52 protein-coding genes (2 of these 52 only partly in view) are annotated in these 55,458 nt (G+C 65.4%); 25 read left to right on the top strand and 27 right to left on the bottom strand.

Translation table 11 applies throughout. The annotated features are described in order from the left end of the window. Positions 1 to 301: the beginning of a diguanylate cyclase domain-containing protein gene (locus XH87_RS14140; RefSeq protein WP_442868271.1), read on the bottom strand. Its footprint begins 824 nt before the window's first position; only the first 301 of its 1,125 coding nucleotides appear in the window; it begins with the start codon at positions 299 to 301; the stop codon falls past the left edge of the window. Between the two features lie 186 nt (positions 302 to 487). Between XH87_RS14140 and XH87_RS14145 the strand changes: the two genes are divergently transcribed. The 3 genes from XH87_RS14145 (at position 488) to XH87_RS14155 (ending at position 5,077) form a co-directional block, all read left to right on the top strand. Continuing rightward, positions 488 to 1,363: a dihydrodipicolinate synthase family protein gene (locus XH87_RS14145; RefSeq protein ID WP_271587757.1), complete on the top strand. Its 876-nt coding sequence runs from the start codon at positions 488 to 490 to the stop codon at positions 1,361 to 1,363. 171 nt (positions 1,364 to 1,534) lie between these two features. Then, complete coding sequence (locus tag XH87_RS14150) at positions 1,535 to 2,626, top strand: S1C family serine protease (protein WP_271587758.1); 1,092 nt, start codon at positions 1,535 to 1,537, stop codon at positions 2,624 to 2,626. Between the two features lie 126 nt (positions 2,627 to 2,752). Further along, positions 2,753 to 5,077, top strand: a complete 2,325-nt coding sequence (locus XH87_RS14155) for a xanthine dehydrogenase family protein molybdopterin-binding subunit (RefSeq protein WP_271587759.1) — start codon at positions 2,753 to 2,755, stop codon at positions 5,075 to 5,077. 233 nt (positions 5,078 to 5,310) lie between these two features. Here XH87_RS14155 and XH87_RS14160 read toward each other — a convergent pair whose 3' ends face one another. Genes XH87_RS14160 through XH87_RS14170 form a run of 3 tightly spaced genes read right to left on the bottom strand, consistent with a single transcriptional unit; the run spans position 5,311 to position 8,522 of the window. Continuing rightward, positions 5,311 to 6,507: an acyl-CoA dehydrogenase family protein gene (locus tag XH87_RS14160; protein ID WP_271587760.1), complete on the bottom strand. Its 1,197-nt coding sequence runs from the start codon at positions 6,505 to 6,507 to the stop codon at positions 5,311 to 5,313. 15 nt (positions 6,508 to 6,522) lie between these two features. Then, a complete protein-coding gene (locus XH87_RS14165) occupies positions 6,523 to 7,662 on the bottom strand; it encodes an acyl-CoA dehydrogenase family protein (protein WP_271587761.1) in 1,140 nt (379 codons plus the stop codon). 5 nt (positions 7,663 to 7,667) lie between these two features. Continuing rightward, positions 7,668 to 8,522, bottom strand: a complete 855-nt coding sequence (locus XH87_RS14170) for an enoyl-CoA hydratase (protein WP_271587762.1) — start codon at positions 8,520 to 8,522, stop codon at positions 7,668 to 7,670. A 165-nt stretch (positions 8,523 to 8,687) separates the two neighbouring features. Between XH87_RS14170 and XH87_RS14175 the strand changes: the two genes are divergently transcribed. The 6 genes from XH87_RS14175 (at position 8,688) to XH87_RS14200 (ending at position 13,994) form a co-directional block, all read left to right on the top strand. Further along, the gene (locus XH87_RS14175; protein WP_035713494.1) at positions 8,688 to 9,296 is read left to right on the top strand and encodes a LemA family protein; all 609 of its coding nucleotides are present in this window, start codon (positions 8,688 to 8,690) and stop codon (positions 9,294 to 9,296) included. Positions 9,297 to 9,452: 156 nt separating this feature from the next. Further along, positions 9,453 to 10,376, top strand: a complete 924-nt coding sequence (locus XH87_RS14180; RefSeq protein WP_271587763.1) for a TPM domain-containing protein — start codon at positions 9,453 to 9,455, stop codon at positions 10,374 to 10,376. A 5-nt stretch (positions 10,377 to 10,381) separates the two neighbouring features. Then, positions 10,382 to 10,879: a TPM domain-containing protein gene (locus XH87_RS14185; RefSeq protein WP_271587764.1), complete on the top strand. Its 498-nt coding sequence runs from the start codon at positions 10,382 to 10,384 to the stop codon at positions 10,877 to 10,879. Positions 10,880 to 11,212: 333 nt separating this feature from the next. Continuing rightward, positions 11,213 to 12,181 (top strand): hypothetical protein, encoded by a 969-nt coding sequence (locus tag XH87_RS14190; protein ID WP_271587765.1) that lies wholly within the window; start codon positions 11,213 to 11,215, stop codon positions 12,179 to 12,181. Between the two features lie 92 nt (positions 12,182 to 12,273). Next, a complete protein-coding gene (locus XH87_RS14195) occupies positions 12,274 to 13,812 on the top strand; it encodes a hypothetical protein (RefSeq protein ID WP_271587766.1) in 1,539 nt (512 codons plus the stop codon). A 17-nt stretch (positions 13,813 to 13,829) separates the two neighbouring features. Beyond that, complete coding sequence (locus tag XH87_RS14200) at positions 13,830 to 13,994, top strand: hypothetical protein (RefSeq protein ID WP_193374172.1); 165 nt, start codon at positions 13,830 to 13,832, stop codon at positions 13,992 to 13,994. A gap of 3 nt (positions 13,995 to 13,997) precedes the next feature. Here XH87_RS14200 and XH87_RS14205 read toward each other — a convergent pair whose 3' ends face one another. From XH87_RS14205 to putA, 3 genes are all read right to left on the bottom strand, one after another. After that, the gene (locus XH87_RS14205; RefSeq protein WP_271587767.1) at positions 13,998 to 14,645 is read right to left on the bottom strand and encodes a glutathione S-transferase family protein; all 648 of its coding nucleotides are present in this window, start codon (positions 14,643 to 14,645) and stop codon (positions 13,998 to 14,000) included. 276 nt (positions 14,646 to 14,921) lie between these two features. Continuing rightward, the gene (locus XH87_RS14210) at positions 14,922 to 16,127 is read right to left on the bottom strand and encodes a CaiB/BaiF CoA transferase family protein (RefSeq protein WP_271587768.1); all 1,206 of its coding nucleotides are present in this window, start codon (positions 16,125 to 16,127) and stop codon (positions 14,922 to 14,924) included. 114 nt (positions 16,128 to 16,241) lie between these two features. Further along, entirely contained in the window at positions 16,242 to 19,253 is a 3,012-nt protein-coding gene (gene putA, locus XH87_RS14215) for a bifunctional proline dehydrogenase/L-glutamate gamma-semialdehyde dehydrogenase PutA (protein ID WP_271587769.1), read from the bottom strand. A gap of 114 nt (positions 19,254 to 19,367) precedes the next feature. On the opposite strand from putA, the gene XH87_RS14220 reads away from it, so the two are divergent. After that, positions 19,368 to 19,829, top strand: coding sequence for an Lrp/AsnC ligand binding domain-containing protein (locus XH87_RS14220; RefSeq protein ID WP_018317238.1), 462 nt, complete (start codon positions 19,368 to 19,370; stop codon positions 19,827 to 19,829). Between the two features lie 170 nt (positions 19,830 to 19,999). On the opposite strand, the gene XH87_RS14225 is transcribed toward XH87_RS14220, so the two are convergent. The 4 genes from XH87_RS14225 to XH87_RS14240 form a co-directional block, all read right to left on the bottom strand. Then, positions 20,000 to 20,200 (bottom strand): cold-shock protein, encoded by a 201-nt coding sequence (locus XH87_RS14225; protein WP_008563500.1) that lies wholly within the window; start codon positions 20,198 to 20,200, stop codon positions 20,000 to 20,002. 207 nt (positions 20,201 to 20,407) lie between these two features. Further along, positions 20,408 to 20,716, bottom strand: a complete 309-nt coding sequence (sorB, locus tag XH87_RS14230) for a SorB family sulfite dehydrogenase c-type cytochrome subunit (RefSeq protein WP_271587770.1) — start codon at positions 20,714 to 20,716, stop codon at positions 20,408 to 20,410. Positions 20,717 to 20,728: 12 nt separating this feature from the next. After that, complete coding sequence (sorA, locus tag XH87_RS14235) at positions 20,729 to 21,928, bottom strand: SorA family sulfite dehydrogenase catalytic subunit (RefSeq protein WP_271587771.1); 1,200 nt, start codon at positions 21,926 to 21,928, stop codon at positions 20,729 to 20,731. Positions 21,929 to 22,149: 221 nt separating this feature from the next. Beyond that, the gene (locus XH87_RS14240) at positions 22,150 to 23,880 is read right to left on the bottom strand and encodes an adenylate/guanylate cyclase domain-containing protein (RefSeq protein ID WP_271587772.1); all 1,731 of its coding nucleotides are present in this window, start codon (positions 23,878 to 23,880) and stop codon (positions 22,150 to 22,152) included. A gap of 297 nt (positions 23,881 to 24,177) precedes the next feature. On the opposite strand from XH87_RS14240, the gene XH87_RS14245 reads away from it, so the two are divergent. Beyond that, complete coding sequence (locus XH87_RS14245; RefSeq protein WP_271587807.1) at positions 24,178 to 25,821, top strand: glycosyltransferase family 39 protein; 1,644 nt, start codon at positions 24,178 to 24,180, stop codon at positions 25,819 to 25,821. Positions 25,822 to 25,864: 43 nt separating this feature from the next. On the opposite strand, the gene XH87_RS14250 is transcribed toward XH87_RS14245, so the two are convergent. Next, complete coding sequence (locus XH87_RS14250) at positions 25,865 to 26,893, bottom strand: YcjF family protein (RefSeq protein ID WP_035713454.1); 1,029 nt, start codon at positions 26,891 to 26,893, stop codon at positions 25,865 to 25,867. After that, a complete protein-coding gene (locus tag XH87_RS14255; protein WP_035713452.1) occupies positions 26,890 to 28,359 on the bottom strand; it encodes a YcjX family protein in 1,470 nt (489 codons plus the stop codon). The genes XH87_RS14250 and XH87_RS14255 overlap by 4 nt, the downstream gene beginning before the upstream one ends. 199 nt (positions 28,360 to 28,558) lie before the next feature. Between XH87_RS14255 and trhA the strand changes: the two genes are divergently transcribed. Beyond that, complete coding sequence (gene trhA / locus XH87_RS14260; RefSeq protein WP_271587773.1) at positions 28,559 to 29,254, top strand: PAQR family membrane homeostasis protein TrhA; 696 nt, start codon at positions 28,559 to 28,561, stop codon at positions 29,252 to 29,254. A gap of 73 nt (positions 29,255 to 29,327) precedes the next feature. Then, positions 29,328 to 30,122, top strand: a complete 795-nt coding sequence (locus XH87_RS14265; protein ID WP_035713449.1) for an SDR family oxidoreductase — start codon at positions 29,328 to 29,330, stop codon at positions 30,120 to 30,122. Between the two features lie 195 nt (positions 30,123 to 30,317). On the opposite strand, the gene XH87_RS14270 is transcribed toward XH87_RS14265, so the two are convergent. Beyond that, positions 30,318 to 30,773, bottom strand: coding sequence for a MarR family winged helix-turn-helix transcriptional regulator (locus XH87_RS14270; protein WP_158670735.1), 456 nt, complete (start codon positions 30,771 to 30,773; stop codon positions 30,318 to 30,320). A 77-nt stretch (positions 30,774 to 30,850) separates the two neighbouring features. Between XH87_RS14270 and XH87_RS14275 the strand changes: the two genes are divergently transcribed. Next, positions 30,851 to 31,627 carry an SDR family NAD(P)-dependent oxidoreductase gene (locus tag XH87_RS14275; RefSeq protein ID WP_035713456.1) on the top strand — a complete coding sequence of 259 codons (777 nt, stop codon included), beginning with the start codon at positions 30,851 to 30,853 and terminating at the stop codon, positions 31,625 to 31,627. 93 nt (positions 31,628 to 31,720) lie between these two features. On the opposite strand, the gene mdlC is transcribed toward XH87_RS14275, so the two are convergent. From mdlC to XH87_RS14295, 4 genes are all read right to left on the bottom strand, one after another. After that, positions 31,721 to 33,343 (bottom strand): benzoylformate decarboxylase, encoded by a 1,623-nt coding sequence (mdlC, locus tag XH87_RS14280; RefSeq protein WP_271587774.1) that lies wholly within the window; start codon positions 33,341 to 33,343, stop codon positions 31,721 to 31,723. Between the two features lie 135 nt (positions 33,344 to 33,478). Further along, on the bottom strand, positions 33,479 to 34,330 hold the full coding sequence (locus XH87_RS14285; RefSeq protein ID WP_271587775.1) for an FAS1-like dehydratase domain-containing protein: 852 nt from the start codon (positions 34,328 to 34,330) through the stop codon (positions 33,479 to 33,481). Between the two features lie 15 nt (positions 34,331 to 34,345). Beyond that, entirely contained in the window at positions 34,346 to 35,446 is a 1,101-nt protein-coding gene (locus XH87_RS14290; protein ID WP_271587776.1) for a CaiB/BaiF CoA transferase family protein, read from the bottom strand. Positions 35,447 to 35,455: 9 nt separating this feature from the next. Then, positions 35,456 to 36,625 (bottom strand): acyl-CoA dehydrogenase family protein, encoded by a 1,170-nt coding sequence (locus XH87_RS14295; protein WP_158670739.1) that lies wholly within the window; start codon positions 36,623 to 36,625, stop codon positions 35,456 to 35,458. A 125-nt stretch (positions 36,626 to 36,750) separates the two neighbouring features. Here XH87_RS14295 and XH87_RS14300 point away from each other — a divergent pair, with 125 nt between their 5' ends. Continuing rightward, positions 36,751 to 37,671: a LysR substrate-binding domain-containing protein gene (locus XH87_RS14300; protein WP_271587777.1), complete on the top strand. Its 921-nt coding sequence runs from the start codon at positions 36,751 to 36,753 to the stop codon at positions 37,669 to 37,671. Positions 37,672 to 37,968: 297 nt separating this feature from the next. On the opposite strand, the gene XH87_RS14305 is transcribed toward XH87_RS14300, so the two are convergent. Then, entirely contained in the window at positions 37,969 to 39,243 is a 1,275-nt protein-coding gene (locus tag XH87_RS14305; protein ID WP_271587778.1) for a cytochrome P450, read from the bottom strand. 68 nt (positions 39,244 to 39,311) lie between these two features. After that, positions 39,312 to 40,577, bottom strand: a complete 1,266-nt coding sequence (locus tag XH87_RS14310) for a cytochrome P450 (RefSeq protein WP_271587779.1) — start codon at positions 40,575 to 40,577, stop codon at positions 39,312 to 39,314. A gap of 302 nt (positions 40,578 to 40,879) precedes the next feature. On the opposite strand from XH87_RS14310, the gene XH87_RS14315 reads away from it, so the two are divergent. Continuing rightward, on the top strand, positions 40,880 to 42,034 hold the full coding sequence (locus XH87_RS14315; protein WP_442868272.1) for a YjgN family protein: 1,155 nt from the start codon (positions 40,880 to 40,882) through the stop codon (positions 42,032 to 42,034). 3 nt (positions 42,035 to 42,037) lie between these two features. Continuing rightward, positions 42,038 to 43,150, top strand: coding sequence for a M48 family metallopeptidase (locus tag XH87_RS14320; RefSeq protein WP_271587780.1), 1,113 nt, complete (start codon positions 42,038 to 42,040; stop codon positions 43,148 to 43,150). An 18-nt stretch (positions 43,151 to 43,168) separates the two neighbouring features. On the opposite strand, the gene XH87_RS14325 is transcribed toward XH87_RS14320, so the two are convergent. The 4 genes from XH87_RS14325 to XH87_RS14340 all read right to left on the bottom strand — a co-directional run bounded on the left by XH87_RS14325 (position 43,169) and on the right by XH87_RS14340 (position 46,695). Next, entirely contained in the window at positions 43,169 to 43,381 is a 213-nt protein-coding gene (locus tag XH87_RS14325) for a hypothetical protein (RefSeq protein WP_271587781.1), read from the bottom strand. A 125-nt stretch (positions 43,382 to 43,506) separates the two neighbouring features. Beyond that, the gene (upp, locus tag XH87_RS14330) at positions 43,507 to 44,136 is read right to left on the bottom strand and encodes a uracil phosphoribosyltransferase (RefSeq protein WP_271587782.1); all 630 of its coding nucleotides are present in this window, start codon (positions 44,134 to 44,136) and stop codon (positions 43,507 to 43,509) included. Between the two features lie 56 nt (positions 44,137 to 44,192). Next, positions 44,193 to 45,431: a URC4/urg3 family protein gene (locus XH87_RS14335; protein WP_271587783.1), complete on the bottom strand. Its 1,239-nt coding sequence runs from the start codon at positions 45,429 to 45,431 to the stop codon at positions 44,193 to 44,195. Between the two features lie 7 nt (positions 45,432 to 45,438). Beyond that, entirely contained in the window at positions 45,439 to 46,695 is a 1,257-nt protein-coding gene (locus XH87_RS14340; protein ID WP_271587784.1) for a GTP cyclohydrolase II, read from the bottom strand. Positions 46,696 to 47,080: 385 nt separating this feature from the next. On the opposite strand from XH87_RS14340, the gene XH87_RS14345 reads away from it, so the two are divergent. Continuing rightward, on the top strand, positions 47,081 to 48,205 hold the full coding sequence (locus XH87_RS14345; RefSeq protein WP_271587785.1) for a threonine synthase: 1,125 nt from the start codon (positions 47,081 to 47,083) through the stop codon (positions 48,203 to 48,205). A gap of 187 nt (positions 48,206 to 48,392) precedes the next feature. On the opposite strand, the gene XH87_RS14350 is transcribed toward XH87_RS14345, so the two are convergent. Both XH87_RS14350 and XH87_RS14355 read right to left on the bottom strand, forming a co-directional pair. Then, entirely contained in the window at positions 48,393 to 49,208 is an 816-nt protein-coding gene (locus XH87_RS14350; RefSeq protein WP_271587786.1) for a DUF2927 domain-containing protein, read from the bottom strand. 93 nt (positions 49,209 to 49,301) lie between these two features. After that, the gene (locus XH87_RS14355; RefSeq protein WP_035713371.1) at positions 49,302 to 49,880 is read right to left on the bottom strand and encodes a L,D-transpeptidase; all 579 of its coding nucleotides are present in this window, start codon (positions 49,878 to 49,880) and stop codon (positions 49,302 to 49,304) included. 87 nt (positions 49,881 to 49,967) lie between these two features. On the opposite strand from XH87_RS14355, the gene XH87_RS14360 reads away from it, so the two are divergent. The 3 genes from XH87_RS14360 to XH87_RS14370 are packed head-to-tail and all read left to right on the top strand — an operon-like array spanning position 49,968 to position 52,346. Next, the gene (locus XH87_RS14360; protein WP_271587787.1) at positions 49,968 to 50,195 is read left to right on the top strand and encodes a hypothetical protein; all 228 of its coding nucleotides are present in this window, start codon (positions 49,968 to 49,970) and stop codon (positions 50,193 to 50,195) included. A gap of 46 nt (positions 50,196 to 50,241) precedes the next feature. Then, positions 50,242 to 51,789 (top strand): acetolactate synthase large subunit, encoded by a 1,548-nt coding sequence (locus tag XH87_RS14365; protein ID WP_158670748.1) that lies wholly within the window; start codon positions 50,242 to 50,244, stop codon positions 51,787 to 51,789. 38 nt (positions 51,790 to 51,827) lie between these two features. Further along, positions 51,828 to 52,346, top strand: coding sequence for a hypothetical protein (locus XH87_RS14370; protein WP_271587788.1), 519 nt, complete (start codon positions 51,828 to 51,830; stop codon positions 52,344 to 52,346). A 215-nt stretch (positions 52,347 to 52,561) separates the two neighbouring features. Here the strand turns inward: XH87_RS14370 and XH87_RS14375 are convergent, their stop codons facing one another. Continuing rightward, positions 52,562 to 52,795, bottom strand: a complete 234-nt coding sequence (locus XH87_RS14375; protein WP_035713364.1) for a DUF3551 domain-containing protein — start codon at positions 52,793 to 52,795, stop codon at positions 52,562 to 52,564. A gap of 259 nt (positions 52,796 to 53,054) precedes the next feature. On the opposite strand from XH87_RS14375, the gene XH87_RS14380 reads away from it, so the two are divergent. The 4 genes from XH87_RS14380 to XH87_RS14395 all read left to right on the top strand — a co-directional run. Beyond that, positions 53,055 to 53,393: a hypothetical protein gene (locus tag XH87_RS14380; protein ID WP_035713410.1), complete on the top strand. Its 339-nt coding sequence runs from the start codon at positions 53,055 to 53,057 to the stop codon at positions 53,391 to 53,393. Between the two features lie 209 nt (positions 53,394 to 53,602). Next, the gene (locus XH87_RS14385; RefSeq protein ID WP_271587789.1) at positions 53,603 to 54,094 is read left to right on the top strand and encodes a hypothetical protein; all 492 of its coding nucleotides are present in this window, start codon (positions 53,603 to 53,605) and stop codon (positions 54,092 to 54,094) included. Between the two features lie 57 nt (positions 54,095 to 54,151). Next, on the top strand, positions 54,152 to 54,634 hold the full coding sequence (gene greA, locus XH87_RS14390) for a transcription elongation factor GreA (RefSeq protein WP_271587790.1): 483 nt from the start codon (positions 54,152 to 54,154) through the stop codon (positions 54,632 to 54,634). 211 nt (positions 54,635 to 54,845) lie between these two features. Further along, positions 54,846 to 55,458, top strand: partial view of a hypothetical protein gene (locus tag XH87_RS14395; RefSeq protein WP_271587791.1) — the 5' portion only. Its footprint extends 65 nt past the window's final position; only the first 613 of its 678 coding nucleotides appear in the window; it begins with the start codon at positions 54,846 to 54,848; its stop codon lies off the right edge, out of view.

Below are 55,458 nucleotides of genomic sequence, written 5' to 3' on the forward strand. Positions count from 1 at the left end.
GTGCAAGGCCGAAGGCGGACGCGCCGGCGCCGTAAAGCCGTTCCCAGCCGATCACGTCGGCATCGGAGAGCTGCGTACCGCGCGACTTGTAGCGGAACAGGGAGGCGATGCGGGCCGCGGCCGTGATGAAGATGAAGACCGAGATCAAGGCATAGCCGATATCGCCGCTCATGAGCGTCAGCGCGGCAGCGCCCGTCACCGACGTGACGCCAATGGCGGACACCTGCGGCAGCGACGTGTACAGGAGATCCACGAGCTCGCGCCGGATGCGCGGATCGGGATGCAGGAACCTGGACAACATTTTGAGAGTCATGGCTGGCACAATCTCCGCTTCTTCCTAACAAGGGGTAGGGGAAGGGGCGTGCGATGACGGTTGGCGCTCAACGTCGTTGAGAAGCGGTCAATGCGCAGGCTTGCTGGCGATTCTTCCCCGTGTTAGCAGCGATTGAGGGCGCCGCGGCGGCCTGATATCCCGAATGCAGCTGACATGTCCGAATTCCACGGTGTCTTTCCCTATCTCGTCTCGCCCGTCGATGCCGACGGCACGGTGCGGACCAACGTGCTCGCAAAGCTCTGCGACGATCTGATCGGCGCCGGCGTGCATGGCCTGACGCCGCTGGGCTCGACCGGCGAATTCGCCTATCTCAACGCCGGGCAACGCACGGCGGTCGTGCAGACCACGATCGAGGCCGCGCGGGGCCGCGTGCCGGTCATCGCAGGCGTCGCCTCCACCTCCACGGCGGATGCGGTGGCGCAGGCAAGGGCCTGCCAGAGGCTCGGCGCCGCTGGCATCCTGGCGATCCTGGAAGCCTATTTCCCACTCGCCGATGCCCAGGTCGAATCCTACTTCCGCGCCATCGCCGACGCCGTGGACATTCCCGTCGTCATCTACACCAATCCACAATTTCAGCGTTCCGATCTCACCCTCGACGTCATTGCGCGCCTCGCCGAACATCCGCGCATCGGCTACATCAAGGATGCCTCGACCAACACCGGCCGGCTGCTCTCGATCATGAACCGCTGCGGCGATGCCTTGCAGGTCTTCTCCGCCTCGGCTCATATCCCCGCCGCAGTGATGCTGATCGGCGGTCGCGGCTGGATGGCGGGACCGGCCTGCATCATTCCGCGCCAGAGCGTCGCGCTGTACGACCTCTGCAAGGCCGGACGGTGGGACGAGGCCATGGCGCTGCAGCGCCGGCTGTGGCGCATCAACGAAGCCTTCGCCCGCTTCAACCTCGCCGCCTGCATCAAGGCGGGGCTTTCGATCCAGGGCTACGACGTCGGCGATCCCGTCCCGCCGCAGGCGCCGCTCACGGCAGAGGCAAGGAAGGTCGTGGACATGGCGCTGCGCGAGCTGACCTAGCTGTTTGGCACGCGGCAATATGCCCCGGCACCCGTGCATCAGCCGGAAAAGCCCTTACCTGTCCAACCGGGAAACTTCCGTTCGTTTGCGACGTTGCTGCGTAAGCCGGATCTGTCACCCCATGCATATGCATCCCAAGGCCGCATTCAGCACTGAAGACGGTGGTCACCGATGAATCGTCGCTACGCGATTGCCGCGGCAGCCTTCGTCGCCCTGCTGCTTGCCGTCACTGCCGCGAAGATCCTGCATGTCCCTGTCCCATGGACGGCGCCCTCCGCACGCGCGGTCGAGCAGCGGGGGCCGCTGTCCGAGGGCGAAAAAGCCACCATCGACATCTTCGAGCGCGTGTCACCTTCGGTCGTCCAGGTGGCAGCCAAATCGGCGGCCAGTCCTCTCATGGGTGAGGAAGGCCAGGGCGGCTCTTCCGGCACGGGATTCGTATGGGATCGCGACGGACATCTCGTGACGAACAATCACGTCGTCGCCAGTGGCGGCGAGATCGCCGTGCGCTTTGCCTCGGGAGAGGTGGCCGAGGTCGACCTCGTCGGCACGGCTCCCAATTACGATCTCGCGGTGCTGCGGATCCGCAGCGTGCGCCAGCTTCCGGCTCCGATTGCGCTCGGCAGTTCGAGCGACCTGAAGGTCGGGCAATCCGCCTTCGCGATCGGCAATCCCTTCGGACTGGATCAATCGATGACGAGCGGCATTATCAGCGCGCTCAAGCGCAGGCTTCCGACCCATGGCGGCCGGGAAATTGCCAACGTCATTCAGACCGACGCCGCGATCAACCCCGGCAATTCGGGCGGACCGTTGCTCGACTCCGCCGGCCGGCTGATCGGCGTCACCACGGCGATCATATCCCCGTCCGGTTCGAACGCCGGCATCGGCTTCGCGGTCCCGGTCGACGTCGTGAACCGGATTGTGCCCGAGCTCATTCGCAACGGTCGCGTGCCGACACCCGGCATCGGCATCGTGGCCGCCGGCGAGGATGTCTCGACCCGGCTTGGCGTCGAAGGGGTGATCGTGGTGCGGACGGCCCCCGGCAGCCCTGCCGAGCGGGCGGGGATTCGCGGTGTCAACTTTTCCACGGGAGCGGTCGGAGACATCATCACCGCGGTCGAGGGCAAGCCGGTGCGGCGCCTCTCCGACCTGACCGATGCGCTCGAGCAGGCCGGCGCCGGGAAGACCGTTCGCCTCACTGTCAAGCGGGGCTCGGACACCCGTGACGTGAATATAGGCATCATCGACATCGATAGGTCCTAGCCGGCCGATCCGCGCCAGCAAAGCGGCTCTGACGCGCATTGCAGATGTGCCGGGGCTCGGTTGTCTGGCCCGCAAAATCGGTTAAAACCGCCGCGGTCGTTTTCCGGATTTCGAGGACATAACGGAATGAACATTCTTCCCGGCAATTTGCGTTTCGGAGCGGGCCAGCCCGTCAAGCGTTTGGAAGACCAGAGGCTGCTCACCGGGAAGGGACAGTTCATCGACGACAAGCCGGAGGACGGCGCGCTGTGGTTGCACGTGCTGCGCTCGCCGCATGCCCACGCGAAGATCGTCTCGATCGACACCGGCGCTGCGGCCGGAATGCCCGGCGTCACCGCAATCTACACCGGCGCGGACCTCGTCAAGGACGACGTCGGCAGCATCCCGACGCTCAATATCTTCAAGCGCCCCGACGGCAAGCCGATGACCGTGCCGCCGCGCCGGCTGCTGGCCCACGAGATCGTGCGCTACGCCGGGGAGGCCGTGGCCGCAGTGGTGGCTTCATCGCGCGCGGAGGCGCAGAGCGCCGCCGAAGCGATCGTCGTCGAGTACGACGTTCAGCCCGCGGTGGTCGATCCCATCGAGGCGGTGAAGCCCGGCGCGCCCGTGGTGTGGCCGGAGGCGCCCGACAACATCGTCGGCGCCATGAGCTATGGCGATGCCGCCAAGGTGGACGAGGCATTTGCCAGGGCCGCGCACACCGTCGAGCTCGATCTCGTCAGCCAGCGCCTCGTTCCTTCCGCGATGGAGCCGCGCTCGACCATTGCCGAGATCGACAAGAAGTCCGGCCGCCTCCTGCTGCACGTGCAGTCGCAGACCCCGGCCTCGACCCGCGACGTGCTGGCGGAGGCCGTGCTCAAGCGCCCCAAGGACAGCGTGCGCGTGCTGGTCGGCGACATCGGCGGCGGGTTTGGCCAAAAGACCAACCTCTATCCCGAGGACGGCATCGTCGCCTACGCCGCGACCAAGCTGAACAAGAAGATCCGCTGGCGCGGCGACCGCACCGACGAGTTCGTCGGCGGCACCCATGGCCGCGATCTGACCTCGACGGCGTCCTTCGCGCTCGACGAAAAGGGCAAGGTGCTGGCCTATCGCGTCAAGTCGATCGGCTGCACCGGCGCCTACTCCTCGGGTGCGGCCAACATCATCCCGCTGGTGCTCGGGCCCTTCGTGCAGACCGGCGTCTACGATCTGCCGCTGGTGCATTTCGAAGTGAAGTCGGTGATGACCCATACCGCGCCGGTCGGCGCCTATCGCGGTGCGGGCCGCCCCGAGGCGGTTTTCATCGTCGAGCGCCTGTTCGATGCCGCCGCGCGAAAGATCGGCATGGATCCGCGCGCGATCCGCAAGGCCAACTACATCAAGCCGGGGCAGCTGCCGTACACGAATGCGGCGGGGCAGGTCTACGATTCCGGCGCCTTCGCGCACATGCTCGACCGTGCCGTGAACCTCGCAGACTGGGACGGTTTTGCCGTGCGCAAGAAGGCGGCGAAGAAGAAGGGCCTGCTCTACGGCCGCGGGCTCACTTCCTACATCGAATGGACCGGCGGTCGCGCGCATACCGAGAAGGTCAGCCTGCACGCGACCTCGCAGGGGCGCGTCGTCCTGCATTCCGGCACCATGGCGATGGGGCAGGGGCTGCAGACCACCTACACCCAGATGATCTCCGACACGCTCGGCATTCCCATGGACAAGATCGACGTCGTGCAGGGCGACACCGATCTCGCCACGGGCTTCGGCAGCGTCGGCTCGCGCTCGCTGTTCGTCGGCGGCACTGCCGTGGCCGTGTCGTCGAACGACCTGATCCAGAAGGCGCGCGAGAAGGCAGCGAACGTGCTGGAGACCTCGGTCGAGGACATCGAGTATCAGGGCGGCATGCTCACCGTGGTCGGCACCGACCGCCGCATCAGCCTGTTCGATCTCGCCGAGAAGGAGAGCGGTGCCAAGCTCAGCGTCGATTCCGAAGGCGAAGTCGACGGCCCGAGCTGGCCGAACGGCACGCATATCTGCGAGGTCGAGATCGATCCGGAGACCGGCGTCTCCAAGGTCGTGCGCTACACCACGGTGGACGATGTCGGCGTCGCCGTGAACCCGATGCTGGTGACGGGGCAGATCCATGGCGGCGTGGCGCAGGGCATCGGCCAGGCGCTGTATGAAGGTGTGTCCTACGATGCCGACGGCCAGCTCCTCACCGCCAGCTACCAGGACTACTGCATTCCGCGCGCCGACGACGTTCCGCCGATCGTGGTGACGCTGGATGATACCGCGCCCTGTCGCACCAATCCGCTCGGCGCCAAGGGCTGCGGCGAATCCGGCGCCATCGGCGGCCCTCCCTGCGTCACCAACGGCGTGATGGACGCGCTCGCCGAACTCGGCATCACCCAGCTGAATACGCCGCTGACGCCGCAGAAGATCTGGCAAGCGATAAGGGACGCGAAGGCGGCGGGTTAAGGTTAAGGGCGGCGCGTTGCTGCCTCGGCTGTTGCGGTACTCTCCGCTGTCGTCCCGGGGCGCGCAAAGCGCGACCCCGGAACCCAACCACAGGATGTGGTTTGGCGCGAAGCGGGTAACTCCGAGTCCCCGCAACCACATCTCCCTGTGGTTATGGGTTCCCGCGTTCGCGGGGACGACAGCGGAGATTGGAGCGCGAGCACGCGCCAAAGGCCCGGGCTACGAATCCAGCCTCAAATCCCCAGCATCATCTTCGCGATGATGTCGCGCTGGATCTCCGAGGTGCCGCCGAAAATCGTGTAGGCGCGGCCGTTGAGATATTCCGGCATCACAGTCAGCATCTCCTCGGGCGTCGCCGGCTCGTGGTTGAGCTTGTAGAGCGGGCGCATCGGCTCGACCGCGAGGGCGTCGTGGCCGATCACGTCGGCGCCCAGCCGCGTCACCGCCTGGCGGATCTCGCTGTTGCGCAGCTTCAGGATCGACGACACCGCGCCGGGATTTTGGCCGGTTTGCAGCGCGGAGAGCACGCGCAGCTCGGTCATCTCCAGCGCATCGATGTCGACCTCGACCTCCGAGATGCGCGTGGCGATATCGGGGCTGTCGATGGCGCGTCCCGTGAGATCCGACTCGGCAAGGTCCGCGATCGCCTTCAATCCCTCGCGCAGCTTCGCTGAGGCAATCCCAGAGCCGCGCTCGAATTCGAGCAGATATTTGCCGTAGGTCCAGCCCTTGCCTTCGTCGCCGACGCGGTTGGCCACGGGCACGCGCACGTCGTCGAAGAACACCTGGTTGACCTCGTGGTCGCCGCCGATGGTGAGAATGGGACGCGTGGTGATGCCCGGCGTCTTCATGTCGATCAGGATGAAGCTGATGCCGTCCTGCTGCCGCGGCCCGTCGCTGGTGCGCACCAGCGCGAACATGCGGTTGGCGTGGTGGGCATGCGTGGTCCAGATCTTGGTGCCGTTGATGATATAGTCGTCGCCGTCGCGCACCGCGCGCGTCTTCAGCGAGGACAGATCGGAGCCGGAGCCCGGCTCGGAATAGCCCTGGCACCAATAATCCTCGCCGGAGAGGATCCGGGGCAGGTAGAAGTTCTTTTGCTCCGGCGAGCCGAAGCCGATGATGACCGGCCCCACCATCTTCACGCCCATCACGTTGACGCTGGGCACGCCGGCGCGCGCGCATTCGGTCTCGAAGATCCAGCGCTGCGCCGGTGTCCAGTCCGGCCCGCCATGTTCGACCGGCCAGCCAGGTGCGCCCCAGCCCTGGCGGTGCAGCGCACGCTGCCAGGCCATGCCGATGTCAGGGTCGGAAAATACGGAGGGCGTCAGCGCGGTCGCGCGCTTCATCTCCTCGGTGAGATTCTTGGCGATGAAGCCGCGCACCTCGTCCTGAAAGGCACGCTCCTCGGCATTGAACGACAGGTCCATGTTGCGCTCCTTGGGTCAGGCCCTGCGGCCAAGCTCGGCGTGGCGCGCGTAATGGTGCGCGCTGCCACCGAACAGCGTGTCGAAGGCGACGAGGCGCTTGAAATAGGCGCCGACCTCGAGCTCCTCGGTGACGCCCATGCCGCCGTGGAGCTGGATCGATTGCTCGCCGACGAAGCGGGCGCATTTGCCGATTTTTGCTTTCGCGCCGGACGCGGCCCGCGCGCGCTCGACCGGCGGGCTATCTGCCTTCAGCGCAGCGCGCAGCGCGATCGATCGCGCCTCGTCGACCTGCATCGCCATGTCGGCGAGGCGGTGGCGGATCACTTGGTTGGCGGAGAGCGGCCGGCCGAACTGTTTTCGGATCTTGGTGTATTCCAGCGTCGTCTCCAGCAGCGTCTGCATGATGCCGACGGCCTCCGCACCGAGTGCGGCCATGGCGCGATCGATGGTGCATTCGATCGCCGGCAGCGCGTCCTGGCCGTCGCCGAGCAGGGCGTCTTCCGGCAGATGCACGTCGAACAGCTCGATGTTGCAGGCACGTCCACCGCCAAGGCGCGGATAGTCGCTGATGACGAGGCCTGGCGTCGTCGCCTGCACGAGGAACAGACCGATCCGACCCGACGGCCCCCGATGATCGTGGATATGCGCGGAGACGATGATCTGGTCGGCGGCGTGTCCGTCGAGCACGGCGGTCTTGCTGCCGGCGAGGCGCCAGCCTTGCGCCGTCTTGTTGGCGCTGGTCGTGACCTTGGCGAGATCGAACCGGGCCGCGCGCTCGGAATGCGCAAAGGCAAGCTTCAGTGATCCATCCGCCACTTTGGGCAGGCTCGCCTGCTTCTGCTCCGCGGTGCCGCATCTGGCGATCAGCGCGGCGCCGAGCACCACGGTTGCGACATAGGGCTCCGACACCAGCCCGCGGCCGAAGGTTTCCATCAGGATGCCGATCTCGACCGCGCCGCCGCCGAGCCCGCCGAACTCTTCGGGAAGCGGCAGCGCCAGCCAGCCGAGCTCGGCGAACTGCTTCCACACCGAAGGGCTGAAGCCGAGCGGGTCGTTCGCCATCTTGCGGCGATGATCGGCATCGTAGCTCTGCGCCACGAAGCGCTCCGCGCTCTCGCGCAGCAGCTTTTGCTCGTCACTGAGATTGAGGTCCATCGTGTCTACTCCGCGGCCGCCGGCGGCTTGCGCACGGAGGGATGCAGTCCGGAGGGATCGACGATCATGCCGAACTCCTGGAGATTGTGGGCGTGGCAGAGCTGGTGCAGCGCAAAAGCCTGGTCGATCGCTGCCGGCTGGCCCATCACGTCGACCGAACGATTCACTGCTTCCTTGGTCAGCTTCAGCGCGAAGGAAGGTTTTGCCGCGATCCGGCGCGCCAGCTCAAGCACGCGCGACGATAATTCCGCGCGCGGCACGACCTGGTTGACCATGCCGAGCTGGTGCGCCTCCTGCGCGCTCCAGCTGTCGGCGGTGAACAGGAGCTCCTTGGCCTTGCGCGGGCCGAGTTCCCAGGGATGGACGAACCATTCGACGCCGCAGACGCCCATGGTGACGACGGGATCGCAGAACTGCGCATCGTCGCTGGCGATGATGAGGTCGCAGGCCCAGGCCAGCATCAGGCCGCCGGCGATGCACTTGCCGTGCACCTCGGCAATGGTGGGCTTCGCAAGGTTGCGCCAGCGCCGCGTGATCTGGAGATATATTTCCTGCTCGCGGGCGAAGCGGCCATGAGCGCCAGCTTCGGCAAAGCCGCCCCAATGTCCGATCGGTGGAAAATCGAGGCCTGCGGCATTCCGGCCTCCGGGGCGCAGGTCATGGCCGGACGAGAAGTGCGGCCCATTGCCGGCGAGGATGATCACCTTGACCGCATCGTCCTGCACCGCCGCATCGAAGGCGGCGTTGAGGTCGTAGGTCATTTGCAGGTTCTGCGCGTTGCGTGCGTCGGGCCGGTTCATCACGATCCGGCTGATCGCCGGATCCGGCCTCTCCACGAGGATGGTCGCGAACGAGGACATGCGTTACCTCCGGCGTTTCCGTTCTTGTTTTGCCGGAGTTGACTATGTCGGCTGGCGCCAGGCAAGAGGCTTGCGTCAGTCCGCTGCTTTTCGTGCCTCCCAAGCGTCTGGTGCCGTGTGCGCCCAATCTGGTAGTTTGCGTCAGATTCCACCGGGAGAAATTTGATGCGCAAGATCCTGACCGTGCTGGCGGCGCTGGCCTCGCTGAGTCTGACCAATTGCGGCTACAACGCGATCCAGAGCGAGGACGAGCAGATCAAGTCCGCCTGGTCCGAGGTCGTGAACCAGTATCAGCGCCGCGCCGATCTCGTGCCCAACCTCGTCAACTCGGTGAAGGGCTTTGCCCAGCAGGAAAAGGATGTCCTGCTCGGCGTCACCAACGCCCGGGCCAAGGTCGGCAGCATCCAGGCGACCCCCGAGGTGCTGAACGACCCCGCCGCGTTCCAGAAATTCCAGGCCGCCCAGGGCGAACTCTCCAGCGCGCTGTCGCGGCTGCTGGTCGTCACCGAGAACTATCCGCAGCTCAAGTCCGATGCGTTGTTCAAGGATTTGATGTCGCAGCTCGAGGGCACCGAGAACCGTATCACCGTGGCGCGCAACCGCTACATCAAGTCGGTACAGGAGTATAACGTCACCATCCGCTCCTTCCCGAGCAACCTCACCGCGATGGCATTCGGCTACAAGGAGAAGCCGAACTTCTCGGTCGAGAACGAGAAGGAGATATCGACCGCGCCGAAAGTGGATTTCAACCCGGCACCGGCACCGTCGAAGTAACCGCGCGCCGCTTTGCGAATGCTCGACGCCCCACCCACCGCTGTCATTCCCCGCGCAGGCGGGGAATCCAGTACGACGCGGCTTCTCGGTTCAAGCACTACGGCCTCTGGGATACTGGATCGCCCGCCCCGGTGCGCAGCGCGCACAAGGCGGGCGATGGCATCGAGGTTGTGGCGAGCTCGTTCGGCCTTCACTGCGCTTGTCCTCGCCATCGCGCTGCTTCTCGCCTTCGCGCTTCCGGCCTCAGCCGACGTCGTCGTCCCCGAACTCACCGGCCGCGTCGTCGATCAGACCGGCACGCTCTCCAGCAGCGACATCGCCTCGCTCTCGCAAAAGCTGCGTGACTTCGAGTCGCGCAAGGGCAGCCAGATCGCCGTCCTGATCGTCCCGACCACGCAGCCGGAGACGATTGAACAATTCTCGATCCGCGTCGCGGAGGCCTGGAAGATCGGCCGCAAGAAGATCGACGACGGCGCGATCCTCGTCGTCGCCAAGAACGACCGGCACCTGCGCATCGAGGTCGGCTATGGCCTCGAGGGCGCGCTGACCGACGTGACCTCGCGGCGCATCATCGACGAGGATATCACCCCCAAATTCAGGAGCGGCGACTTCGCCGCGGGCATCGACGCGGGTGTCGACCGCATGATGCGGGTGATCGATGGCGAGCCGCTGCCGTCACCCTCGCGCAGCGCAAACTTCGCCCACAATCTGGACGACCTTGTGCCGGTGTTTGCCGTGGCGCTGTTCGCCTCGATCGGCGTCGGCGGGTTCTTCCGCGCGATCCTGGGACGGCTGCTCGGATCGTTGGTGACCGGGGGCATCATCGCGGCGGTGACCTGGTTTATCCTCGGCTCCGCGGCGCTCGCCGCGGCCGTTGGCGTGCTCGGCTTCATCATCGGATTTGTCGCCGATCTGTTTTCGGCGATCACCCCGGGCACGGGCCGTTCGCGCGGCGGCCCGTGGTCGAGCGGCTCATCGGGAGGCGGTTGGAGTAGCGGATCGTCGAGCAGCAGCGACAGCGGCGGCTTCAGCGGCGGTGGCGGCAGTTTTGGCGGCGGCGGCGCCTCGGGGAACTGGTAGCGGTCATGAGCATCAAGCGCATTGCCAGGCATCTCGCGCAATATCATTGGCGGGCGAGGCAGATTTTTCCGCGAGCCGTGCTCGATCGCATCGAGCAGGCGATCAAGCGCGGCGAGGCGACCCATTCGGGGCAGGTCCGTTTCGTCGTCGAAGGTGCGCTTGATGGCGCGCCGCTGTTCCGCAACCAGCCGGCGCGCGAGCGCGCGCTCGACGTGTTCGCGCACCTGCGCATCTGGGACACCGCGCACAACAACGGCGTGCTGATCTATCTGCTGCTCGCCGATCGCGACGTCGAGATCATCGCCGATCGCGGCATCGACGCGAAGGTCGGCGCGACCGGATGGGAGACCATCTGCCGCGCGATGGAGGCGGAGTTCGCCTCAGGCCAGTTCGAGCGCGGCGTGATCGCCGGCATCGAAGCGGTGTCGCGCGAGTTGGCGCGGCATTTCCCGCCGGCCGCATCGCATCCGAACGAGTTGCCGGATGCACCGGTCGTGATGTGACGGACTGTGATGTGAAGGGCGCTGCCCAGTCCGTCATTGCGAGGAGCCCTTGCGACGAAGCAATCGCCGCCGCGGAGAGATTCTGAATTGCTTCGCTGCGCTCGCGATGACGGTGAGATAGTTGCGCGTTGTGCATCATTCCGCTGCCGTTCATCTCGGCCCGGTTACAAATTGTTTCACGCCCGCCACACCGGTTCCATCTTCCCGGCCCAATTCGGCCCCGGATAACTTCCTAAAATTTCGGTAAGCGGGTCCCGAGGTAAGGATTTCGCAAGCAATGAAAGTTACCAAAAGGTCAATCCAGAGCGGAGTATTTGAACTGTGAGCGAACCAATGGCTGAGCAGGCTGCCCAGGATAAGAGCGTCGTCGAAGCCGGTACGACCACGCCGCAGGCTGTCGAGGCTGCCGGGATCGACGCCCCCTCGATCGCGCCCGACCACGAGGCGCCACCCAGGCCGGATCCGGTCAAGGCGGATGCTCCCAAAGTCGAGCCCCCGCGGATCGACGTGCCGAAATTCGAAGCGAAGGCCGAGTCCAAGCCCGAGTCCAGGCCCGGCAAGCTCATTGTCATGGCGCCCTCGGAGCGGTCCTGGGACCGCGAGGACTTTGCTCCCCATGTCAAGGCGGACGAGCCGCGCGAGACCGGCGGCAAGCGCCGCTTGTCTGCGATGGCCGCGGTGGTGGCGATTGCCGCTTGCGTCGGCGCGATCAGCGGCGCGCTCGCGACCGCCGGCATGATGCGTTTCGCAGCCCCGGCCCAGGCGCCGGTACAGGTCGCCGACACCAGCGCGCTCGATGCTTCGGTCGCGCGAATCGATGCCGACCTCGTCGCGCTGAAGGCCAATGTCGAGCACGGTTCGAAATCCGGCGTCAGCCAGTTCAACCGGACCAACGACCGACTCGACAAGCTCGAGAAGGCGCAGGCCGAGCCGCTGGCCAGAATCGCCAAGCTGTCCGAGACCGTCGACAAGCTTCGCGCCGCGCCGCCCGCCGCCCCAGCGCAGGCCGCGGCAGCTCCCGCCAAGGAGACCACCGGCTCGATCGCGCCGACCCAGGTTGCGACCGCCGCAGCCGCACGGGCACCAGCCGCGCCCAAGACCGAGGTCGGGCGTCTTCCGACGATCGAGGGCTGGAGGCTGCGCAACGCCGCCAATGGTGGTGCGCTGATCGAGGGCCGCGACGGCCTCTACGAGGTCTATCCCGGCGATCCCATCCCCGGCGTCGGCCGCGTCGATGCGATCCGCCGCCAGGACGGCCGCTGGGTGGTCGTCACCAGCAGGGGCCTGATCGTGTCGCGCTGAGCGTTCGATATCGACTTTCGAAAAGGCGCTTCACCACCATGTGAGGCGCCTTTTTACTTGAATAGGTGTCCCTGCGCGGTGTTACCTGAAGCATGGGCCGTGCCTTGCGAATTCTCTTTGCTGTCGCCGCATTGTTAGGTGGCGTCCATTCGCTATTCGCAGCGGAAAATACTGCTCTGACGCGCGGCACCGCCATCACCGATCCCGATCTCCTGCGCAAGCTCGACCAGAACGATACGCTGACGATCTCGCGCCTGCTCGCGCCGGAGCGGAACGCCGACGTCCCGCTCACGACCGACCTGATGTTGGCGTCGCTGCCGCAGCTCAAAGCGATTCTGCCGGCGATCGATGCGGAATTCGACCGCTACATCGCGCGCTACAAGGCGGCATATCCGACCGAAACCATCGGCGTCGGCGAGGGTTTTGACGCGCAATTGTTCGATCGGGCCAATCTGAAATCTCCCGACACGGGTTTCGTGCTGGCTGGGATCGTCAATCGCATGGACCGCGCCTATGTCGCCGAAGAGTCCTGCGGCGAGATCCGGCTGATCTACCGTCTCGCGCGCTTCGAGAGCAGGCCGGATGGCGGCAAGACCGCAACGCGCCTCCCGATGACGCTCAACCTCGTGATGAAGGCGGGCGATCCGCGCCAGACGGATGCGAAGGGCAAACTGGTGACCTGCGCCGAGGTCGCCCGGCGCTGGCTCGACAATGGCGATTGGCAAGGCCTGATCGGCAGTCGCGTCCCTCCCTACGACGCCATGCTCGACCGCATCGAGACCAACATCCAGGTCTCGGTCGCGCCGAAATCGGCGCTGCATGATTTCCGCTCCGACTATCTGCTCAAGGTGTTCAAGTACGACGCTGCCACGAAGAGGTTCGAGGAATCGACGCTGGAGAACCAGATCGACCGCGACAGGATCTTCGCCGACAATGATCTCCGACGCGACTTCCGGGATTGGCTGCTCGCGCCCAATCATCTGCGCGAGTTCGATCGCGGCACCGTGCTGATCCCGGAGAAGTTCCTGGCCAGGGCCGCAGTGGTGCCGACGCCCGCCGGCCTCGATGCTTCGGCGCTGCAGCCCGCGTTCGGCATGATGCAAGGTGAGGGCAACGGCGATCCAGTCTTCACCGATGGCGAGGTGGTCGGTGCGCTGAAGCAGGCGGCGGCACGCGGCGTCGAGATGCAGAACATCCGCTCAGTCGCCGGTTTCCAGCGCCGTCTCAATGACGTCACCTGCGCCGGTTGCCACCAGACCCGCGGCATCGGCGGCTTCCATTTCCCGGGCGTCGACTGGCTTGCGGACAAGCCGTCGAATTCCGCCATCGTGCCGGCCTCGCCGCATTTTTTCGGCGACCAGCTCCGCCGCCGCGACATCCTGACCGCGTTCGCCGCGGGCAAACGTCCTGATTTCTCACGCGGATTTGCCAGCCGGCCGCAGACCCGCGGCAGCCCGGAGCTGGCCGGGACCGAGTATCAGGACGGCTGGGGTGCGCATTGTTCCCTGCAAGATGCGGGATCGGGATCGCCGGACAGGAGTTTTACGTCATGGAGCTGTGCTAACGGTCTCACCTGTCAGGCTGCCGCGGCCTCGCGCCGCATCGGCATGTGCTTCATCAAGACGCGTTAAACCGATTTGGATGACCCATGACGGATACCAGCGGGACCAACAAGGAGCGCAATCGCGAGATCGCGCGGAATGAGGAAGCCAAGCAGGTCACCGGCAGCATCCGCGTCAGCACCTGGGCGGTCGCGGTGGCCGTCATCGTCGGCGGGATCTTGTTTACGCTCGGCTGGCTGGCGCTGAGGTAGCCCTCACTTCGCGTAGTTCGTCATCCGCTTGCCCGGCAGCAGCTCATAGGCCGGCTTCCAGCCGGGCAGCGCGGCCATGCGGCCGAGCCAGGCGTGGATGGCGGGATGGCTCGCCGCGAAATCGAAGCCGTGCTCGTCGCTCGGATAGTGCAGATAGGCCATCATCGAGATGTCGGCGACCGTGGGCTTTGCTCCGATCGCGAATTCATTGTGCTGGAGATGTCCGTCGAGAATGCCGAGGAAGTCGTCGAGCCGGCGACGAAAATGCTTCAGCACCTGCGGATCGTTCTTCTCGGTGAAGGCGCGCATGAAGCGATAGGTCGCCATGTAGCCGGTGAGCTTGTGGTTGTCCCAGAACAGCCAGCGCAGCAGCTCGAACTTCTCTTCCTCCGTTTCGGCGCCGAAGCGGCCATATTGCTCGGCGAGCTTGAGCAGGAGGGGCGCGGTCTGCGTCATCTTCACGCCGTCGATCTCGAGCACGGGAATTTCGCCCATCTCGTTGACGGCGCTGCGCCACTCCGCCGTGCGCGTGACGCCGCCGCCAAAGTCGGTCCACACCGGCGCGAACGTCTCGCCGCACAGCGTCAGCATCAACGCCAGCTTGTAGCTGTTGCCGGATTCAGGGAAGTAGTGCAGGCGGTAGCTGGGCATGGGACCTCATGACATGTGTTTTGTCGATGTATAGCGCGATCGTCCTGCGTCGTCATTGCGAGCGCAGCGAAGCAATCCAGCAATGCATCTGGCGAAGCGAGCTATCTCCTCGCTGTCGTCCCGGACAAGCGAAGCGCAGATCCGGGATCCGTAACCACAGGCCTCGGTTTGGCGAAGACTCGGAGTTACCAGTCACGCGCGATAACCACTCCCTGTGGTTATGTGTCCCGGCGTTCGCCGGGACGACAGCGGAGCAGGTCGTACCAGTGCGCGGCCTTACCCCACCGCCCCCGAACCCCGCAGCGCCTTGATCGCCGCCTCGTCGTATCCCGCGCCACGCAAGATCTCGTCACTGTGCTCGCCGACCGCTGGCGGCTTGCGCGGCTGCACCTTCCTGGCGCCGTCGATCCAGATCGGGCTGTTGATGGTGAGCATGGTGTCGTTCTCGAACGGCACCAGCACCTCGTTGTCGAGCATCTGCTTGTCGTTCGGGATGTCGTCCAGGATGGCGACGACGCCGAACACGAGGCCGTTGCCGTCGAGGATATTGCGCCATTCGGCGAGATCCCTGGTCGCGAAAGTGTCGTCCAGGATCTTGATCAGCTCGACCGAGCGGGCATGGCGGTCGGCCTTGGTGGCAAAGCGAGGATCATTGATCAAATCCTCGCGCCCGAGGCAGCGCGCCAGCGTCGGAAACTGCTTCTCCTCGTTCAGCAGAGACAGGATCAGCCAGCGGCCGTCCCTGCACTGATAATGGTTGGCGACTGCGTTCAGCGCGCGCTCGCGTGGCCGTCGCTCGCCGAACCTGGCGCCGCAGAGTTTTGCCTGCGCCAGCACGCTCGCCGCCCACACCCCGTTCGCCATCAGATTGGAGGCGACGTGCGAGCCCTTGCCGGTCTTCTCGCGCTGATAGAGCGCGGTGACGATGGCGCCGTAGAACGCCATGGCACAGGGATGATCGCCCATGCCGGCGACAGAACGTGCCGGCGTGGTGTCGGTGTCGGCGCGGACGAGGTCCATCAGGCCGGACCGCGCCCAATAGGCATTGCTGTCGAAGCCGGGCTTGTTGGCCTCTTCGCCCTTCTCGCCATAGCCGGTGAAGGAGGCATAGATCAGCCGATCGTTGAGATGGGCGAGATGGTCGTAGGTGATGCCGAGCTTGGCGCGCACCGGCGGCGGCATGTTGGTGATGAAGACGTCGGCCTCCGCCACCAGCTTGTACAGTACGGCCTGCGCCTCGGGCTTTGCGAGGTCGAGCGCGATGCTCTTCTTGTTGCGGGCCTCCAGCAGCCAGGCGAAATTGTGCTCGCCGGTCGGATAGCCCGGCAGGTTCGGCAGATTGCGGTAGGGGTCCCCGGCGCCGGGCGGCTCGATCTTGATGACGTCGGCGCCGAAGTCCGACAGCACGGTCGCGGCCGCGGGCGCTGCGATGAAGCTCGCACAGTCCAGAACCTTCAGACCCGCAAAAATGCCCTTGTCCATCGCGGCGTTGCTCCCTCGCTCCAGTCGTTTCCCGCGCGCTGGAATTGGCGCGGGCGCATCATGCAGCATTAGACCGATGTTTCCGCGGGATGCAACGGCGCCCGGCGCAGGGCCTCACTCCTCCCCCGCAAGCAACGCAGCATTGCCGCCGGCGGCCGCGGTGTTGATCGTCACGGTCTGCTCGGTCGCAAAGCGCGCGAGATAGTGCGGGCCGCCGGCCTTCGGGCCGGTTCCGGACAGGCCGTTGCCGCCGAACGGCTGCACCCCGACCACGGCGCCGATCATGTTGCGGTTGACGTAGATGTTGCCGACCTGGGCGCGATCGATGATCGCCTCGACCGTGTCGTCGATGCGGGAGTGGACGCCGAGGGTGAGCCCGTAGCCGGTGCGCTCGATCGCTTGCAGGACGCGTTCGAGGTTCTCGGCGCGATAGCGTACGACATGCAGGATCGGGCCAAAGACCTCCTCGGTGAGCTGGCCGGGCTCCTTCAGCTCGAAGATGTGCGGCGCGACGAAGCAGCCTTCCGGCGCATCGCCTGCAAAGTGCAGCCGCGCCTCGCGCTTCATTCGCGCGATGTGCGCATCGAGGCGCTGCCTGGCCTCCTCGTCGATCACCGGCCCGACATGGGTTGCGACGTCGGAGGGATCGCCGATCTTCAACTCGCGCGCGGCGCCCGCGATCATCTCGATCATGCGGTCGGCGACGTCCTCCTGCACGAACAGGAGCCGCAGCGCCGAACAGCGTTGGCCGGCTGAACGGAAGGCCGAGGTCACGACGTCGTCGGCGACCTGTTCGGGCAGCGCGGTGGCATCCGCAATCATGGCGTTGATGCCGCCGGTCTCCGCGATCAGCGGCACGATCGGCCCGTCCTTGGCAGCAAGCGTCCGGTTGATGCTGCGGGCAACCTCGGTCGAGCCGGTGAAGACGACACCGGCGATATCCGCGTGCGCGGTCAGCGCGGCCCCGATGCGGCCATCGCCGGTGACGAGGTGCAGCGCGCTCTTGGGGATGCCCGCCTCGTGCAGCAGGGCCACGGCCTCGCGAGCGATGCGAGGCGTCTGCTCGGCCGGTTTTGCGACCACGCTGTTCCCGGCCATCAGCGCCGCCGTGACCTGTCCCAGGAAGATCGCCAGCGGAAAATTCCATGGCGAGATCGCGACGAAGACGCCGCGGCCGCGCATGGCGAGCGCGTTGCTCTCGCCGGTCGGGCCGGGCATGGCGGCATCGGCGCCGAACAGCTTGCGGCCCTGCGCGGCATAGTAACGGCAGAAGTCGGCGGCTTCGCGCAGCTCCGACAACGCATCGTCAAGCGTCTTGCCGCCCTCGGCTTGCAGCAGCGCGATGAAATGCGCGCCTCGGCTCTCCAGGAGATGCGCGGCCTGCTCCAGCGCCGCCGCGCGCGTAGCTGCCGGCGTCCGGCTCCAACTGGCAAAGCCCGCGCGTGCTGCGGCCACGGCTGCGCTGGCCTGATCCGGCGTCGCGTCGGTGATGGATTCGAGATCGGCCGCCTCGGCCCTGACGCCGGCCAGCAGCTGGTCGAGTGCGGCACGCTCGCCGAATTCGACGCCGCGCGAATTGCGCCGCTCCGGCGCGAACAGATCTGCCGGCAACGGAATCCTGGGATGGGCCGCCTGTTGTGGTCGGCCGATGGCATCCGCCGGGCGCTGCAGCAGCGCCGAAACCGGCACGCGATAGTCGGCCGCCTGCGCCACGAACGACGAGTTGGCGCCGTTCTCCAGGAGCCGGCGCACCAGATAGGCGAGCAAATCACGATGGCTGCCCACGGGCGCATAGGTGCGGTGGGCGAGGTTCGGGTGATCTTTTGCCAGTTGCTCGTACAGCGCCTCGCCCATGCCATGCAGGCGCTGGAATTCGAAGCCGCTGCCGTCAGCGGCAAGCTCCAGCACGGTCGCGACCGTCAGCGCGTTGTGGGTGGCGAATTGCGGGAAGATGCGCGGCCGCAAGGCGAGCAGTTTCGTCGCGCAGGCGATGTAGTTCAGATCCGTCATCGCCTTGCGTGTGAACACGGGATAGCCGTCGAGGCCGCGCTCCTGCGCGCGCTTGATTTCGGTGTCCCAATAGGCGCCCTTGACCAGCCGCACCATCAGCTTGCGCTCATGCGCGCGGGCGAGTTCGTCGACATAGTCGATCACCGCGCCGGCGCGCTTCTGATAGGCCTGGACGGCGAGGCCAAATCCGTCCCAGCCCCCGAGCGAGGCGTCGGCCAACGTTGCCGCGATCACGTCGAGCGACAGTTCCAGCCGGTCGGCCTCTTCTGCATCGACGGTGAAGTTCAAATCATGAGCCTTGGCGCGCTGTGCCAGATCCAGCAGCAGCGGCACCAGTTCCCCCATCACGCGGTCGCGGCTGATCGCCTCGAAGCGCGGATGCAGCGCCGATAGTTTGACCGAGATGCCGGGCCGGTCGGGCAGGGGATGGGAGCCCGCCGCCTTGCCGATCGTTTCAATCGCGCTGGCATAGGCATCGAAATAGCGCTTCGCGTCCGCCGCCGTGCGTGCGCCTTCGCCGAGCATGTCGAAGGAATAGCGCGGCTTCTGGCCGGAGCGCGGCCGGCCCCGCTCCAGCGCCTGCTCGATGGTCTCGCCCAGCACGAAATGATTGCCCATCAGCCGCATCGCCTGGCGCGTGGCGGTGCGCACCGCCGGCGCGCCGAGCCGCTTCACGAGACGGCCGATGGTGCCCTCGGGCGTCTCGCCGGGCTGGATCACCCGTGCCGACAGGCCGAGCGCCCAGGCCGAAGCGTTGACCAGGAACGCGGTGGACTTGGTTTCGTGATGGATGAAATCGCCCTCGCCGAGCTTGTCCTCGATGAACTGGTCGGCGGTGCGCGTGTCGGGGACGCGCAGCAACGCCTCGGCCAGCACCATCAGCGCCAGCCCTTCCTTGGTCGAGAGCGCGAACTCCCGCAGCATGTCCTCGACCCCGCCAAGACTACCTGCAAGCCGGTCGTCGCGCTTGCGGATCGCCTCGATCAGCCGCGTCGCGGTGCGGTCGATCCGCGCCTCTTGCGGCGGGCTCGGATGTGCCGACGGCAAGAGACGCGCGGCAAAGTCGGCGTCGTCGGGTGCATAGGGCGCAGCGAAGGGAGGCGGGATGTTCGGCATGGCGTGTCCTGTGGCTGACATCCAGGATAAGGCCGGCATGACCGTAGTTCGATGGACAAATTAGTGACTTTACCTTAGAAAGTGAAGTTCAATGAGAAAATGGCCGAATAAAATATGGAACTCGATCGCATCGACCGGAAAATCCTCTCGATTCTGCAGGAGGATGGGCGCATCGCCAATGTCGAGCTCGCCGAGCGCATCGGGCTGTCGCCGACGTCGATCGGCGAACGGTTGAAGCGCTTGCAGCGCGAGGGTTTTGTCGAGGGCTACGGTGCGCGGCTCAACCCGCACCGGCTCGGTCTTGGCCTGTTGGTGTTCGTCGAGGTGCTGCTCGACAAGACCACGCCCGACAATTTCGAGCGCTTTGCGCGTGCAGTGAAACTCGCGCCCGAGGTGCTGGAGTGTCACATGGTTGCCGGCGGCTTCGACTATCTTGTGAAGGCGCGGCTTGCGGACATGGCCGCTTATCGACGCTTCCTCGGCGAGACCCTGCTGTCGATGCCGGGCGTGCGCGAGACGCGGACCTATGCGGTGATGGAGGAGATCAAGCGCGACGCACCGTTGCCGGTGGGCTGACGAAATGCCGTCGCGATTGTCGTTGCTGTGGCGTGAACAAACGGTCTTCCAAGGAAAAATAGCTATCCTCGTGCAATCGCAACGCCTGTCGTCGAGTGCACTGGCCGTCTTCTGAAATTTTCTTGGCCCGGCTCCCGGATTGGTCCGGGAGGCAGCAAAAGCTGGCGGGCTTATACTTTGAGGTTCTCTGCGGAGGTCTTGCCCCGGTTTGCGATCTCTTCGTATTCCACCGTCTGTCCCTCGTTGAGAGTGGACAGGCCGGCTTTCTGCACTGCCGAGATATGCACGAACACATCCTTGCCCCCCGACGCAGGCTGGATAAATCCATAACCCTTCGTCGGGTTGAACCACTTGACCGTACCTTTAGCCATCACGACTTCTCCGCGGGTCTTCCTCCGAGATATCGAACCGCCAATCCCCGCCAACCGGCCGGTTCGGTCCTAACAGGATACGCGGATTGTGGCGGGCTTGGTAGCTCAAACCATATCGGCATTCTGCTGAATTCCGCTCAACTTCGCGGCGTTTTTGCCGCTTTTGCCCGTTTCGCGGTCAAATGGCCCGCGCGCGTCCGGCATCCGTCAATACGTCGCAGCCAGATAATCGACGATCTTGCCGACATCCGCGTCGTCGATCGGCGCGCCATAGACCTTGATCATCTTGGTCACCTCGGCCTGCCAGAAGCCTTTCCGGTCCTTCATCGGCGGTTGCGTGGCGATGTAATCGGACGAGTGACAGGCGCTGCAATTGCCTTGCACGACCTCGAGATTGGGACCAGGCTTGAAGGCGGCGACCTCGTCGGGGGTCTTGTAGTTGACCGGCGCGGCAAGCGCCGAACTCACCACGGCGGCGAGGGCGAGCGTGATGGCGAGGGGAATGGTGCGCTGCATGATCATTCTCCTTCAGGCCACCGTCACGCGGACGGTTTCGATGACGTTGCGCAGATAACCCGCTGGATTCCAGCGCGGCGTGTCCGGCTGGGTCTCGCCGCCATTGCCGGTGGCCCGTACCTTGAGCTCGTGGCCGCCTGCCGCGAGCTTCACCGGCAGCTTCCATTCGCGGAAGGCGTATTTGCCAAGGTCCTTGCCGAGCTTGGCGTTGGTCCAGGTCTTGCCGCCGTCGGTGGAGACCTGGACCTCCTTGATGCCCTTGCCGCCGTCGAAGGCGATGCCGCGCAGGGTCACAGCTCCCGCCTTCAGCCTGGCGCCGTCAGGGACGCTGGTGATGAAGGACCGGATGGTGAAGCGGTTGATCGGGATCGTCGTCTTCGGGGCGGTGCCTGGCTCGACCGCATTGTTGGGCGTGTCGGGAATGCGATAGGCCGACTTCATCCAGAAGCCGTCATAGACATTGTCGATGACGGTGATCTCGTTGAGGTGCTTGACCCAGTAGGTGCCGTAATAGCCGGGCACGATCAGGCGCAGCGGAAAGCCGTTGAGGAACGGCAGGTCCTCGCCGTTCATGCCATAGGCCAGCATCACCTCGCCATCGGCGGCGTGATCGAGATCGAGCGCCTTGACGAAATCGGGCGTCTTGTCGCTGACCGGCCCGTCCATGCCGTTGAACGTCACCTGCTTGGCGCCGCTCTGCACGCCGGCCATCTCCAGCACGGTCTTCAGCGGCACGCCGCGCCAGCGCGCGCAGCCCATCGCGCCGTTGGCGAGCTGGCCTCCGGCGACGCGCGGCTCGAAGAAGCCGCGGCTGTTGCCCGAGCACTGGTTGACGGCGACGATCTCGGCCGCCTTCATCTTCCTGATGTCCTTCAGCGACAGCTTGAGAGGCTTGTCGACCTTGCCCTTGACCTCGAGCGTGAACTTGTCGGGGTCGAGATTGTAGGGCAGGTCGGAGAGATGATAGCGCACGAAGAACGCATTGTTCGGCGTGATCGGGCCGTCGTTGAACACCGCAAACGGGGTCTCGAGCTGCGGCGGCCGGCCGGTCAGGCCGATCATCGGCCGCTTCTGCGGATATTTCACCAGCGGCCGTTCGCCATTGGCGAAGGGAAGGGTCACGGTGTCGAGCGCCAGCGCCCTGGTGGAATTCAGTGTGGCCGCAATGGCGGCAAGGCCCGCTCCTTTGAGCAGGTCGCGTCGATCGAACATTCTGGTCTCCTCCCGGAGCTTTTCGTTGGACCGCGGTCATCACCGCGGGACCCGCGCTCATCTGTCGCCACGATCTGGATGATGTCAATTCGTGCTTTCGCAGCAAGCCCATGCCGCTGCGTTGCAGCAGGTCGGTGTTACGTGGTGGCAAGAGGGAGCCGAGTTGTAGCCGCGAGCCGCGGTGCGCTCCCTCGCCCCGCTTGCGGGGAGAGGTGAAGAGGTCACGCCGCGATGCGCGCGCTCCCGTCGACCAGCGCCGTCAGCTCCCCCGCATCCGCCACCACGCGCACGGCCATCGGTTCCTCGCGGCCGCGGATTGCGACCTCCTGCTGCGGCAGGACGTCCTCGTCAAGGTGCGCGGTGCGGCGGATTTCCTCCGATATGATCGCCTCGCAGGCCAGCGTCTTGGTCATGTCCTGGAGGCGGGCGGCGACGTTGACGGCATCGCCGAGCGCGGTGAAGACGATGTGATCGCGATAGCCGATGTCGCCGATAATGACTTCGCCGCCGTGGATGCCGATGCCGAAGCGGATCGGCTGGCGCAGATCGTGGCTGAGGAGCTCGTTGAGCTCGTCTATATGCGTGGCGATTCCGGCGGCGGCCTTCAGCGCCTGCCGGCACGCGGTCTGCGGGTCGGCCGACAGCCCGAACAGCGCCAGCATGCCGTCGCCGACGAACTGGTTCGGCTGGCCGCCATTCTCGATGACGGCCTGCGAGACCGCTCCGAGGAAGCGGTTGACGATGAAGACCGTGTCGAACGGCAGCCGCTTCTCGGCAAGTTGCGTCGAGCCGCGCATGTCCACGAACAGGCTGACGAGATAGCGCTCCTGGCCGATGCGCGCCGGCGTCGATCCCTGCGCGTTCGCCGATGACGTTTGCGGCGTGAAGAGCTGGAAGAAGGAGAGATCTGATGTCGGCCGCAGCTGGCAGGCGAGCCTGATCGAGGGATCGCTGGTGCCGACGCGGGTCAGCACGAAGGCCTCGCGTTGCGACGGTTCGGGCAGGGCACCATGATCGCCGATGACGCGGATGCGGCAGGTCGAGCAGCGGGCGCGGCCGCCGCAGACGCTGGCATGCGGCACATTGTGGCGCAGGCTTGCTTCCAGCACGGAGAGGCCTTTTGGCACGCGCACCGTCTTGCCGTTGCCGTAGGACAGCGCGATCATGCCGCCGCGCCTTTCGCGCAAGGCGCGTGCGCCACGCGCCACCAGCACCAGTCCCAGCAGACCGAAATAACCGACGGTGAGGCCGCCGGCGATGCGGTCCAGCGTGTTGCCTTCCGCAACCGTGCCAACCTGGCGGCGGGTGAGATTGTGCGTGCGCCATTCTCCATCGCCGCTCTCGATGGCGACGCTGCGGCCACCCTGATAGATGCCGAGCAGCGCCAGCGTCGGGATCAGCACCGCGGCTGCCAGCAGATAGGGTGCCGCGCGCGTGAAGAACGGTTTGAGGCGAAGCCAGAAGAAAATGCCGATGCAGCCGTGCACCCAGGCGATGAGAAGCAGGATCGTCATCTGCCAGAGCCGGCCCGGCGCCGCGACGAAGAACAGATAGAGTTCCTGCGGATAGAGCTTCTGATGATCGTACAGCGTGTAGCCGAGCCGCACCCCGATCACGTGTCCCATGACCAGGGCGGGAATGCTCAAGCCCAGCACCAATTGGAGCGGCTCGATCGTCCGCCAGCGGAACTGCCGGCGCTGATACAGGGCGTAGATGCCGAGGCCCATATGGGTGAGCGCAGCCGTGTAGAACACGATCGCGACGGGGAGGAACTGCCAGAACAGGGTGTGGTAGTAGACCCCGACCTCCATGGCATCGACCGAGACGTTGCCGAGCGCATGGTTGAGGAAATGGCTGACCACATAGGCGAACAGGATGACGCCGCAGATGAGCCGCACCTGCCGCACGCTGGTGGCGCGGACGACGGACATCTGTATGGGAGCGGTGGCCATGATTCGATTGTATCAGTTCATGGAAGAGAACAGCCAGCGTAGCGTTTAATTCCAGGGGTGGATATCGCCTCCGATCACATGCGCGGCATGCCGCCGCATACTCCGCCGTCGTCCCGGACAAGCGCGCCCCTCAGGCGCGCGCCGTCCGGGATCCTTAGCCACAGGGCTTGCCGTACATTGACTCCCCCTCCCAAGTCGGGGAAAAGCGCGACCGTGACGACAGCCCCTGACATCTCCGCGAAGCCAGACGGCGCCGAACGCCGTCTCGTCCTTGTTGCCGTGGCGATCATCGCCGTGATGACCGCGCTGCGTATCGTCTATGCCTCCGCGATCGAGCTGCGCACGGACGAAGCCTATTATTGGACCTGGTCGAAGGAAACGGCGCTCAGCTTCCTCGATCATCCCCCCGGCATCGCCTGGCTCATTCGCCTCAGTACCGCGATCTTGGGTGACACCGCGCTCGGCGTCCGCTTTGGCGGCATCGTCGCAATGCTGGTGACGCAGCTGCTGCTCGCCGACATCGTCCGCCGCCTCACCCATGATGCGCGCGCCGTCATGTTCGCGGTGCTGATGCCGGAAGCTGCGCTCTATTACGGCCTGCTGATGGCCAAGGTCGCGCCCGATGTCGTCATGATCCCGTTTGCGGTGGCGATGATGTGGTCACTGGTGCGGCTGGCGCAGAGCGGCGACGGACGCTGGTGGCTTGGGGCCGGTCTGTTCGCCGGCTTCTCGATGCTGTCGAAATTCACCGCGATCATGTTCGCGCCGGCGGTGGCCGCCTTTCTGCTGGTGCCGGACTGGCGCTGGCGTTGGCTGCGCAGCCCTTACCCTTATCTCGCCGTGCTGGTCGCGATCGCCGCTTTCTCGCCGGTGCTGATCTGGAACGCGCAGCACGACTGGGCCTCGTTCCGCTTTCAGGGCGTGCGCGCCACCGCCAATTACGGCATCTCGCTGCGGACGATCGGCGATTACATCGGCCTGCAATTCGGCCTGGTCGGTTTCGTTCTGCTGCCGGTGGTGATGACGGGGCTGGTGCTGACGGCGTGGCGCGGTTATCGCACGCGCGAGCCGGTCGCGGTCCTGTTGTCGACTGCGGTGCTGGTGCCGTTCCTCTATTTCTTCGTGAAATCGCTGACGCTCCGGGTCGGCGACACCTGGCCGATGTTCATGTGGCCGGTCGGCTTCGCGGCCGCCGCGGTGAACCTCGCCACGATGACGAAAGAGGGATGGTCGGCCCGGATGCTCGGATCATCGCTGTTCTGGGCCAACACGGCGATCGTCTCGGGCATCGCCTTCGTCGTCATCGTGTTTCTCTACTACGTCGCCGCGCCCTGGAATCTCCTCGGCAAGATCGATCCGATCGGCGCGGAAGCCGGCTACGAGCAGGTGGCCGCGCGCGCGCAGGCCGCACTCGATGAGACCGGTGCGACCTGGATCGCGACCACGGACTACCGCACCTACGCCATGATGCGCTGGCTGTTCAGGGGCCGCGTGCCCGTCGTCGAGATCACCGAACGCGGCCGCTTCCAGGACTTTCACGATCCCGGCATGGACAGGATCAAGGGCCACGCGGGGATCTATGTCGGGCGCGAGCCGGACGATCGTTCGTCGCTGTGGGACAACATCCCGGCGAAACGCGAACAGCTTGGCGAGGTCGAACGCCGCTGGCGCGGCGTTCTCGCGGACACCTATGTGATCGAGAAACTCACAGGCTGGACGCCCGAGCTGTCACCGCCGAAGGACTCGCCGCTGTTCCAGTGGAAGGTGCTTGCGGGCGATTTCAGTACGAGCGTGGCGCGCCTCCTCTTACCCTCCCCTGGAGGGGGAGGGTCGGTCGCGCGGAGCGCGAGCGGGGTGGGTGATCCCTCAACGCGGGCACTGTGCGAGGTGGTGAGACCGTCACCCCACCCCGCTACGCATTGCGCTGCGCTTCATGCGTAGCGACCCTCCCCCTCCAGGGGAGGGTATGGGAGAGCAGAGCCGGCTACTCCTCGTCGTCCTTCTTCCGCAGCAAATCCGTTGCCAGATCCGACAGCTTCGGCGGCGGCAGTGCCGCGAACGGCAGCGGGCGTGTCACGTCGATCGCAGCCAATCCCAGCCGCGCCGTCAGCAAGCCGTTGAGCACGCCTTCGCCGAGCCGCTGCGACAGCTTCGCCGCGATGCCATGGCCGAGCATCTGCTGCACCAGGCTGTCGCTCGCGGCCATGCCGCCGGTGATGGCGAGATGGGCGATGACGTGGCGGAGCAGGCGGATCATGCCGAGCGCACCGGGGCGGCCGCCATAGAGATAGGCAAGCTGGCGGATCAGGCGCAGCGCGGCGACGAATACGAACAGCACATCGATCGCCGCGCGCGGCGAGACCGCGGTCACGATCGAGACCTTTTGCGCGGCCGATGACACCAGCCGCCGCGCTTCCGCATCCAGCGGCGACATCAGTTCGCGCTCGGCGAGCCGGATCATGTCGGCGCCGTCGATGATCTCGCCGGCGTGACTCTCCAACGTGGCACGGGCGCGCGCCAGCTGCGGATTCTGGTGCGCGATCTTCAGGAGATCCTGCACGATGACGCGGCTCTCGCTGCGGTCGTCGCTGGCGAGCACGGCGGTCGCGCGCTGATGCAGCTTCTCGATCGTCGCGAGCCGCGCCAGCCCAAGCGCCTCGCGTCCGATCACGACGGCAAGCGCCAGCGCGGTGACGAGCGCGAAGCCAAGCCCGACGAAGCCGAGGCTCTCGCTGCGCGCAAACAGATCCTCGATCAGGTGGACGACGCCGAGTCCGACACCGAGCAGCGTCAGCCCGGCGAGGCCGGACCAGAACAGCGCGCCCCAGGGAAAGCCGCGCCGCGTTGGAAGCGTGGCTTGAACCGGCACCGGCAGCGAGGATGGATCCGGCTCCGGCGTGATCTGGATCGTGCCGCGGCTGAGCCGTCCCGTCTCGTCGGCTTCGGTGACGACGACGCCGGGATCGTCGAGCCGGAACGTCGCCGGCCGCCGCTGTTGAGATCGGTCGTTCATGACAGCTTGTCTCCGATCAGGAACTGCAAGGCACGGTCGAGGCGGATGTGTGGCAATGCCGGTTCGTCGTTACCCTCGCGCTCGAGCTTGGGCGGGCGGAAACGCAGGAAGCGGAAGTCGCTTTTCTCCGCCGCCTCGGTCGACAGGCCTCGGAACGCATCGGTGCCGTTGAACAGCGGCTCGGGATCGACGGGCAGATCGCCCGGAAAGGTCGCGACTTCCGTGTTGCCGTCGAAGAACTCGCCGCCCGCGCTTTCGCCCGCGGCCGGCGTTCCCAGGATCGACGGCAGTTTGTCGCGGCCACGCGCGACCTGCGCCTCGCGCGTGGCGCGGACGGCCGCAAGCGCGACGACGTCGATCGCCGCGCCGGTATCTTCCGCGCGCGCAACGGCACCTGAAACGGCGCGGCGCAGCACGGCCTCGAGCCGGTCGTGGCTGGAATGATGCAGATGGTCCGCCTTGGTCGCCGCAAACAGGATGCGGTCGATGCGCGGCCGGAACAGGCTGGAGAGCAAGGTGCTGCGGCCGATGTTGAAGCAGTCGAGAATGCCGGCAAGCGCGGCTTCGAGATCATGCAGCGCCTCGGGGCCCGAGTTGAATGCAGCCAGAGCGTCCGCCAGCACGATCTGGCGATCGAGTCGCGCAAAATGATCGCGGAAGAACGGCCGCACCACGACGTCCTTGTACGCCTCGAAGCGCCGCACCATCATCGCCCAGAGCGAGCCGTCGGGCGCCTGTCCGCCGGCGGGCACGTCGAGCGGCGCAAAGGTCAGCGCGGGGGAGCCTGCGAGATTGCCGGGCATCAGGAAGCGGCCTGGCGGCAACAGGCTCATCGCAAACCGCTCGTCGCGGCATCCGCGCAGATAATCGGTGAAGAGCCGTGCGGCCGTCAGCGTCGCCTGCTCGTCCTCGCGCGCCTCGGGCTTGAGCGTTGCGAGATGCGCGTGCCAGTCCGCGGAAAGATGCGCCCGCGGCGCCTCGCGCGACAGCGCCAGGCTTTCCGCCGACCATTGCTCGTAGCTCTTCTGGAGCAGCGGCAGGTCGAGCAGCCATTCGCCGGGATAGTCGACGATGTCGAGCGTCAGCGTGCGGTCGGCGCCGTTCGGGCGCTGGTACTCGATGACGAGCCTGAGCTCGCTGATGTCCACGGTCGAGTTCGGCCAGCGCCGCTCCTCGATCAGCGCACGCAGATGGTTCTCATAGGCGAAGCGCGGCACGGCATCGTCCGGCTGTGGCGCCAGATGTGCCCGGCCGATCCGGCCCGAGGCGTAGGCTTCGAACACCGGAAACCGGCCGCCGCGCGTCAGCCCATGGATCAGCGCGGTGATGAATACGGTCTTACCGGCACGCGACAGACCGGTGACACCAAGCCGCACCGTCGGGTTGAAGAAGTGCTCGCCATAGTCGATCAGCGCCCGCGCCGACAGCCGCGCCTCCTCGACCATATCCTGGAAACTGAATGCCATATGAACGTGAGGGGATCTCGGGCGCGGGATACGCAAAATGGACTAGTCACAAAAGTGGCAATTGCCTGAGGAAAATCAAGCTTTCATACTTCCACCGCCTTTGTCGGCAAATCATGGTTTGAACGATGCGTCGATCCCGAAAGACCCATATACGGGGGCGTTGCCACGCTATGCGGATTGCCATGCTTTGCGGATTGCCATGACCGTCTTCCAAATGAAACAGTTCGCGTCCAATTCCGTCCACGCCGCAGCCGACGCGATCGGTTGGAACTACGACCGGGCCGAACTGATCGCCGACGGCATTATCCATGCGATCGGCGTGCTCTCCGGCATCATCGCCGCGACCGTCCTGGTGGTGCTGGCGGCGGTCTATGCCGACGCCGCCGATATCGTCGGCGTCTCGATCTATGTCGCCGGCCTGCTCTCGATGCTGGTGCTGTCGGCGACCTATAATCTCTGGCCGGTGTCGCCCGCCAAATGGCTGCTGCGGCGGTTCGACCATTCCGCGATCTATCTGCTGATCGCGGCGACCTATACGCCGTTCATCCTGGAAGTGAAGGACAGCGCGTTCGCGCTGGTTCTGCTCGCCGGCGTCTGGTGCGTGGCGATATCGGGCATCGTGTTGAAGCTGCTCTATCCCGGCCGGTTCGACCGCGTCTCGGTCGGCATCTATCTCGCGATGGGCTGGAGCGGCATGATGCTCTACGACGCCGTGGTCAGGGCGTTGCCCGCCCTGGTGCTGGGCTTCATCCTTGCGGGCGGCCTGCTCTACAGCTTTGGCGTGATCTTCCACGCCTGGCGGCGGCTGCGTTTCCAGAATGCGATCTGGCACGGCTTTGTCTTGGCCGGCGCGGCATGCCATTATACCGCGGTGCTCGACCTCGTGTTGAGCTGAGAAGGACCCGCGACGCGGAATAAGCGGCGCGGTATAGAGCGGTACAAGACAATATAGGACGAGGAGACGTCGCATGCAGGTGACCGGCAAGGTCGTGGTGGTCACGGGCGGCGCAAACGGCATCGGCAAGGCGCTGTGCGAGGCCTTTCACAACGCGGGCGCGGCCAAGGTCGTGGTCGCGGACATGGACGCCGCAAATGCGAGGGCGGTCGCGGCCATGGTTGACGGCGCCGCCTTCAAATGCGACGTCGCGCAGGAAAAGGACGTCGCGCACGTCATCGAGGAGACTGAACGTCAGTTCGGGCCGATCGAGCTGTTCTGCTCCAATGCCGGCATCGGCGGCGGGTTCGACCCAATGTCGGAGAACGCCGGCGGCGCCTCGGACGAACCCTGGCAGCGGAGCTGGGCGATCCACGTCATGGCGCATGTCTACGCGGCGCGGCATCTCGTCCCGCGCATGAGGGCGCGCGGCGGCGGCTATTTCCTCAACACCATCTCGGCCGCAGGCCTGCTGTCGCAGGTCGGCAGCCCGGCCTATTCGACGACCAAGCACGCCGCGGTCGGCTTTGCCGAGAATCTCGCGATCTCGCACAAGGCCCACAACATCAGGGTCTCGATCCTCTGCCCGCAGGGCGTCGACACCAACATGCTGCGCTCGATCCCCAAGGGCCCGCAATCCGGCGACGGCGACCTCACGCCCGAGCAAGTGGCGAAAGACGTGCTCGCCGGCCTCGAGCAGGAAACCTTCCTGATCCTGCCGCATCCGCAGGTGCTCGGCTACATGCGCAAGAAGACCGAGAATTACGACCGCTGGATCGGCGGCATGGCCAAGATCCAGGCCAAGATGCGGGAAGAGTTCGGGAAGTGACCTAGAAGCGGCATCGCTTATAGGCACGCCCACGCCACATACCCGGTGTCGTCCCTGCGAAGGCCGGGACCCATGACCACAGGAAGAAGTTTGGCGAAGGCTGGTTGTTGTCGTTGCCCCGCGGTACCGGGACCCTCACTTCCCAGATAAATCACGCGGTATGGGTCGCTGCGTTCGCAGGGATGACACCGGTGACTAGGCTGCCGCTTCATGCTCCTGACGACTCGCCCGCAGCGCCCGCGCATAAAGCATCATGCCCTCACGCACCGTGCGCTGCTCTGCTTCCGTCAACGCCGCCAGTGCGCCGCGCACCTGCTGCCGGCCGAAGGCATGCAGCGCTTCCAGCGTGCGGCGGCCCTTCGCGGTCAGCGACAACAGCTTGCTGCGTGCGTCAAGCTGATCCGGCGTCTCCCGCAGTTCGCCGCAATCGATCAGCTTTCGTACCATGCGGCTGACGCTCGATTTCTCCAGGTGCAGGAAGTCGCCGAGCTCGCCCGATGTCATGGGACCGCGGATGCCGATCTCCAGGATGGTGTGGACCGCCGAGGGCGGATAGTCCGAAGCCGCCACCGTCGCATCCATGAAGCCGAGCTCGCGCACCATCAGGCGCGAAGCGGCGCGGATGTCGTCGATCAGCGAAAGCTCGGCCATCCCTTGACTCCCGGCATATAGTTGTACCATACAACTATATGCGCGCAACGGCGCGCGCAAGCGTCTTGGAGTGGACCATGAACGGAACTTTGCCGGCGGGTCAGCGAATGAAGGGCAAGGTGTGCCTGGTCACGGGCGGCGGCAGTGGCATCGGCCGCGCCACGGCGCTGCGGATGGCGTCGGAAGGCGCGGAGGCGATCATCGTGGCGGGCCGGCGCGAAGCCGAGATCGAGGCCACCGCCGCTTCGTGCCGCGAGCTCGGCGCGGAATCCATCCCGCTCAAGACCGACATCACGCGAGAGGACGACGTCGCGCGGCTGGTCGGCACGGCCATTGAACGTTGCGGCCGGCTCGATGTCGCCTTCAACAATGCCGGCTTCCAGGAGCGACGCGCGCCGCTGGAGGAGCAGGGCACCGAGATCTATGACAGCGTGTTCGACACCAATGTCCGCGCGCTGTTTCTCTGCCTGCGCCACCAATTGCCAGCGATGCTGGCGCAAGGCCGCGGCAGCATCGTCGTCAACGCCTCCGTCAGCGGCGTGCGCAATCCAAATCCCGGCTTCTCGCTCTATTCGGCCTCGAAGGCCGCCGCGATCTCGCTGACGCGCTCGGCGGCGATGGAGAACGCTCCGCGCGGCATCCGCATCAACGCCGTCGCGCCCGGACGCGTCGTCACGGACATGATGCTGCGCGCCGGTGTCGGCGACGTCGCAACCGTCAGCGCCGGCCTGCCGCTGCGGCGGATGGGAAGCCCGGAGGAGGTGGCGGAAGCCGTGGTGTGGCTGTCGTCGGATGCGTCCTCTTACGTGGTTGGACATGTGCTGGCCGCCGACGGGGGATTCCTGGCGTCGTAATTGATGATGCCGTAGCCCGGATGAGCGAAGCGACATCCGGGGCGTCTCTCGCAGCCCCCGGATATCGCTTCGCTCATCCGGGCTACGACGGCCTCAGTGCTTCTGCCCGTACAGCACCGGCACCGCTGAATCCACGATGACCTCGACGAGGCTCGTGCCTGCATGCGCCATGCCGCGCTTCAGTGCCTCACCGAGTTCCGCGGCTTTCGTCACCCGTGCCGCATGGCACCCCATGCCTTCGGCGAGCCGCACGAAATCGATCCCCGGCAGCTCCAGCCCGGGCACGTTGCGCACCTGCATCACCTGGCTGAACGAGCGCATCGCGCCGTAGCCGGAATTGTTGATGACGACGACGGTGAGCGGAAGCTTGCGTTGCGCGGCGGTCCAGAGCGCCTGGATCGAATACATCGCCGAGCCGTCGCCGATCAGGCACACCGTGCGGCTCTTCGGCTTGCCGAGCGCCATGCCGACGGCGGCGGGCAGGCTATAGCCGAGACCGCCGCTCGACATCGTGTAAAAGCTGTCCTGGCCGCGCATCGGCATGAATTTCTGCATCGCCGGCCGGTGCGAGGGCACTTCCTCGACGAGTGATGCGCCGTCCGGCATTGCCTGCGACAGCGAATGCAGCAGGAATTCGACCGGCAGCGGATCTGCCGCCTGCGGTGCCGGCGGCAGCGTGCGGCCTTTCGGCGTCGCGCGGTTGCTTTCGGGGAGCATGTCGAGCAGCAGGCTGAGCGCCGGCTTCACCGTGGAGATGATGCTGGTGCCGACCGGCGTCACCGCCGCCGCGTCCGCATCGTCGGTGATCTGGAAGATGGTCGCCCTGCCGTCGAAGATCGCGGCGTGGCCCTCTACATGGAACGTGAACACGGGCGCGCCGACGACGACGACGAGATCGTGCTCGCGCAGCGCATCGGACAGCTGCGCCGGCGAAGCGTGCAGGAAGCCCGCGAATTGCGGATGCCGCTCCGGGAACGAGCAGCGCGCGGAGAACGGGCTGACCCAGACGCTGGCCTTGACCTTCTCGGCGACGCGCACCATCAGATCGACCGCACCGGCGCGATCGACGCCGGGGCCGACGACGACGGCAGGGTGTTTTGCCGAACCGAGCGCGGCAACCAGCGCCTTCATCGCCTCCGGCTCGGGCCCGATCTCGCGGCTGACCTTGCGCGCCTCGATCGGGGCGGTGGCATGCGCCCAGTCGTCGATCGGGATCGACACGAAGGTTGGCCCGCATGGCGGCTGCATCGCCGTGTAATAGGCCCGCGCGATCGCGGCCGGCACGTCCTCGGGCCGCGCCGGCTCGACGCTGTATTTGACGTAAGGCCGCGGGAATTCCGACGCGCGCTCGGCATAGAGGAACGCCTGCAGCGGCAGGATCGAGCGCGCCTGCTGACCCGCGGTGATCACCAGCGGGGTCTGGTTGCGGTGCGCGGTGTAGATGTTGCCGAGCGCGTTGCCGACGCCGGCCGCCGAATGCAGGTTGACGAAGCCGGCATTGCGCGTCGCCTGCGCATAGCCGTCGGCCATGCCGACCGCGCTGGCTTCCTGCAGCGCCAGCACGTAGTCGATGTCATCGGGCCAGTCGCTCAGGAACGGCAGCTCGGTCGAGCCGGGATTGCCGAACACTTTTGTGATGCCGAAGGATCGCAGCAGGTCGAGCGTCGCCTGCTTCACGGTGACGGATCTGCTGCCGGTCTTGCCGTTCTTGGCCATGGTTTCCGTCCCTTGCTTGCTTATTATTGCGCCGTCATTCCGGGGCGCGAAGCTAACCCGGAATCTCGAGATTCTCTGGTGCGCAATTGCGCACCATGGTCCGGTCCTATGGACCGTCCCGGAATGACGGATCTATCACCACACCGCCGTGCCCTTCATCGTCGGCTGGCCTTCCGCATTCGCGGTCCACAGCTCCATGCCATCAGCGGTCTCGTTGGCGTTGACCGAAAACTCCGTGCCCTCGAACAGCGGCTGCAGCCCGCGATAGGTGAACTTCTTCGGCGCCTTGCCGCCGTGCAGCTTGGCCGCCATCTCGATGATCAGCGCGGCCTGCAACGGCCCGTGGAAGATCAGGCCCGGATAGCCCTCGACCTTGGTGACGTAGTCGCGGTCGTAATGGATGCGGTGGCCGTTGAAGGTCAGCGCGGAGTAGCGGAACAGCAGCACGGGATCGGAGACATGGGTCTCGCGATGCTGCGCCTTCGGCGGCGGAGGCGGGGCCTTCGTCGTCGCCGGCGCGCTGCTGGTCATCTCGCGATAGACGATATCCTGCCGCTCGCGGATGGCAACGCCACGCGGCGAGGAGATGCTGTGCTCGACCGAGACGAAGCACAGCGTGCCGGTCGAGCCCGATTTGACCTGCACATCGGCGATGCGCGAGGTTCGTGTCGATTCATCGCCGACGCGAAGCGGCTGCAGGAATTCGATCTCGCCGCCGGCCCACATCCGGCGCGGCAGCGGCACCGGCGGCAGGAAGCCGCCGCGGGTCGGGTGGCCGTCGGGCCCGAGCATCGACATCGGGAACACCGGCTGCGCCAGGCACCAGTGCACCGTGAAGGGCGCAGCATCGCCGGCTTTGGGCTCGCCGACCTCCTGGAACAGCGTCGCGCGCAGGCCTTTCACGAGCTGTGCGGTGACGATGTCGGTGGCCTCCTGGCTGCGGCCGATCCATTGCCGCAAGTGATCGATATCGAGCTTCTCGGTCATGACGCCTCGCTCTTGTTATCTGGACTGGGGACGTTCGCCGATGGCGGGCACCGGGCCGTAAGAGCGTGTCTCGCCGACGATGATCGGTGCCGGCGCGGGATAGCTGACGCGGCCGTTCGGCGTGTCGACCTCGATCCGGCGCAGATGCGGATGGTTGGCAAGATCGGCCATGGTGTTCACCTCGGCAAACGCAATGTCGGCATCCGACAGCCGCTTCAAGAGCTCGTCGCGCGTCATCTTGCCGAAGATGTCCGCGACCGTCTTGTCGGTGAAGTCCCGGTTGCGCACGCGCTCGACCATGTTGGCGACGCGCGGATCGGACGGCAGATCCGGCTGGTCCAGCACCTTCGCGCACAGCGTCTTCCACTCGCGCTCGCTCTGGATCGAGATCAGGATGTCCTTGCCATCCTTCGAGGTAAACACGCCGTAAGGAGCGATCGAGGGGTGGCGCAGGCCCATGCGCCTGGGCGGATTGCCGGCCTCGGCGTTGAGCAGCGGCACGGTGCACCAGTCCGCCATCACGTCGAACATCGAGATGCGAATGTCGGCGCCCTTGCCGGTGCGCCCGCGCGCGATCAGCGCCTCCAGGATCGCCGCATGCGCGGTCGCGCCCGTGGCGACGTCGACGATCGACATGCCGACGCGCGAAGCGCCATCGGGATTGCCGGTGATCGAGGCAAGCCCGCTCTCGGCCTGGATCAGCAGATCATAGGCCTTGCGGTGCGCATAGGGCCCTTCGTCGCCGTAGCCAGTGATGGTGCACGAGATCAGCCTCGGATAGTCCTTCAGCAGCCGCTCGCGCGAGAAGCCGAGCTTGTCCATCGAGCCGGGCTTGAGGTTCTGGATCAGCACGTCGGCGCTGGCGATCAGCTTCTCCAGCTCGGCGCGGCCTTCTTTCGTTGCAAGGTCGACCACCGCCGATTGCTTGCCGCGGTTGAGCCAGACGAAATAGCTGCTCTGGCCCTTGGCCGCCGCGTCATAGCCGCGGGCAAAATCGCCTTCGGGCCGCTCGATCTTGATCACCTCGGCGCCGGCATCGGCCAGGCGCGAGGAGCAGAACGGCGCCGCGACCGCCTGCTCGACCGCAATCACCCTGATCCCGTCAAGTGCTCCCATGATGTGACCTCAGTACGAGCGCGGCATGCCGAGCACGTGCTCGGCGACGAAGGAGAGCACGAGGTTGGTCGAGATCGGTGCCACCTGGTACAGCCGCGTCTCGCGGAACTTGCGCTCGACGTCGTATTCCTCGGCAAAGCCGAAGCCGCCATGGGTCTGGATGCAGGCGTTCGCCGCTTCCCAGGATGCATCCGCTGCCAGCATCTTGGCCATGTTGGCCTCGGCGCCGCAGTCGAGGCCGGCCTCGTATTTGCGCGTGGCTTCCTTCACCATCAGCTCGGCCGCGCGCATCGAGGCATAGGCCTTGGCGATCGGGAACTGGATGCCCTGGTTCTGGCCGATCGGCCGGCCGAAAACGCTGCGCTCCTTGGCGTAGTTCGTGGCCTTGGCAATGAACCATTTGGCGTCGCCGACGCATTCGGCGGCGATCAGGATGCGCTCGGCATTCATGCCGGAGAGGATGTAGCGGAAACCCTTGCCTTCCTCGCCGATCAGGTTCTCCGCCGGCACCTTCATGTCGGTAAAGAACACCTCTGTCGTGGCGTGGTTCATCATGGTGCGGATCGGGCGGATCTCGAGGCCATTGCCCTTGGCCTCGCGCATGTCCACGATGAACACCGAAAGGCCGTCCGTGCGCTTCTTGACCTGCTCCTTCGGCGTGGTGCGCGCCAGCAGCACCATCAGGTCGGAATGCTCGGCGCGGCTGGTCCAGATCTTCTGGCCGTTGACGATGTAGCTGTCGTTGCCGTCCTTGCGCGCGAAAGTCTTCAGCGAGGAGGTATCGGTGCCGCTGGTCGGCTCGGTGACGCCGAACGCCTGCAGCCGCAACTCGCCGCTCGCGATCTTCGGCAGATATTTGGCCTTCTGCTCGGCATTGCCGTGCCGCAGCACCGTTCCCATCGTGTACATCTGAGCGTGGCAGCCGCCGCCGTTGCAGCCCGCGCGCTGGATCTCTTCCAGGATCGCGGCGGCCGCAGAAAGCTTCAGGCCGGCGCCGCCATATTCCTCGGGGATCAGCACCGAGAGATAGCCGGCCTCGGTCAGCGCATCGACGAAGGCCTTGGGGTAGGCCATCTCGCGATCGAGCTTGCGCCAATATTCGCCGGGAAACTGCGCGCAGAGCTTTGCGACGGCGTCGCGAATGTCGGCGTAATCTTCGGTGTGGTGTTCTTGACTCATGGCGTTTCCAGTTCTTGGCGGCAGTTAAGATAACGCCGGTCAGTCCCCTGGCGTTGTGAAAACAACGCCAGCCCCCTATGCTCATTTGCTATAGCGTATGGAGTAGCCTTCCAGGATTGGCAAGCATGGATTTCCGGCAGCTCAGGACCTTCAGTTGCGTGGCGGAGCTCGGCAGCCTCTCCAAGGCCTCCGACACGCTGCGCGTGGCGCAGCCGGCGCTGAGCCGCCAGATCAAGCTCCTGGAACACGAGCTGCGCACCGATCTGTTCACCCGCAACGGCCGCGGCATGGTGCTGACCGAGGCCGGCCGGCTTCTGCTCGCGCGCACCTCCGGCATCGTGCGGCAGATCGACCAGATCCGCGACGACATTCAGTCGGCCAAGGGGCCGCCGTCGGGCCAGGTCGTGCTCGGCCTGGTTCCGACCGTGAGCTGCGTGCTGTCGGCGCGCTTTGCGCGGCGCTGCGTCGAGAATTTTCCCGGCATCTCGCTGCGCATCGTCGAGAGCTACAGCGGCCATCTGGTCGAATGGCTGCATCGCGGCGAGATGGACCTCGCCATCCTCTACGGCCGCTCGGCCGACCTGCATCTCAATATGCAGAGCCTGGGGCGCGACAACATCGTCGCGGTCGGCCCGCGCGGCTGTGGGCTGGCGCGCAAGAAGAGCGTCGACGTCGGCTGGCTGCTGCGCCAGCGCCTGGTGCTGCCCAGTCATTCCCACGGCCTCCGCGCCCTGATCGAGCACGCGGCAGCCCAGCGCAAGATCAAGCTCAACGTCCAGCTCGAGGCGGATTCCTTCCGCGTGCTGACCAGCCTCGTCGAGGAGGGGCTCGGTTTCGCGCTGCTGCCGCCGTCCTCGGTCCACGGCGAGGTCGCGGACGGGCGGCTGGAAACCGCGGTCGTATCCAGGCCGATGACGCGCGAGCTCATCTTTGCCTCTCCGATCGATCGCCCGGCCTCGACGGCCTCGCTCGCCATCACCGCGCTTCTGCGCGAGGAGGTCGCCGCCTGCCGCAAGGACGGGGTGTGGGACATCAAATTGAGTTAGATGCGCTTGTGTTCGTAGGACAGTCAGCCGCCGACTTGCCTTCGCATCTGGCGCGACCTGTCATGCCGGAATTTTATAGCTGGGGCCCCCGGCTCTCGTGCCCGGACGCAGCGCAGCACGCCCGGCGATGCGAAGCATCGTCCGGCGTGATGCGCTGCAGAGCCGGGGCCCATGTCGCAGCGAGGCCGTCGCTTGCTGTTGGGTCCCGGCTCTGCGCCGCACCGCTACGCGCTGCGTCGCGTCCGGGACACAGCGAACAAAATGCCGTCACTCGCAGTGACGGAGGATAGAGCGCGTCTACCCCGGGATCCTTACCGGCAGCGATTCATATCCCTTGATGAAGCTGGAATAGATCCGCTTCGGCTCGCCGACCACCTCGATGCGGTCGAACCGCTTCAGCATTTCCTCCCAGACGATCCGCAGTTGCAATTCGGCGAGGCGCATGCCGACGCAGCGGTGGATTCCGAAGCCGAAGGAGAGATGGGTGCGCGGGCGCGGGCGGTCGATGATGAACTCGTTCGGCTTCTCGAACATCTCCTCGTCGCGGTTGCCGGAGACGTACCACATCACGACGCGGTCGCCTTTCCTGATGTGCTTGCCGCCGATCTCGGTGTCCTGCAATGCAGTGCGCCGCATATGCGCAAGCGGCGTCTGCCAGCGGATCACTTCCGGCACCATGGAATCGATCAGCGCCGGGTTGGCACGCAGCTTGTCGTATTGCTCGGGATTCTCGTTCAGCGCCAGCACCGAGCCGGTCATGGTGTTGCGCGTGGTGTCGTTGCCGCCGACGATGAGCAGGATGATGTTGCCCATGAGGTTGTCGGGGTCCATGTGGCGCGTGGCTTCGTTGTGCGCCATCAGCGACAGCAGGTCGTTGCGCGGCTCGGAGTTGACGCGCTCGTTCCAAAGCTTCGACATGTAGGCGTAGCACTCGTCCATCTCGCGGCGGCGCTCCTCGGCGGAGGCGACGATGCCGCTCTTGGGCAGCGCGGTCGAGACGTCGGACCAGCGCGTCAGCTTGCGCCGTTCCTCCCAGGGGAAGTCGAACAGCGTCGCCAGCATCTGCGTCGTCAGCTCGATCGAGACGCGCTCGACGAAGTTGAAGGTCTCGTTGCGCGGCAGATTGTCCAGCACGGTCTGCGAGCGCTGCCGGATCAATCTCGCCAGCTCGTCCAGATGCTGAGGGGTGAACATCGGCGACACCGTCTTGCGCTGCGCCGAATGCCGGGGCTGGTCCATCGCGATGAAGCTTGGATAGTCGTAGCCTTCCGGCACGTCGCGGATCGAGATGCCGCCGAGCTTCGAATCTGAAGAGAAGATGCCGTGATTGGTGTCGACATGCATGATGTCGTTGTACTTCACCACCGACCAATAGGGCTCGATCGGCGCGTTGGTGCAGTAGTGCACCGGCTCTTCCTTGCGAAGCCGCTCGAACCATGGCCACAGCGTGTCGTCCTGGAATAGCCTGGGCGCGCCGGGGTGGAATTGCGCCAGTGGCGTCGCATAGGCCTCCTCGCGCGCCCTGCGCATGCGTTCGGCCTTGTCCACTTTAACCGGCGCTTGGATGTTCATGGTCGTGGCTCCAGTTGGTTCTCTTCTTTCGCCTCTCCCCGCAAGCGGGGAGAGGGGGAGTTCTTCGTTCACGCCGCGATCTTCACGGGCAAGGTCTCAAGTCCCTTCACGAAGCTCGAATAGACCCGCCTGGGCTCGCCGACCACATCAATATGGTCGAAACGCCTGAGAATTTCTTCCCAAATAATCTTGAGCTGGAGTTCGGCAAGCCGCAGGCCCACGCAGCGGTGGATGCCGAAGCCGAAGGACAGATGCGTACGCGGGCGGGCGCGATCGATGATGAAATCATAGGGCTTTTCGATCGCCTCCTCGTCGCGGTTGCCCGAGACGTACCACATCACGACCTTGTCACCCTTCTTGATCTGCTTGCCGCGGAATTCGAAATCCGAGAGCGCCGTGCGCCGCATATGCGCGAGCGGCGTTTGCCAGCGGATCACCTCGGGTACGAAGCTGTCGAGCAGATCAGGGTTCTCGCGCAGCTTGCGATACTGCTCCGGATGCTGACTCAGCGCGAGAAGCGAGCCCGACATGGTGTTGCGGGTGGTGTCGTTGCCGCCGACGATCAAAAGGATGAGATTGCCGAGGAAGTTCCTGGCGTCCATGTCGCGCGTGGCGGTGCCATGCGCCATCATCGACAAGAGATCGCTCTTCGGCGGCTGTTCGATGCGCTCCTTCCAGAGACGCGAGAAATAGGCCGCGCATTCCGTCAGCTCGGCCATCCGCTCGTCCTCGGTGGCGACGAGGCCATCGGGGCCGGGAATGGTGGTGGCAATGTCCGACCAGCGCGTCAGCTTGCGGCGGTCCTCCCAGGGGAAGTCGAACAGCACCGCCAGCATCTGCGTGGTCAGCTCGATCGAGACGCGGTCGACCCAGTCGAACATCTCGCCGCGAGGCAGGTTGTCCAGGCACTCGGCCGAGCGCTTGCGGATGTTGATCGCGAGATTATCCAGGTGCGTCGGCGTGAACATCGGCGCCACGGTCTTGCGCTGGGCGGCGTGGCGCGGCGGGTCCATCGAGATGAAGCTCTCGCGACGCAAGTCCGGATCGATGTCGCGGATGGTGATGCCGCCGAGCGCGGAGGCCGAGGAGAACACCGCATGGTTGGTCTCGATCTCCATGATGTCGTTGTAGCGCGTCACCGACCAATACGGCCCGAACATCGAATTCCTGCAATAGTGCACGGGATCCTCGCGGCGCAGGCGATCGAAATAGGGCCAGAACGTATCGGTCCTGAACAACTCCGGATCGCCCGGATCGAACTGCTCCAGCGGCAGTGACGTGGCGCGCGCACGAAGCGCGTCGAGCTTCGCCGCGCTCTCGATGGTCCCATGCATGGCCGTTCTCCCTGGCATGAACCGCGCGTTCTCGTTGAATTCTGCGCTGCGGTATTTGGTTTGCAATTACAGCCGGTTGTCTGCGCCGGGGCAAGGGAGAGTTTTGCCACATCCAACTTTCGCGAGAGCGTCGAACGGCCGTCACGCCGGCACGCGAACGTGACCTCCGGCACGCCGCGCGGTGGAGAATCGTGCAAGAAACCGACTGGAATCGAGGTAAATCGAACCCGCCCATCTTGGGGACCGACCAACCTCTGATCTATAGTTTGATCGGAACAGATCCGCACCCCGAGGTTGCTGCCGTGAACAACATGCAATGGACCCCCATTGGCTCCGAACCCTTACCTCCACCGCTGCCGCCCACGCGGGTCGATTTCACCGGCAACCGTCCCGAGTTCCGCAAACTGGTCACCAAGGGTGCCGTGCTCGAACTCGTCACCTTGGGCTTCTACCGGTTCTGGCTGGTCACCGACATCCGCCGTCATCTGTGGACGCACACCGCGATCGACGGCGATGCCGCCGAGTACACCGGACGGGCCAAGGAGCTTTTGGTCGGCTTCCTGTTCGCGCTCGCGATCCTGGTGCCGATCTATCTCGCGTATTTCCTTGTTGGCATCGAGTTCGAGCGCTGGCAGGGCTTTGCCTCGGCGCCGCTGTTCCTCGCCTTTTACGCCTTTGGCCAGTTCGCAATTTTTCGTGCGCGGCGTTATCGCCTGACGCGCACGGTGTGGCGAGGCGTGCGGTTCTGGATGGACGGCTCGGGCTGGGCCTATTCGCTCCGCGCCATGCTGTGGGGTTTGCTCGTGTTCCTGACGCTCGGCCTGGCGCTGCCGTGGCGCGAAGCCGCGCTCGAACGCTACAAGATGCAGCACACCCATTACGGCGATCTCTCCGGCGATTTCGAAGGCGACGGCTGGACCTTCTTCAAGCGCGGCTGGTGGCTGTGGCTGCTGAGCCCGGTCGCGCTCGTCATCTTCCCGCTTGCCCCGTTCTTCTACGCCGAGTTCAAGGCGCGCGAATGGCGCTGGTGGCTCGACGGCATCCGCATCGGCGGCGTCAGCCTGTCCTCGGAACTGCCGCACGACGCGTTCTACGGCCTGTACTGGAAGGTGATCGGCTGGTGGACGCTGCTCTCGATGATCTTCGCCGCCTATCTCGGCGGGGCCACCATGCTCGTCGTCCGGTTGACTGGCCTTCCCGCCGAGCAGGTGTTCGGGCCCGAAAATGGTGCCGGGAGCATCCCGATGCTGGTGGCGATGGTCGTCGGCTATTTCGCCGTGGCACTTGCGGTCAACATCGTCATGCGCGTCTATCTCCAGCGCGATCTCTGGGCGAAGGTGCTGGAAACCGTCGAGGTGTACAACGTCGCGGCCGCGGCGGACGTGCGCGGCAGCGGTCAGCTTGCCAGCGCGCTCGGAGAAGGCTTTGCCGATGGGCTCGACGTTGCAGGATTTTGAGTTGTGAGTGACGTGTCCATCGAAGCCCCGGCGCAGTCCGCCAAGCCGACGATCTTCTTCGACGGCGTATCGAGCCGCAGGCGTCAGGTGATGCTGACATTCAGCGATGCGCTCGAGATCGCCGAGGACGGCAAAGCGCTCGCTCGCTGGGCCCATGCCGACATCCGCCGCGCCGACGGCCCGACCGGCGTTTTGCGCCTTGCCTGCACGACCGGTTCGCCTCTGGCACGGCTCGAGATCCGCGACGCGGCGCTGGCCGCGGATGTGACGGCACGATGCCTGCACCTCGACGACCACCAGACCACGCGCCGCGGTATCGCAAAGATCGTGGGCTGGTCGGTGGCTGCCGCCGTCTCCATCGTCTGCGTCGTGCTGTTTGGCGTGCCGCTCGCCGCGGATCGTCTCGCGCCGCTGGTGCCGAAGCCGGTCGAGCGGCGCATTGGCGATGCCGCCGAAGTCCAGATGAAGACCATCTTCGGCCGCAGCGTCTGCGAAGACCCCGCGGGCAAGGCCGCGTTCATCAAGCTTGTCAACCGCCTGCGCGATGCCGCCGGCCTCGACGACGATTCCATGACGGCCGGCGTGCTGCCGACCTCGGTGCCCAATGCCTTCGCGCTGCCGGGCGGCAAGGTGTTCGTGTTGAAAGGCCTGCTCGACAAGGCCGAAAGCCCCGACGAACTCGCCGGCATCCTCGCCCACGAGCTCGGCCATCTCAAGCATTACGACAACATGCGCGGGCTGATCTACAACGGCGGCACCTCGTTCCTGATCGGCCTCTTGTTCGGCGACGTCACCGGCTCATCCGCCGTGATCTTCGCCTCGCGCAGCGTGGTCGAGGCCTCCTATTCGCGCGAGGCCGAGACCGCCGCCGACACCTTCGCGATCGAGATCATGCACGAGCTCGGCCGCTCGCCGAAGCCTGCGGCCGAGCTGATGTTCCGCATCACCGGCAAGGAAGGCGGCTCGACGTTGACGACGATCCTCGCCAGCCACCCGCTGACCGAGGACCGCCTCGCGCGCATGACCAGGGAAGATCGACCGGCCTCCGGCCCGCCGCTGCTGACGGACAAGGAGTGGCAGTCGCTGAAGCTGGTTTGCGGCAGCGGGAAGGTGTGACGGCCCGCGCTCAGCGCATCACTTCGCAGGTGCAGCAGGTGGATTCGATCCGGTGGTGACGTTCGGCGCCGTATTCGGATCGGAGGTCGTGGTCTGTGGCCCCACCTGGCGCCCATTGTAGAAGAAAACGGCCGCGATCACGGCGATCACGAAGATCGCGCCGACCGCCCAGCCGACCGGGCTGTTGCGGCGTGCTCTGTCGGCCCTGCGGCCGTCATCCTGATAGGTCATCGTGCTCTCCATCGCCATGCAGGAGAACATTGCGCGATGGAAGCTGTTCCCAAGGCATGACCCGGAAAAGTGTGCAGCGGCATTCCGAAAAGATCATGCTCGAACAATATAGGTGCGTGCAGCGCTTACCGCGTCCCGTAAGCGCGATCGCCGGCGTCGCCCAGGCCTGGCAGGATGAAGCCGTTCTCGTCGAGGCCTTCGTCCATCGCCGCGGTCCAGATCGGCACGTCCGGATGCAGGCCGCGCAGCCGTTCGAGGCCTTCGGGAGCTGCGATCAGGCAGGCGAGGCGGATGTCCCTGGCGCCGCGCTCCTTCAGCCGGTCGATGGCGGCCACGGCCGTGTTGGCGGTGGCGACCACCGGCGTCACCACGATGGCGAGGCGCTCGCCGAGATCGGACGGCGATTTGAAGAAATACTCCACCGCGGCAAAGCTGTGCGGTTCGCGGTAGAGGCCGATATGCGCGACGCGCGCGGTCGGCACCAAATCCATCATGCCGTCGACGAAGGTTGTGCCGGCGCGCAGCATCGGCACGAACACCAGCTTCTTGCCGGCGATCTTGGCCGAATGCATCGTCGCCAGCGGCGTTTCGATGACGGTGTCAGCGAGCGGCAAATCGCGTGTCACCTCGTAGCAGAGCAGCATGCCGATCTCCTTGATCAGCTCCCTGAACGATTTTGTCGAGATGGACTTGTCCCGCACCAGGGTCAGCTTGTGCTGCACCAGCGGATGATCGACGATCGTGACGCCTTCCATGACGGGATGCTCCTGAAATTCATCAATGCGCAACGGACCATGCTGCGAAGGAGGAATTAAAAAACCGTGCCGTCGCTGATCACCTTCAGCGGTGGCGAGCCATCGGGGCGGCGCGAGAAGGCAATGGTGCGGCCTGCGGCCCAGGTGCCGCCTTCCAGAATGCTGGCGAGCGGCAAGGTCTCGGGCGTGCGGCCGAGCTTGGCGCGAACCAGTTCCGCCAGCCTGTCGAGCAGCGCAACCGTCAGCGCGCGCCATTCCACGACGAGCAGGGAATCCACCGCATGCGCGCGCTCGGCGTCCGCGGCATCGCGCAACCGCAGCACCTCGTGATCGACGAACAGGCCGCCATTGCGATATTCGGCAAGCCCCGTGAGGCCGTCGATGTCCGTCACTTTGAAGCCGGCGCGCTGGAGCGGCTCGATCAGCGAATAGCTCAGCCACTGCGACAGCTTGTGCAGCGGCACGAGGCCCTCCGTTGAGTCGTTCGCTTTGATGGCCGGATGGTGCCAGCAATCGCCGAGCGGAATGCCTGCGAGTTCGAGCCGCGAGGGCCAGATCGGCCCAAGCTCGTTCAGCACGGCAGCGAGAATGGTGGGCGCGGGAATAGTGCCACTGACGGCTCGAGCTGCAATGTAATCGAATAGCCCTCCCGGCCGCGGGGCTTCGTGCCGGGCAAAAATCTCAGGGTAATTTGCAACGTGGTGGCCTAGGCGCCGCAGCAGATCGGCGCGCCCTTCGAGACCGAGCAGAGGGTTCGCCTCGTTGGCTTGAAACGCAGAGGTAAGGGAGGCTAGGGGCAATTGCGCGAGCACATCCGCATCGGCCCTGAACGGTGCACGCGCATCGCCGGAGAACAGTCCGTTTCTGAACATGTCGAGGCTCGCGATGGCGAGCCCCTCGGATCGGCCTATGTTTGCTCCCGTCACGTCATCATAGTATCGCCACGCCGCACCTGCGCCGGCATCGAGCAGGACGCTGACGATCGCGAGGTCGAATTCAGCACGCGCCCGCGCCGCGCGGTCCGGCCACAAGGGAGTGTCGGCAAGCCGCGCCCAGCGATCGACGCCGCCAAGCACAAAATGCCGCCAGCGCGCATGAAAGGGAACGTCCAGCGCCGGATAGGCCTTTCGCGTCACCGCGAGCACGGCTTCCGCGACGCGGTCCATGCGGTCGAGATCGACCGTGAAATGATTGAGCCCACCGGCGAGGCCGATCTCAAGCATATGCCCCGCTCGCGCGCGGACCGCGCTTGCGGTGAGCAGCGAGCGTGCCTCTCGTTCCAAAGAGTCCGACATCGCGCGATCAGTATTTTTCCAGCGAACGCCCGACCACGCCGTTCACGTCCTTTTCCGGCGCGATGTCGGTCGAGTAGTAGCCGGCCGCCTTCTTCGCGGCGATCTCGACATAGGCGTCGGCGGGAATGAGCTCCGGCGGGATCGGCACGCGCTCGACGATGTCGATGCCCTGCGAGGTCAGCGCGTCGTATTTCATGTCGCTCATCGACAGGAAGCGGTCGATGCGGGTCAAGCCGAGCCAGTGGATCGTATCGGGCATCAATTGCTGGAAGCGCGCATCTTGCACGCCGGCGACGCATTCGGTGCGCTCGAAATACGCCGCGGCGGCATCACCGTCCTCCTGGCGCTTGCGCGCGTTGTAGACCAGGAATTTGGTGACCTCGCCGAGCGCGCGGCCCTCTTTCCGGTTGTAGACGACCAGTCCAAGCCCGCCCTCCTGTGCACCGCGCGCCGATTCCTCGATGCCGTGGATCAGATAGGGCCGGCAGGTGCAGATATCGGAGCCGAACACGTCGGAGCCGTTGCACTCGTCATGCACGCGGCAGGTGATCCTGGTGCGATGGTCCGGCAGTTTTGTCACATCGCCGAACAGGTAGACGGTGGTGCCGCCGATCGGCGGCAGGAACACCTTCATGTCCGGCCGCGTCACGAGCTCGGGGAACATGCCGGCGGTCTGCTCGAACAGCGTGCGCCGCAGCTCGGTCTCGCTGGTGCCGAAGCGCGTCGCAAGGCCGGGCAGGTACCAGACCGGATCGATCGCGATCTTCACCACGGAAACGCTGCCATTGGCATGCACGACCTCGCCGTCGGCGCGCAGGCGTTTTGCGGCCAGCGCCTCGCGGATCTCCGGCAGGTCGAGCCGCGCCCGCGTCACCGCGATGCTCGGGCGGATGTCGGCGCCCTCGGCGATCTCCTGGCGGAAGTTTTCCGCGACGAGGTGCCCCCAGGGATCGAGCGCGACGATCTTGGTGGGATCGCTCCATTGCGGGAACGGCCCGATGGTCGCGGCGGGAAACGTGTTGGTGAGGTCGGGCCTGCGAATCGGATCGAGTGCGCCGGCGGAGACGGCGAGCGCGCGGTACATCGCATAGGACCCGCCATGGCTGCCGATCACGTTGCGATCCCCGGCGCGCGACACCGTGCCGATGATCGGTCCGCGGCCGCGCGCCTCAGTGGCGCCCCAGTGGATCGGAAAGGCGGCCTTCCTGCCCGGCTCCGGGTGGGAGGTCAGGCGGATGTGGTCGGTACGGTTGGCACGGCTCATGTCCAGGCTCCCAAAAAGCCAACGGCCCGCCGCTCGGACGGGCCTGGCTCGCTTGCGTTGCCTGTCGCGGAACAACGGCGGCGCAAGCTCAATCCAACATATTGTAGCGGCAGGCCGCGACAGACAAGTTAATCGTGCCAGGCGAGCAGGGCCGCTTGCGACCAAATTCCCGTCATCGACGGGCCCGCAGAACTCGCCTTCAGTGCCAGGCCCTCGCGCTGGCCGAGCTCGTCGCTCCGCCGGCGTGATCTTCTTAAGCGATTGAAGTATTTATAATTTTTATGCTTTCAAGGGGGTCTGCATCCTTTCGCTCGGCCAGCGTCGAATCCCGGACTAAACGTGTCATCGGCCCAATCGCAGATTGTCCATGTCTCGGAGACCCCCCATGCCCGCCAGCTACATCGATCCCCGCAACGGAAAGCTCTATCCCCTCGACCAGCCGCGCTGGTGCTCGGACGAGCGGACGCCGCTGCTGGTGACGCCGGGGGCGGGGATCTCAGGGGAGGACATCGAGCCCCGCACGCGCTCGCTCTGGCGCTACCGCGCGGCGCTGCCGGTCGAGATCGCAAATCCGATCACGCTCGGCGAGGGCTGCACGCCGCTGGTCCAGCAGGACTGGGGCGACCTGCGCCCCTTCTTCAAGCTCGAATGGTTCAACCCGACCGGCAGCTTCAAGGACCGCGGCTCGGCGGTGATGTTGTCCTTCCTGCGGCAGATTGGTGTGAGCGCCATTCTGGAGGACTCCTCCGGCAATGGCGGCTCGTCGATGGCGGGCTTAGGGGCCGCCGGTGGCATGCGGGTGAAGATTCTGGCCCCCGCCTCGACCTCGCCGGCCAAGATCGCGCAGGTGCGCGCCTATGGCGCCGCGGTGCAGCTCGTCGAAGGGCCGCGCGAGGAGTCGGAGGCTGAAGCCATCCGCCAGTCGCACCAGACCTTCTACGCCAGCCACAATTGGCAGCCGTTCTTCCTCGAAGGCACCAAGTCGCTGGCCTATGAGATCTGGGAGGACCTCGGCTTTCGCGCACCCGACAACGTCATCGTTCCCGTCGGCGCCGGCAGCAGCCTGCTCGGCTGCGCCTTCGGATTCCGCGAGCTGTTGAGCGCGGGCCAGATCGCAAGGCTGCCGCGGCTGTTCGCGGCGCAGCCGCTGAACTGCTCGCCCATCGATGCGAGCTTCAAGGCCGGCGTCGATACGCCCGTCGCGCGCGAGGTGCACAAGACCATCGCCGAAGGCACCGCGATCAAGAATCCCCTGCGCCTGCGCGAGATCATCGGCGCCTTGCGCGAGAGCGGTGGCGGTACCGTCGCGCTCAGCGAGGATGAGATCGTTGCCGCCCTGCGCCGCCTCGCGCGCCAGGGCCTGTTCGCCGAGCCGACCAGCGCCAGCGCGGCGGCCGCGCTGGACAAGCTCGCAGCCGTTGGCGCCATCAAGGCGAACGAGACCACGGTGGCGGTTCTCACCGGCACGGGCCTCAAGGCCGCGACGACGGTGGCCGATCTCGTGCAGTAGAGGTGGATGCTGCGCTTACCCTCCCCTGGAGGGGGAGGGTCGATCGCGCGCAGCGCGAGCGGGGTGGGGTGATCTCTCCACTCGGGCATCGCTTCGGTGGAGAGACTGTCACCCCACCCCGTCTCACATTTTCGCTGCGCTCAAATGTGAGCCGACCCTCCCCCTCGAGGGGAGGGTAAGCAACACCTCACTCCTTCAGGTCATTCACCTGCTTCACCCACGCCCGCACGTCCTTGAGCACGGCGGGCAGCACCGCCTTGACCTCCTGGACGGTCATGCCCGCCTTGATGCGGGGATCGTACAGCAGATTGAGGATGTACTGGTCATAGACGTCGAAATAGCCCATCGAGACGTTGTCGTTGAACATGGTCCAGGGCACGCTCGCGGTGTCGTTGATCGGTCCGAGCGATTGCAGCAGTTCCTCATAGGCGCAGTCGAGGAAGACGAAATCGCCGTTGTCGACGGTGAGGATGACGTCGGAATGCTCGATCTCGAAATTGTCGTTCTTGCGGAAGCCGGACAGGCATTGCGGGTCGAGCGAGGTGCGGATCTCGCGCGCCTTCTCGGCCCCGTAGAAGCTGGTGAGGGTGCGGTAGAGGTCGCGGTCGCGCACCAGCTTCACCCGCACATTCGCCGCTTCGTTGGTGTCGATCATGGCGATGTCGAGATGCTGCACCCGGTGGGCGATGTCGGCCACGACTTTCGCGAGCTGCGTCTTGCGGTCGGCGCGGTCGCTCTCGGCGAACACGCGCACCGGCCCGTCGAACTTGCGAATGCGGTCGACGCGGCCGGCGAGGTGATATTCGGCACCGAATGCCGTCTTCAGGAAACCTTCGATGATCTCGCCGTCGGTGAAGCTCTTCTTCTCGGCGCGCTGGCGCGAGGAGATCGCGGGCAGTTCGCCCGCGGCAGCCATGGGGGCGGTGTCAGGCACCAATGCGAGCGCGGCGAGCGCCAATAGGGTGAAGCGAAGGGCAGGCGAGGACGGAGTCAATGCGCTCATCGTTGCCCAACGCTGCCGTATTCACGCGGCGCGCACAAGTCCGCAAATTCACGCGCCCTGCGGGTTCCGCCGCGTTCGAGCGCCCCGGTATCGCTAGTTGTTCAGCACCACCACGGTGGTACCGACCGAGACGCGGCCATAGAGATCGGTGACATCGTCATTGGTCATGCGGAAGCAGCCCGAGGAGACCGCCTGGCCGATCGTCTCCGGCTCGTTGGAGCCGTGGATGCGGTAGAGCGTCGAACCCAGATACATCGCGCGCGCCCCGAGTGGGTTCTCGATGCCACCCTTCATGTGGCGCGGCAGGTCGGGCCGGCGGGCCAGCATCTGCGACGGCGGCGTCCAGTCCGGCCATTCCTTCTTGGCCGTGATCTTGTGCACTCCGCCCCAGCGGAAGCCGTCGCGGCCGACACCGATGCCGTAGCGCAGCGCCTGGCCGTTCTGGAGCACCAGGTAGAGCCGACGCTCGCTCGTGTTCACCACGATCGTGCCGGGGGCGTAATTGCCGTTATACATGACGGTGGTGCGGGGGATCGGATTGACGCCGGAACGGAAGAAATTGGGACCGCCGCCCATGATGTCGCGCGTGTCGAACTCTTCGGCGAACGCGCCGCCGGCGGTGGCCGACAGCAGTGCGATGGCGGCAATCGGCGCGGCAAAAAACCGGATCATTGTCTCCCCCAGCAAGAAATCGATTCAATGAACGCCACAGGCCATATTTGCGGGCATTCTGCAAGCCACGGGCCCGTGAGGGATGCCATGCTTGACGATCGGCGTTACCAAATCGGCAACCACGATTTGCCGAAAGGCATTGGAGCGTTTTCAAGCGAAGTGGATACCGGTTCGCATCAGGAAAACGCGTCAAAACATGAATCTGATGCCCCGTTCCGTTTCCATCGGAACGGGGCATTAGCCAAACCGGCGCATCGTCGCGCGGGGCAGGGCGGCGACGGCGGCTATTGCTTTGACGGGAGGCGCGAACAATGATTGATCGGACGGATATCTGGACATGGCCGGTTACGGGAGCTTTGGGATGAACGGTGCGGAAAGCCTGGTGCGGACGATGGTCAAGGGTGGGGTGGACGTCTGTTTCACCAACCCAGGCACCTCCGAGATGCATTTTGTCGCAGCGCTCGACCGCGTGCCCGGCATGCGCTGCGTGCTCGGCCTGTTCGAAGGCGTGGTGACAGGCGCCGCCGACGGCTATTTCCGCATGAAGGGCACGCCGGCCTCGACCCTGCTGCATCTCGGCCCCGGCCTCGCCAACGGCCTTGCCAATCTGCACAATGCCAAGAAGGCGAATTCCGGCATCGTCAACATCGTCGGCCAGCATGCCGTCTACCACATCGGCTACAACGCGCCGCTGACCTCCGACATCGAGGGCCTGGCCCGGCCGATGTCGTCCTGGGTCCGCACCTCGCCGGATGCCAAATCGGTCGCCGCCGACGGCGCCGCGGCGATTGCTGCCGCCAGAAGCGCGCCGCCGCAGATCGCGACCCTGATCCTGCCCGCCGACACCGCCTGGAACGAGGCCGACGGCATCGCCGAGGTTCCCGCCGAGCAGCAGCGCGCGAGCTATTCGCCGCAGGCGGTTGAGCAGGCCGCCAAGATCCTGCACGGTGACGGCGAGGGCACGCTGCTCCTGATGACCGGCAGCGCGCTCAGCGAGCAGGGCCTGGCACTGGCCGAACGCATCGCCAACAAGACCGGCTGCACCGTGATGGGCCCGACCTTCCGCCCGAAGATGGCGCGCGGCCGCGGCCGCTTCTCGATCGACCGCATCCACTACGTCATCGAGAACGCGCTGCCGATGCTGGCAAAGTTCCGTCACATCGTGTTGGTCGAGTCCGACGATCCCGTGGCCTTCTTCGCCTATCCGAACAAGCCGAGCATGCTCAAGCCCCAGGGCTGCGAGGTCCATCGCATGACCTCCTGGGGCGAGAATTCGGTCGCGGCGCTGGAGGCGCTCGCCGGCGCGGTGAAGGCCAGCGCAAAGGACGTCAAGCCGCAGGCTCTGCAGGAGCTGGTCAAGCCGACCGGCGCGCTCACCTTTGCCTCGATCGCGCAGGCGATCGCCTGTGCGATCCCCGAGAACGCGATCATGGTCGACGAATCCCTGACCACCGGCCGCGGCTTCTTTCCGCCGACCGCGGCCGCCGCCCCGCACGACTGGCTCCAGAACATGGGCGGCTCGATCGGCTTCTCCACGCCGCTGTCGATCGGCGCTGCGATCGCCTGCCCCGATCGCAAGGTCATCACCATGGTCGGGGACGGCAGCGCGATGTACACGATCCAGTCGCTGTGGACGCAGGCGCGCGAGAACCTCGACATCGTCACCATCGTGTTTGCCAACCGCATCTACCAGATCCTGCGCGGCGAGTTCGACAATGTCGGCGCTGGCGAGCCCGGCCAGCGCGCCAACGACATGCTCAGGCTCGATCGTCCGACACTCGATTTTGTCGCGCTGGCCAAGGGCATGGGCGTGCCCGGCCGCGCCGTCACCAATGCCGACGAGTTCAACAAGGCGCTGGCCGAAGCGGTCGCCGAGCCCGGGCCGCGGCTGATCGAAGTCCAGATGTAGGACGTCACCAGACAGAGCGCCGCGAGCCCGGAGGCACGATGCAGACCGAGCTGAACAAGGTGATCGCGGCGCTCCAGGACTTCTACGCCCACGAGGGTTTCCTGTTCGAGAAGGACATCGGCGAGCGGGCGGTCACGCACCGCTTCGCCGTGCATCTGGAAAAGCAGTTTTCGGGCTGGTCGGTCGACTGCAATTACGACCGGCTCGGCGAGCGCACGCTGCATCTGCCGCACGGCACCATCATCTCGACCGACGACCATCTCGGCAAGTCGATCTACCCCGATGTCGTCGTGCATCAGCGCGAGATCCCGAACAACCTGCTCGCCGTGGAGATCCGCAAGGCAAGCAACCATACGCCGCTGGAGCACGACGAGCACAAGCTGCGGGCGCTGACCGACGTGCACGTCTGGTTTCCGTACTGGATCGGCGTGCTGCTGGTGCTGGACAGGCACCAAGTGACGATGTCGGAGGTCTATGTCTCTGGCCTCGCCAATGAGGCGCTGTCGCGCTGGTTCGCGACGCGGCTGGAGGAGGCCGGCCTCGGAGCTCGCGTCTAAAGCATGATCCGGAAAAGTGCGCAGCGATTTTCCCTCGCGACAAACGCGGAACGCGTTTGCGCGGAGATCATGCTTAAGCAACAACCCAAAGCGCGAAGACGATTCATCCTGATCGCATCGCGCATTAGAGGAGCGCGGCATGCGCTATCGTCGCGCACGCCGCCAAGTCCTCAGCACACCAAGTCCTCAGCACACCAAGTCCTCGGCACACACCGTCAGTAATGGTAAGGCTGCGAGTAGGCGTAGCGCGGGTTGATGCCGCAATAGGCCGAGGTGCCGGAGGCGGTGGCGGCACATTGCTGGTAGCTGGCGAACTGGCAGTTGCCGGGATAGCCCCAGCTGCGGCCTTGCAGGCAATATCTGTCGTTGGCGGCCTGGGCCGGTGCTGCGGACAATGACGCGGCGATCAAAGTTGCGAACGATGCAAGCGTGAGGATGGTGCGACGCATTTCAGTCTCCTTTCGAGCGTGGGGTGGAACGACCATGCCTTGCCGTTCCCCGTGGCCTGTCCGACGCACGGTCATGCAGTGTTGGTGTCGGCATGGCGCGATGCGTTCGAGATGAGGCACATCATGACGCAGCCTGTGGCGAACAATGTGACCTCCACCACAGTTCGCGCATGGGTTCCGGGCTATTCAACGAACTTGCACGCCTCGATCCCGCGGGACTAGGCTTGTCTCATTCGGATCAGGCATTTTGGAGGTTCTGATGCAGAAGTCATATTTGCTGGCTGCGACGGCCGCGCTGGTGCTCATCATGCAAATGCCGCTCGCCCTGGCGCAGGGCGCACCCGCTACCGCAGGAACTGCGGCGCCTGCCGCGACAAACGCTGCGCCGGCTGCGACGACGACCGCGCCAGGCGCAACCACCGACAGCTCCAGCCAACCGACCGATGCCAAGAAGAGCGCGTCGAAGAAGCCGGCGAAGAAGAAGATGACCCGGCAGCAGGAGATCGATCATTCGATCGACACCGGCACCGTGCCTGCGCGCTACCGCAGCTCAGTGCCGAAGCAGTACCAGCAATATATTCCGTTCGATAAGCGGTAGCGGATCGCACGGCGGCGCGACGTGATCGAACGTCATGCCCCCGGTGCCATCGAGAGGCGGACTTGAACTACGGTCTAGGTAACAGGTCTTGGTAACAGGTCTTGGAAATCGGTCTTGGAAAACGGTCTTGGCCGGGCGGCTTCCGGCCCCACATCCGCGGTGGCGGTCTGCGAGAGCAGTGCTAGAGTAGACCGAAGCCGGGGGAAACGATGAGTGACGAGGTGAGGGATGCTGGCCTTGTGGCCATGATCAGCAGCATCCTGGGAGGCAACAAGCGCGCAGACGCGGACAATGTTGCACCGCCGCCGCTCGCCGAGGTTCCGCCGATTGTGCCGGCGGATGCGGCGGAGCCGGTCGAGACGTCCGGCTTCGATCCGGCAGCGGCCAAAGCCGGGAACGCGCCCGATGCCGCGCCGGCTGCCATGAAACCGGCCGAGCCGCCTGCGCAGATCGCGACCACGCGGGACGGCAAGCGCCTGCTGCCGGCGGAGGCGATCGCCGATCTCGTGCTCGGCGAGCTGCGCAAGCTGGAAAACTTCCCGAACTCTGGCGTCTCGGTCACGGTCTATGGATACCGGCACTGGAACGCCATGCTCACCTTCGCGCCGTTCTCGACCAGTTTCCAGAATGCAACCCGGTTCCGCCAGGCCGTGCCGGACCTCGTCTTCAAGCTCCGCCGTTTCGTCGAACTTGAGATATAGTCTCGGCGATCGGCGGCGCACGGCGCCGCCATCGAAACAGCTCGACAGGATATTCAATTGAGCGTCGCCTTCACCAAGGAAGAAAGCGCCGAAACCGCGTCCGAGACGCTGTTGCCGGATCGCCCGATCTCGCCGCATCCGAACCTCGTGACGGAGGCAGGCTTCAAGGCGTTGCAGACGCAGCTTGCCGAAGCGCGCGGGGCCTATGAAGCCGCGCAAGCCATCGAGGATGTCAACGAGAAGCGGCGACAGTCGGCGGTGCCACTGCGCGATGTCCGCTATCTCACCGAACGCTTACGCACGGCGCAGGTCATGCCCGATCCGGCCTCGACCGACGTCGTCGCCTTCGGCTGCACGGTCACGTTCAGCCGCACCGATGGCCGCGTGCAGACCTATCGCATCGTCGGCGAGGACGAAGCCGATCCGAAGGCCGGCTCAATCTCGTTCGTCTCGCCGGTTGCGAGGTCGCTGATGGGAAAGGCTGTCGGAGACGTCGTCGGCTCAGGCGCGCAGGAGATCGAAATTCTGTCGATCGCGTAGGAGCGCAGGGCGAGGATCACGCGCAAACGACCGTTGAAGCACGAAGGCGAATCTGCCTGATGTCGATCGCGCCACACCTGTCTGGAATGGAGACCATGATACCTGAAGCACGACGGAAGCAGAGCAGTCGCGCCGGAATGCGGCTCGCCATGCGTTTCGGTTGCCGTGTGATGGTCGCCGCCAAGTCCGCCAAACAAGGCTCGATGGTCGGATGAGACGGTTTCTGGCGGGAGCGGTGCCGTTTTATGCGCTGGCTGGCCTGGCCATGTGCATGTACCTCGTCCTGTACAGGACGAACCTCTTCGACTTGAACGCCATTGTCCAGGGTGCGACCGGTTCGTCATGGTTTCTGGTCTTCATGTTCGCCTGCGTGCTCATGGAGTCGGTCTTTCCGTATTTCGGCTATTTTCCCGGAACGGCCCTGATCTTGATGTCCGTGGCGCTCAACCCGAAGCCTGCCGATGCCTTCGTTTTCGTCATGGCGTGGCTGGCCATCATCGTCGGCGCCGTCTTGAGTTACGGACAGGCTCGTTTTTTCAGACCGTTCTTGCAGCGGGTTGCCTCGAAAGCGGCGCTGAGCCGGTGTGAGTCCCTTCTTCACGCCTACGGTCCATATGCGCGCGTTGCCTTGTTCGTTCATCCCAACGCCTGTGCGATGTATTTCACGGCACTCGGACTTCTCGGCGGCAACCTGACGCGAGAGTTCGTCCATCTTTGCCTGGGCGCGGCGGCCTCGGTCGGCGTGTTGTTCGTCATCGTGACCAGGCTCGTGTCGTCGGTGGGCGCCACCGACGATGGGCAATTGCAGCTGCTGCTCGCGGCAG

This window comes from Bradyrhizobium sp. CCBAU 53415 (assembly GCF_028128735.1).
In the GTDB taxonomy this organism is placed as follows: domain Bacteria; phylum Pseudomonadota; class Alphaproteobacteria; order Rhizobiales; family Xanthobacteraceae; genus Bradyrhizobium.

What these genes read in the sequence shown, in the direction of transcription:
- XH87_RS14145 (WP_271587757.1), top strand. Translation starts at nt 488, where the DNA reads ATGTCCGAATTCCACGGTGTCTTTCCCTATCTCGTCTCGCCCGTCGAT.
- XH87_RS14150 (WP_271587758.1), top strand. Translation starts at nt 1,535, where the DNA reads ATGAATCGTCGCTACGCGATTGCCGCGGCAGCCTTCGTCGCCCTGCTG.
- XH87_RS14155 (WP_271587759.1), top strand. Translation starts at nt 2,753, where the DNA reads ATGAACATTCTTCCCGGCAATTTGCGTTTCGGAGCGGGCCAGCCCGTC.
- XH87_RS14160 (WP_271587760.1), bottom strand. Translation starts at nt 6,507, where the DNA reads ATGGACCTGTCGTTCAATGCCGAGGAGCGTGCCTTTCAGGACGAGGTG.
- XH87_RS14165 (WP_271587761.1), bottom strand. Translation starts at nt 7,662, where the DNA reads ATGGACCTCAATCTCAGTGACGAGCAAAAGCTGCTGCGCGAGAGCGCG.
- XH87_RS14170 (WP_271587762.1), bottom strand. Translation starts at nt 8,522, where the DNA reads ATGTCCTCGTTCGCGACCATCCTCGTGGAGAGGCCGGATCCGGCGATC.
- XH87_RS14175 (WP_035713494.1), top strand. Translation starts at nt 8,688, where the DNA reads ATGCGCAAGATCCTGACCGTGCTGGCGGCGCTGGCCTCGCTGAGTCTG.
- XH87_RS14180 (WP_271587763.1), top strand. Translation starts at nt 9,453, where the DNA reads ATGGCATCGAGGTTGTGGCGAGCTCGTTCGGCCTTCACTGCGCTTGTC.
- XH87_RS14185 (WP_271587764.1), top strand. Translation starts at nt 10,382, where the DNA reads ATGAGCATCAAGCGCATTGCCAGGCATCTCGCGCAATATCATTGGCGG.
- XH87_RS14190 (WP_271587765.1), top strand. Translation starts at nt 11,213, where the DNA reads ATGGCTGAGCAGGCTGCCCAGGATAAGAGCGTCGTCGAAGCCGGTACG.
- XH87_RS14195 (WP_271587766.1), top strand. Translation starts at nt 12,274, where the DNA reads ATGGGCCGTGCCTTGCGAATTCTCTTTGCTGTCGCCGCATTGTTAGGT.
- XH87_RS14200 (WP_193374172.1), top strand. Translation starts at nt 13,830, where the DNA reads ATGACGGATACCAGCGGGACCAACAAGGAGCGCAATCGCGAGATCGCG.
- XH87_RS14205 (WP_271587767.1), bottom strand. Translation starts at nt 14,645, where the DNA reads ATGCCCAGCTACCGCCTGCACTACTTCCCTGAATCCGGCAACAGCTAC.
- XH87_RS14210 (WP_271587768.1), bottom strand. Translation starts at nt 16,127, where the DNA reads ATGGACAAGGGCATTTTTGCGGGTCTGAAGGTTCTGGACTGTGCGAGC.
- putA (WP_271587769.1), bottom strand. Translation starts at nt 19,253, where the DNA reads ATGCCGAACATCCCGCCTCCCTTCGCTGCGCCCTATGCACCCGACGAC.
- XH87_RS14220 (WP_018317238.1), top strand. Translation starts at nt 19,368, where the DNA reads ATGGAACTCGATCGCATCGACCGGAAAATCCTCTCGATTCTGCAGGAG.
- XH87_RS14225 (WP_008563500.1), bottom strand. Translation starts at nt 20,200, where the DNA reads ATGGCTAAAGGTACGGTCAAGTGGTTCAACCCGACGAAGGGTTATGGA.
- sorB (WP_271587770.1), bottom strand. Translation starts at nt 20,716, where the DNA reads ATGCAGCGCACCATTCCCCTCGCCATCACGCTCGCCCTCGCCGCCGTG.
- sorA (WP_271587771.1), bottom strand. Translation starts at nt 21,928, where the DNA reads ATGTTCGATCGACGCGACCTGCTCAAAGGAGCGGGCCTTGCCGCCATT.
- XH87_RS14240 (WP_271587772.1), bottom strand. Translation starts at nt 23,880, where the DNA reads ATGGCCACCGCTCCCATACAGATGTCCGTCGTCCGCGCCACCAGCGTG.
- XH87_RS14245 (WP_271587807.1), top strand. Translation starts at nt 24,178, where the DNA reads ATGACCGCGCTGCGTATCGTCTATGCCTCCGCGATCGAGCTGCGCACG.
- XH87_RS14250 (WP_035713454.1), bottom strand. Translation starts at nt 26,893, where the DNA reads ATGAACGACCGATCTCAACAGCGGCGGCCGGCGACGTTCCGGCTCGAC.
- XH87_RS14255 (WP_035713452.1), bottom strand. Translation starts at nt 28,359, where the DNA reads ATGGCATTCAGTTTCCAGGATATGGTCGAGGAGGCGCGGCTGTCGGCG.
- trhA (WP_271587773.1), top strand. Translation starts at nt 28,559, where the DNA reads ATGACCGTCTTCCAAATGAAACAGTTCGCGTCCAATTCCGTCCACGCC.
- XH87_RS14265 (WP_035713449.1), top strand. Translation starts at nt 29,328, where the DNA reads ATGCAGGTGACCGGCAAGGTCGTGGTGGTCACGGGCGGCGCAAACGGC.
- XH87_RS14270 (WP_158670735.1), bottom strand. Translation starts at nt 30,773, where the DNA reads ATGGCCGAGCTTTCGCTGATCGACGACATCCGCGCCGCTTCGCGCCTG.
- XH87_RS14275 (WP_035713456.1), top strand. Translation starts at nt 30,851, where the DNA reads ATGAACGGAACTTTGCCGGCGGGTCAGCGAATGAAGGGCAAGGTGTGC.
- mdlC (WP_271587774.1), bottom strand. Translation starts at nt 33,343, where the DNA reads ATGGCCAAGAACGGCAAGACCGGCAGCAGATCCGTCACCGTGAAGCAG.
- XH87_RS14285 (WP_271587775.1), bottom strand. Translation starts at nt 34,330, where the DNA reads ATGACCGAGAAGCTCGATATCGATCACTTGCGGCAATGGATCGGCCGC.
- XH87_RS14290 (WP_271587776.1), bottom strand. Translation starts at nt 35,446, where the DNA reads ATGGGAGCACTTGACGGGATCAGGGTGATTGCGGTCGAGCAGGCGGTC.
- XH87_RS14295 (WP_158670739.1), bottom strand. Translation starts at nt 36,625, where the DNA reads ATGAGTCAAGAACACCACACCGAAGATTACGCCGACATTCGCGACGCC.
- XH87_RS14300 (WP_271587777.1), top strand. Translation starts at nt 36,751, where the DNA reads ATGGATTTCCGGCAGCTCAGGACCTTCAGTTGCGTGGCGGAGCTCGGC.
- XH87_RS14305 (WP_271587778.1), bottom strand. Translation starts at nt 39,243, where the DNA reads ATGAACATCCAAGCGCCGGTTAAAGTGGACAAGGCCGAACGCATGCGC.
- XH87_RS14310 (WP_271587779.1), bottom strand. Translation starts at nt 40,577, where the DNA reads ATGCATGGGACCATCGAGAGCGCGGCGAAGCTCGACGCGCTTCGTGCG.
- XH87_RS14325 (WP_271587781.1), bottom strand. Translation starts at nt 43,381, where the DNA reads ATGACCTATCAGGATGACGGCCGCAGGGCCGACAGAGCACGCCGCAAC.
- upp (WP_271587782.1), bottom strand. Translation starts at nt 44,136, where the DNA reads ATGGAAGGCGTCACGATCGTCGATCATCCGCTGGTGCAGCACAAGCTG.
- XH87_RS14335 (WP_271587783.1), bottom strand. Translation starts at nt 45,431, where the DNA reads ATGTCGGACTCTTTGGAACGAGAGGCACGCTCGCTGCTCACCGCAAGC.
- XH87_RS14340 (WP_271587784.1), bottom strand. Translation starts at nt 46,695, where the DNA reads ATGAGCCGTGCCAACCGTACCGACCACATCCGCCTGACCTCCCACCCG.
- XH87_RS14345 (WP_271587785.1), top strand. Translation starts at nt 47,081, where the DNA reads ATGCCCGCCAGCTACATCGATCCCCGCAACGGAAAGCTCTATCCCCTC.
- XH87_RS14350 (WP_271587786.1), bottom strand. Translation starts at nt 49,208, where the DNA reads ATGAGCGCATTGACTCCGTCCTCGCCTGCCCTTCGCTTCACCCTATTG.
- XH87_RS14355 (WP_035713371.1), bottom strand. Translation starts at nt 49,880, where the DNA reads ATGATCCGGTTTTTTGCCGCGCCGATTGCCGCCATCGCACTGCTGTCG.
- XH87_RS14360 (WP_271587787.1), top strand. Translation starts at nt 49,968, where the DNA reads ATGCTTGACGATCGGCGTTACCAAATCGGCAACCACGATTTGCCGAAA.
- XH87_RS14365 (WP_158670748.1), top strand. Translation starts at nt 50,242, where the DNA reads ATGAACGGTGCGGAAAGCCTGGTGCGGACGATGGTCAAGGGTGGGGTG.
- XH87_RS14370 (WP_271587788.1), top strand. Translation starts at nt 51,828, where the DNA reads ATGCAGACCGAGCTGAACAAGGTGATCGCGGCGCTCCAGGACTTCTAC.
- XH87_RS14375 (WP_035713364.1), bottom strand. Translation starts at nt 52,795, where the DNA reads ATGCGTCGCACCATCCTCACGCTTGCATCGTTCGCAACTTTGATCGCC.
- XH87_RS14380 (WP_035713410.1), top strand. Translation starts at nt 53,055, where the DNA reads ATGCAGAAGTCATATTTGCTGGCTGCGACGGCCGCGCTGGTGCTCATC.
- XH87_RS14385 (WP_271587789.1), top strand. Translation starts at nt 53,603, where the DNA reads ATGAGTGACGAGGTGAGGGATGCTGGCCTTGTGGCCATGATCAGCAGC.